Origin of the sequence: Brucella pseudogrignonensis, assembly GCF_031454375.1 — a bacterium.
Taxonomy (GTDB): Bacteria; Pseudomonadota; Alphaproteobacteria; order Rhizobiales; family Rhizobiaceae; genus Brucella; species Brucella pseudogrignonensis_A.
Window position 1 is genome coordinate 1 of sequence record NZ_JAVDQT010000014.1, and the last position, 57671, is coordinate 57671.

The window sequence follows — 57671 nt, forward strand, 5'->3', positions numbered from 1 at the left end:
GGCCATCTCAATCCATTTTCTGCACTTCACATCATGACGGTAGGTGTTATCGGTTGCATGATGTTAGCCGTCATGACGCGAGCCACACGCGGGCATACAGGCAGACCATTAACGGCAACTCCAACAACACAAATTGCCTATCTCTGTATTATTCTTGCGGCACTTACTCGCCCATTTGCAGAAATGATGCCGAACTTCTTCCATACATTCCTCGCAGGCTCAGCACTGCTATGGATGCTAGCCTTCGGTCTCTATGTTCTCGAATATGGCCCAATGCTCTCATGCAAACGAAAAACGTGAATATAAAACTGGATTGAAGAACGACTGCCTTATGAATACCGTTAATCCCCGTTGATTAACAACTGCAATGCGCCGCTCCCGTACTTCAACTGAAAGCGGAGTGCTTTGTCTGAATGCGGACGCATCACTATAGGAACAGTTTGGCCATTTTCTCGAAGACCTTCAAATAACGCGTTAAGGTTGGTTGATGTGTAGTCTTGAAGTCGTCCAGATACAAAAAACGCTTCAATGGTTTCTTTATCAAGATCGACAATTGCATTGCCGCCAGAAAGCTTTTTTCCTCAACGCACCGGCTTCGTGCGAAAGACCGGAAACAGCATCATTCATGCCCTGTCATCCGCCTGAATTAAGTTGCGGGCGACGCGGCAAGTTTTCAGTTGAGAACTCCGCATCATTCCGAGCTGTTTTTCGTCTGCGTACTCACCTTGTAGAGACTATCATTGTTACAACCAACTTTATCCAATAGTCAGACTTCATGGATATCCGACTTTCATTGCTTTAAGCCCGCTGATCATCATCTCAGCAACTGAGAACCCACCTCCCTTCGCCTTCTGCACCAGAGACCGCAAATATCCTCCGGGAGAGGCAATCTCACCTGCCTTCTGCAGAATAGCGGCAATCGCAGCGGATGCTGTTTCAAGGCCAAAGGTGCGGATTGCATCGATATAAGCTGTATGAGAAATCCCGAGAAACGACGAGACAACGCGGCTGGCATCCACCAGATCCCGCCAGGTCCTGATGCCAGAGGTTGCATAAGTACTGATATCCGGACAGACTCTGAGAACCAAATCTAATGATATCGCTTCTGCTTTTGAAATAGCTGGCTTTTGATCCGAAGTGTTTGATGCAGTCTCTTTCAAATCTGAAAATTCAATTTTTTCTTTTAAAAGGGATTCTGAAAGTGACTCTCTGTGATGCCGCTCATATTGAGCATCATTGGCGCTTACATTTTCTACATTATCATTATTTTTCAGTGTGATAGCCAATTCAGATGTCAGTGCTTCCAGAGACATCTTTATTGTGGTCAATTCAGCAAGCGATGCCCGCCGTGGAATGCTATCAACAACGTTCCGAAATTGCGTAAATAGACCGTTGGTATCCAGTTCACGCTTCTCATCAAAGGTTTCGGCTAATGCCCTGCGTAAGACAGACACCTCATCGCGTAACCGCTTCACCGCACGCATGTCATCCTGAATGCGATCTGAGGCTTGCTTGATTTCCGAGGCTCTTGCAAAGAAGGGCGTGAAGTCAAAGCCGAAAGCAAGTGCGACTTCCCCCGCTCCGTTCTTATGTGCGTACCGCTTGCCGTTTGGGCTGTCTTTGCGTGTGATGATGCCAGCCTCGATCAGCGACGTCAGATGCCGTCTGAGCGTGGATTCAGGCATCATATGCGCACGGATGGCAATCTGCTTATTGGAAGGGAAAACCACGAGTTTGGATTTTGTGGTTATCACCTCATCAGCCAGAAATGACAGCAGGGAGTTTAGCACTGTCAGACAACGATCATTAAGCCCATACACAGATTTGGCAACGCACAGGTTCTTATACAATTCCCATTTCTTAATCCCCGCGCTGGTCGGCTGAGACGGCGCGCGCGAAACCATTCGACTGCGAACCGCAGCCGTTAAAGTCTCCAGAACTTGCATTTTCTTCTACCTTTCTAAAGGCAAAAGAAATTTACCCGCCAAATTGACGCCAATGACTCTTGACACTGATTCCGAGAAATGCGATTCGTATCTTGCTACAGAAAAACGAAATGGCCTTCGCAGACTGACGTTTGTGGGGGCTTTTTCTTTTGCGGGTTAATCTCCAGTTTCTGTTTCTTCCGATGTCTGGTACTCTTCGTACAGACGATCAAGATGGTTCGATATCCACTCACCAAAAGCCGCAGCATTTGTGTTGGATAGCTCAATAGCAATCCTTCGGGCTTTTTTGCTCATCGTAAACTGAACCGCGTTATCGGTAGAGTTCCAGGATTTTGGCAGCTGTTTGTTGGCTGGCTGAGGGGTGGACTTAAAGACTGGATTGTTGCGCTTGAGGAAGTCTGTAACAAACTGGAATCTATCCTCACTGCTTGAATGCGCCAGGTTGTCCGCGGACAACTCAGCCAAAAGTGTATCGACCTGGTTGCTATCGAGTTTTTCTGAGAGTTCCAGCCAGCGCCGCCGACCGACTTCAGGAGCTGAGCCAATTTTTTCGATCAGTTCATGACCTGTCGCCCGGACCACTGAAAGCATTTTTGAGATTGCTGCTTTATCAATGCCCAGTGCCGCCATCGCCACCTCGCGGCTGAAACCACGATCTTCCAGGCGTGCTGCAAAGATTGCACGTTCGATGTAGGATAAATTGGCGCGTGCGTTATTCTCTTGTCCCTGATTAACCACGAGCTGTTCGTCAGTCAGTGATCGAACAACTGCCCGAACTTTGATGCCAAGTTCACGCGCTGCCGCCAGTCGTCTGTGACCGAAGGCAACCTGAAAGCGCTGAGCCTTCTCGGGATGCGGGCGCACCAAAATTGGGACGAGCTGGCCGTTCTCACGGATCTGCGCAACCAGTTCAAAAAGTTGCTCCGGGTCGATATTCAGTCTGTCAGATACGAACGAGTTCTCAATGAGCGACGGATCGAGCTCGACAACAATCTGTCCCTCGGCGAGCTGCTTCTCAAGTGCATCGACGCGTTCGACTTTGTGTGTGATGTTCCCCAGCGACTTCGAAATTCCACCAACTGGTGTTGTCCGCGCTGCGGGAACAAATCCTGCCAGAGGGCGGGAATGGGTGAGCTCAGTACTTGATCCGTGGTTGGTAGCCTCGTCATTCTCCCGGGAGACTTCTATAAGGTTTTTTCTCGCCATGGCTTATTTCCTTCCCCAGGTGGATCTCAGCAGCTCTTCAACTTCGCTGTTCACAGCATTCAGAGAATCCATCGCACGGTCGTAAGTGCCGCGAATGAATTGAGACCGCTCCACTTCATACAGTGTCTGCTTGGTGACCCCCGCATCGGAGATTGCGGTGGATTTCAACATCGGGTTCTGTAGCATGCGGTTGCCGAATATCGCCCGCATGAAGCCCGTCATCTGGCTTTGTGGTCCGTCATTGGGTTCGTAGCGGGTCACCAGATAGCGCATCCAGTCATAGCTGGTTCTGCCCCCAGCCCGTTCAACCACGGACATCAACTCACTGGTCATTGCAAGGAACTGGCTCATCGACATAACGTCAAGCATCTGCGGATGCACTGTGATCAGAACACCGGTTGCAGCGCAGAGCGCAGACATGGTCAGAAAGCCAAGCTGTGGTGGACAATCAATGATGACGATGTCGTACAGGCTCTCGACATCAGCGATCACCTCGCCGATCCGGGCAAAGAACATAGTTTCAGCGCGACCCGCTGTGATCGCCCTTGGTGTTTCGTGTTCGAACTCCATCAACTCAAGATTGCCAGGAATGACATGCAAGTTCGGTGTGTAGGTCGCACGAACGATTTCCGTGATCGGGCGTGGGTCTTCATAGCGAATTGCGCCATACAGCGTATCACCCTCCCCGACGTCCAGCTCGGGCTGGTGGCCAAAGAGAGCGGACAACGATGCCTGAGGATCAAGATCAATCGCCAGCACGCGATATCCGCGCAGGGCAAGGAATTGGGAGAGGTGGGCGGATGTCGTCGTTTTCGCAGAACCACCCTTGAAGTTCATGACAGCAATGACTTGTAGTTTTTCACCCGCACGGCGACCTGGCGCATATTTTGGCGCGCCATTTTTTTCATCGAGACTGGCACGGATGCGATCCATGTCGTCTGGCGTATACATGCGGCGACCATTGGCCTGCGGCTCAGGTCCAAACCCGTCGGCGGCAACCTGCCGGAGATATCCCTCACCTATCCCAATGAAGCTGGCAGCTTCTGCTGGGGTGAACTGGCGAATGGTTTTTTGCGATGTCGGCGGGAAAATCTTTTGCTGATGCAATTGAAGTTGGCGTGACAGTTCAAGTGAATCCGCGGACAACATCGTTGGAAGATGTTCTTGTTCGCTAAGCGGGTGATGACTTGTTAACATTCTCGGCTTTCAACTTCGCAAATGATTGGCGTTTTGCAATAACTGCGCAGTTGATAGTAAGCCCGATTCGTAAACATTTTACAAATGATTAACTATACCACGATGATGCAAGGGGAAGGCGAGATCAAGGTCCGCTCCTCTTTGTTTCATGCTTTCTATCTGGTCTGAAGTAACCAGGTTGTCCGCGGACAACTTCAAGATTTCTTCCGGATAATCAAGAACGGGGTTAGGGCCGGGGACTGAGGATCTGATCGCTTGCATCGGATGACGTAAGGACGCGATGAATTTTCCAGGGTCGTCATGGCTGGTATGTATTCCATCAATCATTGATACCGTAATCACCAATTTCAGGGATTACTTATTCCTATTTAGTAATATTATATTTTGGGGCCCTCTTTAGGGGTGCATTTGGTTTGTCGAGTTTTATGGGGCGGGCATGTTTTCTTTTAAAAGTGGATTGAAATTTCTGCTGCTATCAACGGCGCTTATGACGCCGAACTTTGCTTTTGCGCAGACTGTGCCGCAAGCCTCCGAAAATCTTGCTGATGCCGAATATTATGCCAATTGGGGGCTTGATATGATCAACGCCCTGTCAGCCTATCAGAAAGGCTTCACAGGCAAGGGTGTGGTCGTTGCGGTTGTCGATTCAGGGCTGGATGTGAGCCATCCCGAATTTGCAGGACGCGTTTCACCTCTGCTCTACAATTTTGGCTCCTATCAGGCCCTGGATGATGTGTTTCCTATAATCAATCCAAATGGTTCATTCGAGGCGCACGGTGATCACGTTGCGGGAATTATCGGTGCGGGACGTAATGGGTTTGGTATGCAGGGTGTAGCCTATGAATCAATTCTTATGCCACTTCGTGCGATTGGGGTCGGCGGGCGTGATGATTATGTTGCACCAGCCAATCAGGCGATCATTTACGCTGCTGACCATGGTGCCAAGGTTTTGAATGGCAGCTATGGGCCTTTGGTCTACCCGCTACCAGAAATTGATGGGCAGCCAAATCCAAATTATCAGGTTCTGGACTATCAGCTTATTGATTCCAGCCCGTATTTGCTTGATCAAAGTTATGAAGCACTGAAATATGCGGCGGAAAAGGACGTCGTGCTGGTCTTTGCTGCTGGTAATGAACGGCAGGACCAGCCGGGCTATGCTACGTCCATGCCAAGCGGAGAAAGTATGTTTCCGCTCATCACGCCGGATTTCATCCGTAGCGGAAAAATCAGGTTTATCGATACCGATAACCCTGATCTGGATTTAAACGATCCATCCACTTATACCTTTCTTGACCCGGATGATCCCGACTTCGACGACATGGATTTCTCTGATCTGAAAGGCTCGCTTATTACTGTTGTTTCCGTTGGGCCAGACGGGAAAATGGCGCCCTACAGCAATGAATGTGGCGAGGCGGCAGAATGGTGTCTGGCCGCTCCTGGTGGCGCGATGACGAAACGAGGCGACCCAAAAGGCATCTACTCGACCTGGCCCGCAGGTGACCCGACGAATGACAATCAGGAATATAAATATTTGCATGGCACCTCGATGGCATCGCCGCATGTTGCAGGCGCTGCAGCTGTGGTGCGATCAGCATTTCCTTATCTGAACGCGCGTCAGACGATTGAAACAATCCTCACAACAGCGACCAAAGAAGGTTTTGAAGACGAAGCGAAGTTCGGGCAGGGGCTTTTGAATCTCGGTGCTGCTGTCGATGGTCCAATGGCATTTCGCTATACCGGCGTTTTTGATGTCGATACGCGAGGCTATTCTTCGATCTGGTCAAACTCGATTTCGGGCATTGGCGATCTGACCAAGCGTGGCGAAGGTATTCTCGTTCTTGATGGCAACAATAGCTATCAGGGTGGAACCAGCATCGTTGGTGGCGTTCTTGAGGTGAATGGCAGCATCACTTCACCCACAGATGTGTCTGAAGCAGGCACGATTGCCGGACTTGGTGCTGTTGGCGAATTGACCTTGTTTGACGGTGGTAACGTTGCGCCGGGCAGTGCATTCAATCCAGAAGATGCGATTGGCACGCTCACCGTCAATGGAACATTCACGCAGCAAGCGGGATCAACCTATCTGGCGGATCTCATTGCAGGAAATGGGCCAGATGCTGGCGTTGATCAGATTGTTGTCGATGGAGCCGCTGATCTTCAGGATGGCAGTTCGCTCGAACTGGTGCACAAAGGATTTTCTTCTGGCGCACAGGCCTCATCGCGTTCTGTTTTGCTCAGTGCAACGGGTGGCGTGAACGGCACTTATGGCGAGATCGCTGGTTCCTATGTTCAGGATGCGCGCTTTATCAATTTCGCGCTCGATTATGATGCCAACAATGTCTTTCTCGATACAAGCCGCTCAGATGTTGCATTTGCGGATATCGCAAACAGCCAAAACCAGTTTTCGACGGCTGTAGCGCTGGAAAGTCAGGGGAGCGGTGGCACCCTCTATGATCATATTCTGTTTTTGACACAGCAGGATGCACGTCAGGCTTATGATCAACTCTCTGGCGAAGCTTATGCATCGATCCAGTCGACATTCATCAACAACAGTGCCTATACGCGCTCGGCAGTGTACAACAATCTGTCGCAGGCTTTCGCGTCGGCATCTGCTGAAGGTAACCAGTCTTCAGAGAATGGGCGTTTGCCAACCATTTGGGGGCACGGCTTTGGCGGTTGGACGAACCTGTCTGGTGATGGCAATGTAGCACGCTCGAAATCCAGCATTGGCGGTTTCGTCTCCGGCATAGATGCGCAGGTTTTTGATAACTGGCGTCTCGGTGTGCTGGCCAGCTACAGCCAGACAAATTTCCGTCTCAATGAGCGTATGTCTTCGGGCACAAGTGATGATTACACAATCGGCACTTATGCAGGTACGGAGATGCTTGTGGCACAGGGCGTTGTCGCATTCCGCTCGGGCCTGTCCTATACATGGCACAACATTGAGATGAAGCGCGCAATTGCATTTGCTGGCTTCGATGACCGTCTGTCATCAAGCTATGATGCTGGCAGTTTCCAGGTGTTTGGGGAATTGGGCTATAAGCTTCCATTCACTGAAAAGGCGAGCTTCGAGCCATACGCAAACCTTGCTTATGTTCGACTGAAAACAGATGCTTTCTCAGAAACCAGCACTCAGGGAGCAGGGCTGAACGTCGATGAAAACTCGATGAACACCACGCTTTCGACGCTCGGCTTCCGCGCGACAGCGACTTTGAATGAGGAGGTCATTCCCGTCAAAGCACGGGCAGATCTTGGATGGCGCCATGCCTTTGGTGATGACAGATCAAACTCATTTGCAAGCTTTGCCGGATCGGATGGCTTTGTCATTGGAGGAACCAGCATTGGGAAAGATACCGCGTTGGTCTCGGGTGGCTTCGATTTTGAACTGAGCAAATCCGCCTTGTTGAATGTCTCTTATCAGGGACAATTCGGCTCCGGCCTCACGCAAAATGGCGTCAATGCTAATCTAAGAATGAAGTTCTGACGGAGTGCATGTGGCGATGAAGTGCTGGCTGGGAATTGTTACACTGTCGCTCTCGCTGATGGGCCTTGCTACAGGTCAGGGAAAAGCTGATTTTACTGGCGAGCCAGCACGCTGGATTCAAAACCCGGCCCTTTCACCAGACGGAAAACTGATCGCGTTTACACATCGCGGTCAGATTTTTTTGACGGACAATGATGGCGGACTGGCTTTTCCGGTTTCACCTGCTGATGCATATAGTCATAGTGTTGTATGGGCTCCGGATTCCAAACGACTAGCCTTTGCCTCTGATGTGAATGGCGATGATGACGTTTATGTTGCTGACTTCTCGGGAAAACTGCAACGCATGACTTACTCGTCGGCAAAAGAGGTTCCGACCAGCTTTTCACCTGATGGCAAGAGTGTGCTTTTCACAGCTGTCAGGTTAGGGGATGCAAAACGCAGCGTCCAGGCGGCGCAAAGCTGGAAGCCGCAGCTTTATGCTGTCGATACCCAAAGCGGCCGGGAACGGCTTGTTCTTCCTAATTTGGCCCGTCAGGCCCGTTGGAGCCCGGATCGGACGAAGCTCGTTTATAGTTATGATCCTTCAAACGACCCGCAGGAACGCCAGCACCGTGTGGCAGCCAACGCGCGTCAACTCTGGTTTTATGAGCCTGCTACCGACAAATATAATCGTATCTTCGATGTAGACGGAACGGACAGGTTTGACCCGCATTGGAGTGCCGATGGTCAGTGGCTTTACTACCTGTCTGAAGCGTCGGGTTGGCTAAATGTCTGGAAGCTTGATTGGAAAACTGGTGCTGAAACCCAGCTGACGCATTTCGAAGACACACCAGTCCGCGATTTGTCTGTCGCCGATGACGGTACAATAGCGTTTTTATTGAATGGTCAGGTGCAAACACTCGCATCAGGTGCTGAAAAGCCGGAAGAAATTGAGATCAACACTCTGGAACAGGGGATGCACCGTCTCCCCAATTATAAAGCGTCAACCAGCCAGGATTTCCAGTCCTCCCCGGATGGCAAACATTTTGCAGTGATTGCCAACACAGATGTCTTTCTGATTGACCTCAAAGGAAACTATCGACAGCTAACGAATACGCCTGGAGAGGAGCGGGACATTGCGTTCTCTCCAGATGGGCGGATTTTGGTCTATGCTGCAATGCGCAATAACAAATGGGGCATCTACGGCATTGATCTGTCGGAAGATCAGCAGAGCGGCAAACTCGGTCTGTCTCATCAGGAAGTTCCTCTTATTGTTTCTGATAATAGCAATGCGCTCGACCCCAAGTTTTCACCAGATGGTAGCAAGCTGGCTTTTTGGTCGGATCGCCGGGAGGTTAAGGTTCTGGATTTGGCGTCAGGCGATGTTGCCACGCTTTACCGTCCAGCAGATTATAACTCAGATTATTTCGATAAACGCGGTGATTTTAGCTGGTCACCGACTTCAAAAGACTTATTGGTGCAATGGCGCAGCATTGACGGTTCTGTGCTGAACCGCGTCGCGATTGCACCTGCTGATGGAAGTGGGCCAATGCAGCCGCTATCGGTAAAAGTGCCCAATTTCTATGGTGGTTTCTGGAGTGCTGATGGAACACAGTTAATCGGCTATACGACCCTTTATACGGACCGTACCGCCAATAACCATCATCACGGTTCTAATCTGGATTTGTACCGCGTATTTTTGTCAACGCAGGCGCGACAAGATTATTTCGGTGCTCTCAAGGATCAAAACAACTCCGATGATCAGACAGATCAGCTGCCAGAAGTGGAGATCCCGCGCTACGTAGCTGATCGTCAGCGCAGCAATATGCTTGAGGGCCGGCTGACGAGCAATTTACCTGGCCCAGAAGTGTTGACGACGTCGCCGGACGGGAAAAACCTGCTTGCCATTTTTACGGACGATCAACAGCTTTCCGTCAGATTGATTAGTCTCGATAACGGTGAGTTGGAAGAAGTGGCTCAAATTCCAGTTCCCGATCAGGAGCAAGTGCAATTCATCCGGTATAATGCTGCTCTACAGGCCGTTGATGTGAAAACAGCCAATCAGATCATTCGCTCCTCCATTAACGATCCAGCGCTGCGGCTCGAAATTCCGCTCGACATACTTTTCACTCGCGATGAAGACGCGGCCCTTGTTGCAACCTTTGAACAAGCCTGGGCAGATGTGAATGATCGTTACTATGATGCTACACACGAAAATCGTGATTGGAAGAAAATAGGCGATAAATATCGTGCCTATTTGCCTTCCATTGCCGGTCACCGCGATCTTGAGCGATTGATTGCATCCATGTTTGGAGAACTATCCGCCTCTCATCTGTTCACTGGGGTCACCCAACCTAATTCTGCACTGATTGGCATGGGCACCCAGAATGATGCATTGGGCATTTATCTGGATGATGCATATACCGGAGCAGGGCGAAAGATTGCTGCGATCTTGCCTGGTGGTCCAATGGATCAGCAGAACCTTCATGTTGGTGCTGGTGATATTATAACCTCTATCAACGGGCAGGCGATCCCGGAAGCGGGTGGAATTGCACGTTTGCTGGACATAAATGCGGGAAGACAAGTCGTTATTGGTCTTGCAGATGGCACAACAGATAAAGAGCGTTTCATTGAAGTGACGCCAATAGGTTGGTTTGATGAGCTGATATTGGCCAGTAAAAATCTGAGTGATAAGCGCAGTGCGATGGTAAGTGAACTATCGCGACAGTGCGTTGTCTATCAACCGCTGTATTCCATGGATAATGATAACTACCTGTCATTGATTGGAAATTTGACGTCACAGCGGGGACTTGCGAAAGCTGCGCTCATTGATGTGCGTTCAAATAATGGTGGCAATCTTTCCCGCGAATTGATTACGTTTTTAAGTGGCAAGCCAGCCTTCAGTTATGGTGTCGATGGTCGCGCCTGGGATTTGGGACCAGATAATGTCTGGTTGTGGCCGAGCGCTGTGCTGGTTGACAGTTTCAGTTATTCGGATGGATCGATCTTCCCGCAGGCTTATCAAGATCAAAAGATAGGTAAACTTATAGGTGACGTGCTGCTTAATACTGGCACATCCGTGATTGCCGTTAATAGTAAAGTGCTTCCAGGGCTGCAATATAATTTTCCCATCATGCCTTACCGCCATGTTGATGGGCGAAAATACGAAAACGAAGTTATCACACCCGATATTGTGGTGCCTTTTAATCCAAACGCTTCCGGTATTCATAAAGACCCGCAATTGGAGACTGCGGTCGCTTCGTTGATGCAACAGATCGGCGCTGACAGCGACTGCCGGATTGAATAGACGAATTATTTGTATGGTCATCTTTCGACTCATGAAGCTGCAGGGATGAACCAAAACGTATCGCGGTAACGAGCTGCCATCCTATGTTGATGCCAGGTGTCTGGTTATGAATATCTTAAATCATCAATCACACATGAGAACTAAATACTCTAACTGAGAAATCACTTTCAGCTCTTCGGAATTGATAGCGCCGAACCGTATGCGGGTGTGCTGAAACGAGCCCGACGCCCACTTGGCACCTGCAATTTTGACATGGATATAATCATACATCGTGTGCGGCTTTGTACATTCAAGTCGTATCAGAAAAGCACTAGATGCAAGCGCGGTTATAAGTTTTAATAATCGTCCATCAGGCGTGGTTTTGATGTTATGATGGAGCGTCGTCGGCAGATATGAGCCGAAACGCGTCAGCGGCCCGATCTGAAGAAAATGAAGAAAGCTTTGCGAGCTTACGACTGGAGGAGGGAGGGATGGAGCGAGCAATGGCTTTGTCGCAAAATTTTTAGATTTGTTGCGTTAAGCGCTGGTCACTACGGATGATGCCGTGAGGTAAAGAGGAATGGCGATTGATTTCAAAGGGGCTCATTTTCCTAAAAGTGCCATCCTTTATGGTGTGTTCTGGTTCTTTTGCAAATTTTTGAGTGTTTATAAGCGGCCTTATCTTTGGACACAGTTATGCAGCGAGCTTCGCAAAGACTTCGAATGGCGAACAATTGTCGTCGGCGAATTGCTTCTTGCGGATCATATGAGCGACGTCGATGCCAGCGATTGTAGCTGAGGCTGAATGAAACGCTTTGAAGCCTAACATGTGTTTGGTGATCCGCTTGATGAAACGATGATCCTGTTCAAGAATGTTGTTGAGGTATTTGACCTGTAGGATTTCAATCAGCTTGCCCGTATCCGTGATTTTGAGGATACTGTTTATAGCCTGTGCGCCGGCCAAATTGGCTCCGCTGTTATCAACGACAACCTTGTTCGGAATACCATTGCTTAAGATGGTTTTTCTAAAGAAACGTCGTGCAGCGCCGAGGTTTCTGCGCTCAGAGAGCATGAAATCCAAGGTTTGGCCATCTCGATCAACAGCTCGATACAGGTATGTCCATTTCCCTTTAACCTTTATATAGGTCTCATCACACGCCACGAGCCAAGTGTTGGGCATTTGCGTCTGAGTGTCTGAGCCGCAATCTGCGGCGAGTATTTAACAACCCAGCGGTTCAATGTTGTATGGTCAATCTCTATGCCGCGTTCAGCCATTATTTCCTGAAGATCACGATAGGAAACTGGGTAACAAACGTAAAAGAACATGGCATACAGGATGACACTTTTAGGAAAATGCATCCCCTTGAAATCGACCATGATCAATGCCTCGCTTCCATCTGCAAAAGACACAATCCCTTGCACGGATCATCAGACATGAAAAGTTTGCAACAGAACCCTTATCTAGTGGGTAAGTGAATATCGCCACCGTACCTCTTCATCCAGTTTCAAAGGGCATCATGATCTCTTCGAGGCATACGATGGTCCCAAATTGCAATTGAGGACACTTGCTGAGATTAGTATGTTTGCTGAGAATGTTGATGACGTCATTTCTGGAACCAAGAATTAGTCTAAGCGATTGCGCACGTTCTTCCTGCAATGCTTTATTGCCGAGGATGACGATTTTGAAGAACCCGAAATCTGGCTTGGAACATTTCTTGAGGAATTTCCCACGCTGGATCGCTTGTCGAGGAAGCCCGCGACAAAGGTTGCGAAATTGTCGGATTAAAACATGGGGCTATTATTTCCATGCTGGAAGAGGCAGGGCAAAAACCAGAAAAGAACATCGGGCCTCATCATTTCAAAAGATCATAACGAGTCTTACTGAACAGAAAAACTTGACTTTTTGTCGAAATTCTGTAATTTACAGAAATTCTGTTATTTTTATTTGCGAGGCTCAAACCCATGAGCGAAAAAAAAGTCTCAACTGCTGAATTTGTTCGCCACTTCGGACGATACCATGACGAAGCCATGCGAGAACCTATAACCTTGACACGTCACGGCAGGGCATCCGTGGTTGTCGTGCCGGCCGAATTTTATAACCGCATGACCAAAAACGCAGGAGATCCCCGCAAGGTTTACACGACGAGCGAGACGCCGCCCGATATGGCTGAAATGCTCTTGAGCGAAATTGACGATTATCTGGCAAGCACACCGGACGAATCGGCATGAGCGATAAGTTTAAAGCCGGTCAGATCGTCAATTATGAATATCTTTGGAGCAGACACGCAAAGGAAGGACAAGTTAATGCCGAAAAGTCCCGTACGGCTTGTCTCTCCATGGTCATAAAGGGTGAAGCGCAGGGCATAACACATTTGATCATCCTGCCTATTTCGTCAAAACCGCCCCAAGGCGATCAGGATGCAATCGAAATTCCGGCGCTTGAGCTTCGCCGTGCAGGACTTGCTGATTATAAACCCGGTTGGATTACAGTCAGTGAATATAATTATGATGTGTTGGAACGGTCTTACTATTTCGATCCGAACCAGACCCCGCGCGGCAATTTCAGCGGCCCATTCATGAAAATTCTTCTTACGCGCTTCGGCAAACACTTGCGGGAAAAGCGCGGAAAGATCGACCGCACAAATTGAGGTTAGACCATGGCACTTGCACATAAGACCGCATGGCGGCGATGGTTTTAAAATGGTCTCTTAAGTAGAGGTTGGCCGGGTCGCCTTCTCGCTGATTGAATAAGAAATCCAGTATCCAGCAGACATAAAGATCTTTTTCGACATTCTCTGCACGTGTCTGGAGGCCGGCCGCTGCCGCCGCATAGAGCGCACGCCGTTCATCAGGGCTCGATCGAAGAACTTCGATGAATGTGGTCTGCATCTGTGGTCTTTTCTTGTCCGTTACGGTTACCGTTCGGCGCCAAAGCGTCAGCGATCTCTTGCGCAGCGGGATACATCCATGCCGGTATAGCAGCGAGGTTCGAGCGGAGATCATCCGAGATCGCTTGCCGGCTTTGGCTATTTCTTAGTTTCTGGATAATTCCATTTATCGCAGGTTCAAGGCTGCTGCGATCGTCGCGCAACCAAGCCAACGTTTGAACGATGCGCATTGCTGGCCGGCCGGCCCAGAACGCGGCTTTTGCCGAAGCTCTCTTGAAGTCGAGCCTGTAGATAACTGGGGTACCTTCTTGGGTACCCCCTGTGGTCGCATCAATCTCAATCATTCGAGGGTATGTGTCCGCGTGTATGGTCGATCGTGCAGGAGCAGCTGTCGTTAGGCCAAGGTCGTTGGCTGCAGTCATTCCATCAACGAGGACTCGAAGTTTGTCCCGGCGGGCAATCGCATCTACGAAGGAGGCACGGGGTGGGGGAACCAGCTTTCCTGTGAGCTTGCTGATCGAGGGTTTGTCATAAAGGCCGCGATGCGGCCTGCGTATATCACCTCGATTAGTCAGTCGCTGTAGCGCCTTCTCAATTGCGTACGGGCTGGCCAGATCAAGGAAGTCGCCACGAGACCATACGCCTGAAGGGGCTCCGGCGGCAATCCGCGCGTAAACTTGCTCAAGTGTATCTGACGTCGGATCAGGCACAATTCACTCCTATGTCCAAGGATTATATACAAATTCTGGTCAATCACAAGCTATCCAAAATTTGAGTACAAATTATGGTCAGTAGCCGCCCTCAATGGATTGGGAGTTAATTGGCAGCAGGTTCCCAAAAGGGAGGAAGATCGAGCAAAACCTATGCCCTGACGGCACCAAGAGGAAGCAGGCCAATTCCGCTCTTTTGTGATGGTATCCTGGCCCAGGGACGATGATCATCTTTATCATGTGTTCGGGCAGGTGACGGCTGGTCGGTCTGGCGATATCAATCGCAACGACCGTATTGGGGTTGGCACTGAATTGAAGCTCACGGATACAATTGGCACGCATGCTGAAGTATCATACGGTACCCATGGTTGGGGCGGTCTGGCCGCGCTGACCTATGATCCGAATGTGGATGATCATTATTATATCGGTTATCGTCTTGATCCCGATCGCGCTTTTGATCTCAACCGCAGTTATGATCTGATCGGGCGTGATAAGGGTGCTATTGTTGGTGGTATGAAACGTCGCATCAATGATACGCTTTCAACCTATTCGGAAAATAATTATGATCTGTTTGGTGTCCGTCGTGCACTGACCCCCACCTACGGTGTTGTATATATACAGGATAATATCTGGACCATTGACGGTGGCTTTGAAGGCGGCCGCGTGCGTGACAACACCACCAATTCAGCGGGAGTTGAGTATTCTGATTTTGATCGTTATGCGCCATCGCTGAGCATTGGTTATAAGGATGAAGAGCGTGGCATTACTGCTCGCTTGCGTGGTGAGGTGCGCGTCGAGCGGTCCGATGATCATACCCGAGATCAGAACACCTATCTGCTGGCTGGCGCCTATTCATGGAAAACCAATCCGGATTGGCGGGCCCTGGTCAGTGTGGATGCGGTTCTTTCTGATGCAGAATCGAATGTAACGTCATTCCAGAATACAGATTATGTCGAAGCATCGTTTGGTTATGCTTATCGTCCGGTGGAAAATGACCGTCTGAACGCTTTGTTCAATTATAGCTATCTGTATGATATGCCGGGCAATGGTCAGCTTGGCAGCGGTGTTTCTAATTATCGTTATGCACCTGCACAACTGAGCCACATCCTCTCGGCGGACTTCACCTATGATCTTGTGCCGTGGTTATCTGTCGGTGGTAAATATGGTTTCCGTATCGGTGAAGTGAAATACCGGCCAGCCGAAAACGACTATCAATTCGACAAAGAGTGGCAGCGTTCATCAGCGCATTTGGGCATTATTCGTGCAGATCTGCATGTCGTCAAAAAATGGGATCTGTTGCTTGAAGGTCGTGTGATGCATATGAGTGAGGCCAAGACAACAGACCTGGGTGCTCTTGCTGCGATCTACCGTCACGTCGGCGAGAACTTCAAAGTGGGTGCAGGCTATAATTTCGGTCGCTTCTCGGATGATCTAAGAGATCTCAGCATGGATGATCGGGGAATGTTCGTAAACTTTATTGGCAAGTTCTAATAGGCTCTAAGGGCGCCAATGCATATAAAATACGGACGGTTCACGCCGTCCGTATTTTTTTTGACAGTCATTCTGAAAGGCATGTAATTTGTAGTGTTGATCAGGCAATTCGATCATATGCACCAAGGGTAGGGTAATACCCCGCCCCTGGTTGTCCTGAGGTCTATGGTTCACACATGTTACTGTGTGGTGTTCATCAGGGCTTCAGCCCGCAGCTTAGCCGTGCGAGATGGTCACAGTTTTGACGTGTGTAAAGCCGTATAGCGCTTCAAATCCTTTTTCACGCCCATGCCCGGATTTACCAACGCCGCCAAAAGGTAGCTCAATACCACCCCCAGCACCGTAGTTGTTAATGAAGACTTGTCCGGAATGAAGCTTGCGCGCCATGCGCAATTGGCGACCACCGTCACGAGTCCAAACGCCCGCTACAAGACCGTATTCGGTGCCATTGGCGATCCTTAAAGCGTCTTCTTCGCTATCGAAGGGAATGAGCACCTGAACTGGCCCAAAAATTTCCTGCTGCGCAAGTGCATGATCCGGCTCTACTTCCGAAAAGAGTGTTGGCAGGACGTAGTTTCCAGCGGCCGGGGCGTCGGCATGTAGTTTGCCCTGTGCGGCGATGTTGAGCTCTGCTTTTCCGCGTTCGATGAAATCGGATACGATTTGCTTCTGCTTCTTGGAAACGACAGGTCCAAGATTGTGCGATTCAACGGCAGGACCAACCACGAGACCTTCGTAAATTTCGATCATGCGTCGCTTTACATCTTCGTAAATGCCACGCTGGACGAGAACGCGTGATGCTGCTGAACAGGTCTGGCCGGCATTTTGCATGCAGGCACCCACCAGCACTGGCATGGCCTTTTCCAGGTCAACATCATCAAAAACGATGTGTGGTGACTTTCCGCCAAGTTCCAACGTTACTGGCACGACATTTTTCGCTGCTGCAGTCTGAATGGCAACGCCGGTTCCGACGGAACCAGTGAAGGAGATATGCTGGATACCGGAATGGCTTGAAAGAGTTGCGCCTACATCTGCGCCATAACCCGTTACAACATTGAGAACACCGGCCGGCAAACCAGCTTCGTGTGCGATTGCCGCAAAAGCCAATGATGACAAAGAGGCATCTTCTGCGGGTTTAAGAACGCAGGTGTTGCCAGCCGCAAGAGCTGCGCCGACGCCGCGCCCCAAAATCTGCATTGGGTAATTCCAAGGGATGATTATCCCACAAACTCCATGTGGCTCGCGCAAGGTATAAACGGTGAAGCCTTCTTGGTAGGGAATGGTCGTACCCATCAGCTTGTCCGCGGCACCTGCGTAGAATTCGAGATAGCGTGCGAGCGCAATCGAGTCGTTTCGAGATTGGTTCAGCGGCTTGCCAACATCCAGTGTCTCAATCATTGCGAGTTCTTCAGCTCGCTTGAGCACCAATTCTGACATTTTCATGAGAATGCGTCCGCGTTGCGTCGCGGTCATGCGACCCCATTCACCGTTCAACGCCGCATTTGCAGCAGAAACGGCCGCATCCACTTCCGCAGGTGTACCGCGGGCAATTTTCCCAATAACTTCACCTGTCGATGGGTCTTCAACCGCAATGGTCTCTCCGCCGGCGGGGATCACCCATTCTCCGTTGATAAAGACCTTGGTGGAATCGATCCACATCAGTTGATCCAGTGCCATATTTTCCTCCAGATAAAATTCCGTCGCCAGATGACGCCGGACATGAATGCGCTACTCTTCAATAAAGAATGGTTCCACCCTCAGACGCGAATTGTAGATATGAGCGCGCATCGCGTTGCGTGCCGCAAAAGCATCTTTCATGCGAAGCGCCTCAAGGATGGCCTTATGTTCGGTTACGGCATCGGTGGTAATTTTTGTGTGATACCGAATCCGAAATAGATTGGCATGAATATAAAGACGCGCCATTGCTTCGGCGACAACCTGGTTGCCTGCGATTTGAAGGATACAGGTGTGAAACGCATTGTCACGTTCGGCAAAGCGCCCGAAGTTTTCCTGATTATTTGTATCAGCAAGCTCCGCCATTTCGTTGCAGAGTTTTTCAATTGAAACGATGTCGTCCGGTGTCGCTCTTATCGCTGCTAAAGCAGCCATTTCGGGTTCGAGGAGGTCGCGTGTCTGATAAACGTCCCGAAAATGCTTGCCTTCCGGCAGCGCAGCAGCACTAAAACCAGAATTGAATTTCTGGGCAACAAGACCTTCTGATTCCAGTCTGATCAGCGCCGCGCGGATTGGGGTTTGGGAAACGCCAAACTGTCGCGCTAAAGCATCGACAGAAAGTCGCTCTCCCGGTGGTATACGCAGCGCAATCAGGTCAGCAAACAACGCATTGTAAATGGTGTCGCCAATCGGATGTCTTATAGGGTCTCTATCACCTGGCATAATGGCAGGGTCAACCGTGCTGAGCACTTCTTCCTTCGCCATTATATGTCCTCCCTGACATGGCTCTCATACCTCGGCGCGATCGTGAGGTCAGATTTTGAAACACCGTATCGTATCGGATTATTGGTGTAAACCGTATTTCTTTGATTCATTAGAACTGAGAAATGAATGCTTTGGAGAAAATTTTTAGTACGGTGCAAATTTTATCTTCCATTTTTTGGTGTCGAATAAATAACAGTTTTTTGTTAAATTATGTTTATAAACAAGCTATTATACTAATATCGATAATTCAAAAAGATCAAGTTATGGAAAAGTAGTGATTGGGAAATCTGCAAGATAGCTATAAAAACTGGCTTGACCTGCGCGTTAATACCTCTATCGTATCCGATATGATTTATCACCTCAGCACGTGTTGAGCACCCGAGGAGGGGTGTGAGGGATAAAAGAAAGGAGGACTTATGTCAGATTATTGGCAGGAAAATATGCTCGGGTGCTTTTGCAGCTGAGCTTTCTTTTGCTTACCATTACAAGCTGAAACGCACATATTGATAGAACGGATACGATCAGCAAGCGAGAGTAATTGCTGCAATGCATATGCTCGCCAATAAAAGATCGCTGACTTTTAAATGTCGGATTGCAGTCTGCGGGGTCGAGCAGCCCATTGTGAGATTTTCCTCCGCCTCTGAAACTCTCTCCATTCCCGGAAAAAAGGTTCTAGGACAACATATGCAAACTGTTGCCAAGGTTGAGCAAGCTGCGCTTGCGGCTCTTCAAAAAGCTGGAATACCGCGCAATCATTCAGAAATTCAGACGTCTTTGCTCCTGGACGCCGAGATGAGGGGAGTGCCATCCCACGGTCTTCTTCGGCTGCCGCGCGTTGTTGAGCGCGTGTTGAATGGTGTGACCGATCCTCTCGCCAAAGGTATTCATAACTGGCGTGGTGAAGCGTTTCTCGAGGTGGACGGCCAGCATGGTTTAGGTCCTGTTGTGGCTATGTCTGCGCTCGACGCAGCAAGCCAGCGTCTAAAGTCAGCAGGTTCGTGTGTGGTTGCTATCAGGAACTGTGATCACCTGGGGATGCTTGCTTGGTACGCAGAAAACCTGGCTCGTCAGGGCAAGATCTTGCTCGGAATGACAATCAGCGAAGCTTTGGTACATCCCTGGGGAGGACGGCGTGCCATGATTGGCACCAATCCATTGACAATCGGGGTGCCCGCCGAACCTGAACCATTTGTTTTCGATATGGCAACCAGTTTGGTGTCAATGGGCAAGATCCATGACCATGCCAATCGAGCCGCTCCGATCCCAGCCGGTTGGGCGTTGGATGCGGAAGGTTTGCCTACTACCGATGCTGAAAAGGCAAAGGCGGGGTCCATAGCACCCTTTGGCGGTGCAAAAGGATATGGCCTCGGATTGGCATTTGAAGTGCTGGTTGCGGCTCTGACTGGCTCATCGCTTGGAACTGCCGTTCGTGGGACACTCGATTCTACACATCCTTGCAATAAGGGTGATCTATTTATCGTCATGGAGCCGGCATCGGGCATGACAAGCATCATTTCAGATTACTTGAATGCACTGCGCGATACGCCTCCATCTGACCCAGAAAACCCGGTTCGTGTTCCTGGTGACCGCTCTGTAAAATCCCGCATCCGCGCTGAGAAGGAAGGGCTGAACATCGCACCAGAAGTGTGGGAGCGTATCCAGCACCTTGCTCAGACTGATCGGACGCCAGCTAATTAAGGAGATAAGTTTCATGCAGTTTGAGTATGGCGTCACACGCGCGCCGCAGCGTTTGGTTTTTGGTGCAGGTCAGCGCCGCGCACTTGGACGGTTGGCAGCAGATATTGGTCAGCGGGCTCTATTGTGTACAGATGCCCGAATTGGCGCGCTTCCACTTCTTCAGGAGGTGATAGAGGATCTGAAGGCCCACGGCATCGATGTAAAGGTCTTTGCCGAGACTGAACCAGAACTGCCTTTGGAGGGCGTTACAAATTGTGCGCAACGCTATCGGGATTTCAAGCCAGATATGGTGATTGGTTTGGGTGGCGGAAGCTGCCTTGATCTTGCAAAGTTGGTCAGCCTGATCCTCACGCATCCGGGGTCACTATCGGATTATTATGGTGAATTCAAAGTGCCGGGTCCTGTTTGTCCTGTGATTGCAGTTCCGACGACTGCGGGCACAGGATCAGAAGCCACGCCTGTTGCTGTTCTTGCAGATCCGCAGAGAGTTATGAAAGTTGGCATTTCCAGCCCATATCTCATTCCACATACGTCAATTTGTGACCCTGAACTTACGCTGACATGCCCGAAAGGTTTGACCGCTATTTCGGGTGCTGACGCTCTCGCGCATGCTATTGAAGCCTTTGCAGCTGTTCGGCGTGAACCAAACAGTGACTTGGCATGCAGTCGTGTTTTTGTTGGGAAAAATTCACTATCTGATTTTTACGCCCTGGAAGCGATCAAGCTCATTTTTGCTCATCTGCAAACTGCCGTTGATAACGGCGATGACATTGAAGCACGTTCTGCAGTGATGCTGGGTTCGACCTTCGCCGGACTGGCATTTGGTAGTGCAGGAACGGCAGCAGCCCATGCAATCCAATACCCGATTGGCGCTGAAACGCATACCGCACATGGTCTGGGTGTTGGCATTCTCCTTCCTTATACAATGCGTTTTAATACGCCAGTGGCTGCGGCTGATTATGCGAAAATAGCGCGATCCATCGGTGTGGCAACGGACAGTCAAACGGATGAGCACGCAGCAGGGCTTTGCATTGATGCGCTATTTGCACTTTTTGCGCGTGTCGGCATGCCTGCAACTATCAATGAAATCGGCGTCACAGATGCCAAACTCGACCAGATTGCTGAGTTGTCGATGAACGCTGCTCGTCTGATTGAGAACAACCCGCGTGTTCTTTCCCCCGACGCGATTAAATCCATTCTTGTTGACGCTATGGCAAGCTAACAAAACGATCTCACTGAGGAAATCTAGTATGAACATCCAACAAAAATGGCCGACTGATCTGTTCATTGGTGGCGAATGGAAAGCTGGTAGTCGCGATAATCGGATCGATGTTTTTAATCCGTCCGACAACTCTGTTCTCGGTTCTGTTGCCGATGCTTCCCCTGAAGACGCTTTAAGCGCTGTCGATGCAGCAGCAGTTGCTGCGGGCGGATGGGCCGCCACGCCTGCGCGCCAGCGCTCGGAAATTTTGCGCAATTGTTTTCAGCTGATGATGCGCGACAGTGAAAAGCTCGCACGGCTTATTTCGCTTGAAAACGGTAAGGCACTCAAAGATGCGCGTGGCGAAGTTGCATATGCTGCTGAATTTTTCCGGTGGTTTGCGGAAGAGGCTGTACGCGGCCATGGGGATCTCGGAACCGCTCCTTCGGGCGCTAACCGGATCCTCGTGAATTATCAGCCAATTGGCGTTTCGTTGCTTATTACGCCCTGGAATTTTCCTGCAGCTATGGCAACGCGCAAAATCGCTCCAGCTCTTGCTGCGGGTTGCACTTGCGTTCTCAAACCCGCGACCGAAACACCGCTGACCGCCTATGCAGTTGCGGCTATCCTTGCTGAGGCAGGAGTGCCCGCTGGTGTTGTGAACGTCATTACATCCTCGACAACAAGCAAGGTTGTTAATGCAATGCTTGATGATCCACGCGTGAGGAAATTGTCGTTTACGGGATCAACCGAAGTCGGACGTGTGCTATTGCGTAAAGCTGCCGACCAGGTCATCCACTCCTCAATGGAATTGGGTGGAAATGCTCCGTTTGTCGTTTTTGATGATGCTGATCTTGATGCAGCAATCGAAGGCGCAATGATTGCTAAAATGCGCAATGGTGGTGAAGCTTGTACCGCAGCAAATCGTATCTATGTCCAGCGTGGGATTGCTGAGACTTTTACTGCCCGGCTGACCGAACGAATGGCCGCATTAAAGGTTGGGGCAGGGGTTGAGGAGACGACGGATTGTGGTCCATTGGTGAATGCCGCCGCCGTTAAGAAGGTTGCGGAACTGGTGGATGATGCTGTTGCCAAAGGTGCACGCATTACCTGCGGTGGAAAGGCTCTGGAGAAAGAAGGGCACTTCTACCTGCCGACTGTTCTTGCAGATGTTCCCGATACTGCGGACCTGGCATCAGAAGAAATCTTTGGACCTGTTGCACCGATCTATATTTTCGACACCGAAGAAGAAGCAATCCAGCGCTCTAACAATACCGAGTATGGTCTGGTTGCCTATGTCTATACGCGTGATCTGGCGCGCGGTCTGCGGGTTTCCGAAAAGATCGAGGCTGGTATGCTGGCTCTCAATCGCGGGCTCGTCTCCGATCCGGCAGCACCTTTTGGTGGCGTGAAGCAGAGCGGCCTTGGGCGCGAAGGGGCACATCATGGCATGCTGGAATTCATGGAAGCAAAGTACATCGCGACCAATTGGTAAGATTGTCGAAACAGGATAAAAACCATGACGAACTATAAAATTGCGACAATCGCCGGTGACGGTATTGGTCCAGAAATCACTGACGCGACTATCAAAGTGCTCAAGGCTGCCGTTGGTGAAAGCATGCTTGATTTTCAGATGTTCAATGGTGGTTCAAACCACTATCTGAAAACAGGCGAAGTGTTGCCGGACGATACCTATCAGGGCTGCCGTTCGGCAGATGCTATCTTGCATGGTGCAGCCGGATTACCAGGTGTCGTCTATCCGGATGGTACCGAGGTCGGAAACGATTTGCATCTGCGACTACGATTCAAACTGGACCTCTATGCAAATGTTAGACCGGTCAAGCTTTTGCCTGGCGTGCTGTCACCACTTCGTGCTTTTGATGGTGGTGGAATAGACTATGTGATCATTCGCGAAAACACCGAAGGACTTTATGCAAGCCGTGGTGCAGGAGTTGTTCTGCGCGATGAGTTTGCATCAGACAGTCTCGTGATTACCCGCAAGGGGACAGAGCGCGTGGCGAAATTTGCTTTCGAACTCGCGAAGAAACGCAATGGTGCGCCGCGTGACGGAAAATCGCGTGTCACCGTCTGTGATAAAGCCAATATTCTTAGAAGCTATGCGTTTTTCCGGAAGGTTTGTGACGACGTCCACTCAGGCTATCAGGACGTTGAAATCGACTATGCTTATGCCGATGCGATTACGGTGCATATGGTTAAAAAGCCGGATTTTTACGATGTGATTGTCGCAGAAAATATGTTCGGCGACATCATTTCTGATCTTGGTGCGGCGACAGTCGGTGGAATGGGCATTTCGCCTTCGGGCGAGATCGGTGACACATACGCACTCTTCCAAGGTGCACACGGATCTGCACCCGATATTGCTGGTCAAAATATAGCTAGCCCTGTCGCGACCGTTCTTTCGGCAGTGATGATGCTGCGCTGGCTTGGTGACAAAAAGGGCGACCAACGACTTATGGAATCTGCAGACCGTATCGAAAGTGCCGTTGGCCGTGTGCTTGCTGCCGGCCAAACTGTTCCAACGGATCTCGGCGGAACTGCAAAATGTAGCGAAATGGCAGACGCAATCTGTCGCGCATTGGCCTAAGGAGAAGAGAGATGACCAACAAGAAAGTCGGTATTATCGGCGTTGGCCTGATGGGTCACGGTATTGCTCTGAACGTGGTTACAAAAGGCTGGTCCTTGGGGTTCCTTGATCATCCGGGAAACCAGCCTGTTGATGATCTTCTCGAAGGCGGTGCCCTTAAATTTGCGAGTAAACAGGACCTGGCTGAGCAGAGTGACATCATCATTCTGTGTGTGAGTGGAACTCCCCAGGTGGAAGACGTTCTTCTCGGTGATACCGGAATATTGAAGGCAATTAAGCCGGGTACGATCATCATCGATTGTTCCACCGCCATTCCATCATCGACTACACGAATTGCGCAACTGGCTGAAGCAGCAGGTGGTCGTTTCATCGACTCTCCCATGACAAGGACGCCGCTGGAAGCAGCTCAGGGCAGGTTGAATCTTCTGGTTGGAGCCGATGACGAGCTGTTTGCCACGATCCGCCCATTGCTGGAAACCTTTGCCGAGAACATTTTCCATGCGGGCAATGTTGGATCGGGACACAAGCTGAAGCTCCTTCATAATTATGTGTCGCTCGGTATGGTGACATTGCTGGGGGAAGCCGCAGCCTGTGCAAAGCTGGGGGGTATTTCTCCTGAAATCTTTACAGAAGTTTTGGCGAAAGGTGGCGGTTACGGAGCCGCTTTTGATCGCGTCAGCCCATTTGTACTCAATGGTGACAATTCGAAAATGAAGTTCTTTGTTTCAAATGCGTACAAGGATCTCAGTTATTACATGCAAATGGCAGAGGATGTTTCAGCAGAGCGCAGCACTGCAAACGGTGTGACAACTGCCCTTCAGACATTGCTCGATGCTGGGTTTGGCAGCGATTTTCTGTCAGAGACTCCGAAGCTGTTCGAGAATGTTTCTGCTGCGACAGAGACTGTACGTTGATCGTTATTTTAAGCGGCACAAGTCGCTGAATAATATGAACTGTCGGGTCGGGTCTTTTTGACTCTAAAACCCGGCTGGTACGGCGAAAATCTGGAAATCATTATTCGGACAAACGGTGAGACACCTTTGGCCGAAGCTGCTGCGTTATGTCAAAAAAAGGCGTGGATACGCATGTTCCGGATCGAAATGAGAAATGACATCTATTCACTTTTGGGAGGAACTAAAGTGCAGGAACAGTTAGATAGGTCTGTCGTTACGACAGATATTGAAAGAAGCGCAATTCGAAAAATTTGCTGGCGGCTGGTACCGTTCCTTGCGCTTATGTCGTTAATTAACTTTCTTGATCGTACAGCAATTTCCTTTGCTGGTCCAAATGGCATGACAGATGACCTGGGGCTTACGGCAGCTCAATTTGGTTTTGCAGCCGGTATTTTCTTCGTCGGTTATATTATCTTAGAAATTCCAAGCAATCTGGCGTTACAACGTGTTGGTGCTCGTCGTTGGCTGGCGCGTATCATGGTTACTTGGGGTATTGTCTCGCTTTTGTTTACATGGGTCAGCTCTGTTGAAGGGCTGTATTGGTTGCGCTTCTTGCTTGGTGTGGCAGAGGCGGGCTTTTTCCCAGGTGCAATTCTCTACCTGAGCACCTGGGTTCCAGCAACGCATCGTGCAAAAATCTTAGCACTCTTCTATGTTGCACAGCCGTTTTCAACCGTTGTCGGTGCGCCTTTTGCATCCTGGCTTATTGATGCGCATGGCCTGTTCGGTCTTGAGGGCTGGCGCGTTATGTTTATGGGTGTTTCTATACCTGCTATCATTGTTGGTGTCGTGACCTGGTTCTATCTTCCGGACGGCCCAAATGATGCTAAGTGGCTGACCAGTGACGAAAAGAAATGGCTCTTGAACGCAGTTTCGCGTGAAGAAAAAGCCAAGTCCCACAGCCATAGCGCAAGCGCAGTTTTTGACGCTCTTCGCAATGGTCGTGTTTGGCTGCTTTCGGCTGTCTATTTCGGTCTTGTGTACGGCCTTTATTCGCTTGGCTTCTTCTTGCCGACGATTATTGCCGGCTTTGAGGCCAAGTTTGCGACGAAGTTCGACGTGATGCAGAAAGGTCTGATTATCGCGATACCTTATCTTGGTGCATCCATTGGTCTGTATCTCTGGAGCATGGATGCAACGCGTCGCGGTGTCCGAACCTGGCATATCGGTATACCAGCACTCGTAGGTGCATTGAGCATTCCTGTTGCACTGCTAATGTCATCGCCGGAAGCAACCATTGCAGTTGTGACCATTACAGCGATCTCGATTTTTGCGGCTCTACCAACTTTCTGGTCTCTTCCAACCCGCTTTCTATCTGGTGCGGGCGCTGCGGCCGGGATTGCTCTCATAAATTCGATAGGCAATGTCGCAGGCTTTTCCGCGCCATACATCACTGGATGGGTGAAGGATATGACAGGAAATTATGAAATGCCAATGTTCATCGTTGGTGGGGTCATGTTGATGTCAGCGATTATTGTAATGGCAATCACTTCAAAAGTGCAGCCTGTTCCACCGACGGCAGCCTCAAAGGCATAATGGCGATAAGCCACTAAACCCGACGCAAAAGCGTCGGGTTTATTCTTGACTGGCACTCTGGAAATAGAGCCGCGTCTTCCCGCTAAGGTGTGGATCTGACTTCCGTAGATTGCCTATTTTGCATTGGTGCAATAGCTCTGAGAGCAGTTTCCACTGGGCGACAAATGCTACGTCCTCGCTCTCGGGCAGTGTCACCCGAGAAAAACCTGGCAAGCATGGAATTTTAGATATTGAATGCGATATTCAGTTTCTAAACGAGCGCTTTTGCCATGATCTCAACTAAAATATCCTCATCGGCTAACCGCGCTTCAACGGTTGCTCGTGCAGGAAGGGCTGAGGGATCAACCCAGGATTTCCACGCCTCGTTCATATCGTCAAAATGATCGATATTTTTTAGCCAGACATTTACGCTCACGAGCTTCGATTTATTAGTTCCTGCTTTATCAAGATAGCCGTCAATCTGATTGAGAATATCGAGTGTCTGAGCCTTAACGTCGCCACTTCGATCTTTGGGGGTAAGGCCAGAAAGAAAAGCAAAGCCATTGGCGACGAGTACCTTGCTCAGGACGTCGGTTTCATGAAATCGAGTAATCATAGTAACACCTGCTGTTGAGTGGTTGTTGCAGTTTTTCATATGAATTGGTGGAAAGACCTTTTAACGGGTGCCAACCTTCAATCCGAGAACGCGGGGCAATGCGGCAAGCGCACGTGCATGTAACTGAGGAGCGCCGTTTGTATCTTCGGCATCTTCCTTCGAAATGATGCCCCAACGAATGGCTCGCCCACCGAGAAACCGAAAGGGCTCCACAGGGAACGTCGGCCGATCTCGAGTGCAAAACGGTAAATTGGCCCAGTAGTCTTTCTGTTTGAGCACTAAAGAAGCCAGACATTGCCCTCCAATATAAGTGGGGTTAACTCCATGGCCGGAATATCCGCACGCATAATGAACCCGGGTACCAGGAATTGTGCCAAAATAGGGAAGACGGTCAGACGCCACATCGATCGGCCCGCCCCAGATACTTTCCATCGGCACATTCCGGAAATTCGGTAAAAGTCTGCCTTTTCCATGCAATACTCTGAGTGCTGTACCTTTGTCCGTGTAGAGCGAAGGAGACGTTGTGTTAGCTCCAAACGCTATCGGCCCAGAGCCAGATCCCATCAGAATGCGATTATCAGGAGTTTTACGAAAATAATGCACGAACATTCGTGCATCCGTTAGGCTTTGATCTCCGGCCCATCCAGATTGACTTATCGCTTCGGGTGCGGAGGCTGTCATGCCTGCGTAACTTGAAAAGAGCGTCACATAGGGAGAAACTTCCTTGAGGCGCGTGAGTTCAGTATTGGTCGCTAATACCACCTCTTTTGCAAGCAGCTTGCCGGAGGGCGTTATAATGCAATTTGGAGATGAACGTTTCAGCTCGAGCATTGGTGTGTTTTCAAAAACGCGTATACCGAGGCTGAGTGCATGTTCTCTGAGCTCGCGAACCAAACGGCCGGGATGAATAGTGGCCCCTTCAGGATAGTATATGCCCCGGCTAAAAGCAGTGTTCTTGCAAATTGCTTGAACTTCTTTTTCGTTTAACAATCTTGCGGAATCGGGGTAGCCGAGACCTTCTGCCGCCAATGCTGCGTCCTCAACGGTATTAAGTTGCGCCGCTGATGCTGCAACCATGACCGATCCCGCTTCACGCCACCAGAGATCGCTTAATGCATTGCGGGCATATTCACGCAATGCATTCTGTGCTCGGGTTCCAGCTTGAGCAATCTCAACAGCTACACCCGCACCCAACCGTGCTGCAACTGATGGCAATGCCCCCCAGTAGCCGCCGACCAGACCACCGTTCTTTCCACTGGCACCGGCACCGCAAATTTTTGCCTCAATTAAGCTAACCTTTAGCGCGGGCTGCCGTTGTTTAAGAGCAAGCGCAGTCCACAGACCAGTGAAACCACCTCCGACTATCGCTACGTCGACATCTATCTCGCTCTTCAACGGTGCACAGGTAGGCGTATCAGAACTTCGATGAGCCAGAGCTTCCGACAGCCACCACGATTGATCATCAATCTGCGGATTTCTTATTCCGTCTGTTTTGTACATTGCAATCGGGCCCAAGATATCGCTGTGATGCGGTTTTCAAAAGTCATATGAGGTCGTGGCAGACCGTCGGAATTTCGATAATTCTCGTTCATTTATGCCTAGTGAGGTGCCAGATCTGCGCCAAACCATTTCAAGGAGAGTTTACTGAGTGTACCGTCAGCGATGAGTGTGCTGAGTGCAGAATTGTAGCTCGTACGTAAACTATAATCGTCTTTTCGCATTGCAGCCGCGACTCCTGGCCCAAGTAAGCCGCCGCTAAAGATCGGCCCAGCCGTGGTGAAGCTATGCAGAGCAGGCTTCTCTAAGGCAGATTTAGCGACAGTTACTGTTGCAAATACGCCGTCGACCCGACCTGAACTGAGATCAAGATCATGCGCCTGAGTAGTTTTGTACTCACGAATGTCGGATGACCCGGAAAAATATTCGTCTAGAAGGGTCGTGTTGGTAGTTGAACCCTGAACACCTATGACTTTTCCATTGAGGAGTGGCTTTAACGTCGCGATAACATCGTCCAGAGCCTTGTTCTTGTTATCCAGGTTTATTAGCACACCCTTTTCAGGGAGTTTTGAAAGCTCATTCTGTTCAGATGTAATGAAAGTAGAGGAAGTTGGCATATAGATATCGGAGAATGCCACAACTTCTTTGCGTTTTTCGGTGATGCTCATTGCTGACATGATGACATCGATTTTGCCGCCATTCAAAGATGGGATCATTCCATCCCAATCTTGGGCGACGATTTCACATCGATCTTCCAGCCGGCTACAAATTTCTTTTGCAAGATCAACTTCGAAGCCGTCAAGTTGCCCATTAGGCTTGGTGATGCTCCATGGCGCGTATGCACCTTCCGTTGCTATCCTGATGGTTCTTTCCTGAGAAAAGGCGTCAGATGTAGATCCGATATTTACAGTGAGAAGCGTTGTTAGTGCCGCTACAATTACTTTCATGATGTTCCTCCCGAACAATGCCTACTTCTCGGGTAGACAATTGGTAACGAGGAACTTAGATGAACAATAAAGTACTTTAAATCTCTATCTTCACCCATTAAGGTGAATAAAAATTCACCTTAATGGGATTAGTTATGTCGCACATGTCGTTTCCAGGTTCAGTGCAAAGTGCTGATCTGCGTCTTGTGAGAGTATTCATGGCGGTAGTGGAAGCTGGTGGATTTAGCGTCGCTGAGGGTCGACTTGGCATCAGTCGTTCCGCGATCAGCAAACATATGGCTGACCTTGAAGCTCGCTTGGGATTAAAGCTCTGCCTTCGTGGTCGCGCTGGTTTTGAATTAACTGAGAGTGGAAAGGAAGTTTATGAAGCTGCTGAAAAGCTTTTTCAGTCAATTGATGACTTTAAGGCGAAGATAAATCGACTTCACTCTGAACTCAGAGGCAGCATACACATAGGTGTAGTTGATAACACAATATCAGACAGCGCAAATCCGCTCATATCAGCAATACGCAGAATCTCGGTTCAGTCCCCACAGGTTGAGATCAGTATCTCAATTATGTCTTCTTCAACCATGGAAACCGCATTGCTTGAAGATAAGATTCACATTGGAATGAATACGCGCCGGCACGTCAAGCGAGAACAGCTCTTTTACAAAGAGATGTATACCGAAGTCAGTAAATTGTATTGCGGTAAAGGGCATCCATTATATTCTCGGCAAAAGCCGGATAACAGTGTTCTCAGTGAACAGCGTTTTGTGTCCCCAAGTCCATTTGAGTTGGATCGCCTAAAAGAAGTGCTCGGTGAGGGCATCAATATTACTTCAGCTGTGGCGCGCAATGTCGAGGGTACGGCGATGTTTCTGCTCACGGGTCAGTACCTGGGCTTTCTGCCTGACCATATAGCTTACAGTTTTGAAGCGGCTGACAAAATACGTTCCATCTCGGCTGATTTATTCACCATTCATACACCGATGGAGATAATCTATAAGTTGCGAAGAGACTCTGATCCAATTTTAGAATGCTTTTTAAATGAGCTTTTTGACTAAATTAATTAGCTGATTAGCCCCCCCGTTTAGAAATAAAGTTGAAGATCCTCTCTGCCACCGAGTGGAATTTTAATTTATAGTAAAAGCTATATGAAAGCGCACCAAGCACGCTGAATTATTACAAAAATATTTAAGAGTGCTATTGACTGGCGATCTGAATCACAAAATTGCTTCAGTTACTGAAGTATTGCCAATAAGAAAATTGGTCTGGTGTTATTGGCTTTATTGGAGGGAAATTATCGATCCAATATTGTCTAAAGGCTTCGGCAACCCGTGGAGAAATTTCCGCGCGAAGAAGGGAGACTTGCCAATGACCAAACCAACATTCAACGGTAGTGATGTGCGATTTTCGGCGGAAATTAAAATCCGTGCTCTGGGGCCAGCAGATAAAACACACTGGAAAAAACTCTATCGAGCCTATGCCGCTTTCTACAAGGTACCCATGAGTGACGATATACTTGATCGCACATGGGCCTGGTTGCAAGACGCAACGCATCCATTGGAAGGGCTGGTGGCTCAATCAGGCGAAAGCATTATCGGTTTTGCCCACTACTGGCCTCAACCAAGGCCTTTGCAAGGCCAATATGCTGGGTTTCTTGATGACCTTTTTGTCGATCCATCTCACCGCAGTCGCGGTGTTGGGCGTATGCTTATTGGGGCGCTCAGCGATATTGCAAGCATGCGCGGCTGGACGATGCTGAGTTGGGTGACTGCGCAGGACAATGTAACTGCGCGTCGTCTTTATGACGACATTGCAAAAGCAGCCAACTGGGTTACGTACGAGCGTTCGTTTTGATGATCTTGCAGCCTGTGGCGTTAACAGGCTGCAGGCTTTTACACATAGCTAGAGCTTTTTGGGTTTAACTACATTTCGCTGACGGAATGACCTTGAGTGTGTGGAATATCTTTTCAAGTTTCCTCACCGCGATCTCAAGTTCTATCGGCGTATAAGCTGCGAAGCCGAGTAGAAACCCCGGTTTGGATTCACCTGTGGCGTGGAGTGCTGACAGCCCCAGCAACTCAATTTCAGAACGACGAGCCGCTTCCAAAACCTTTTGCTCGGAGATGTCGCATGTCAATAGGCACGGCATTTGTAAGCCCCCTATGGGAATGCGCGGCTCAATAAAACCCGAAAGATGTTTGCGAACCAATCTGCTCAATATTTCAAGGCGCTGGGCATAGATACCGCGCATGGTGCGAATATAGGCGCCGAAATGTCCGCCTTCTATAAAACGGGCAAGCGTATATTGTGAAATGGATGCGGTATGGCCATCAAGAAGCGTGCGGGCCGTGGTCATTGGTTTGACCAGCTGTTCGGGCAACACAACATAACCCATCCGTAATCCCGGAAAGAGTGATTTGGTAAAAGTGCCGATATATATGGTTCTATGATGCTGATCGAGGCCTTGCATGCAGGCTGTGGGTTTGCCCGCATAATGAAACTCACTGTCGTAATCATCCTCTATAATCCATCCCCGATGACGTTTTGCCCATTCAATCAATGCAAGCCGGCGGTCCAGGGCCAAGGTTGCACCCGTCGGGAATTGATGTGATGGTGTGAGGAAGACAGCGCGTGCTGAATTGGGATCATTGATGATAAGCTCGATATTTATGCCTTGTTGATCCAGCGCAATGGGTACGCAATTCAACCCGGCAGCATCAAATGCCTTGCGGGCTCCATAATAGGCCGGGTCTTCGATATAAATGCGCTCACCCGGATCAAACAGCACATTCGCGCACAATGTTAGGGCTTGTTGCGACGACGTGAGTATCAGCACACGCTCGGCAGTGGCACGTGCCCCGCGTTCGAGATTTATATAGTCCGCAATTGCCTGTCGTAGTTGTTCAACCCCTTGCGGGTCTCCATGCAAAAGTGTTTGCGGCCCGATCTCTTTGAGAACTTGTCTTTGTAAACGCTCCCAAAGTGCAAGTGGGAAATTTCGTGTGTCGGGGATACCGGGGGCGAAAGGGCGCGGTGTCAAAGTCTCGCGCACACCGCCGCTCTGGAACAACGCGTTGCCACGTTTGCTGAGTTCGGGCGATTGATCTTTTGGTTTAGGAGAGCGTTTCGTCAGTCGACGACCGACAGAAAGCTCGGCAATTTGCGAGACGAAACTACCGCTGCCGACGCGACGCTCGATGAAACCTTCTGCATGAAGCTGCGCATAGGCGGCTTCGACCGTATCGCGAGAAACGCCCAGTGATTGTGAGAGCGCGCGTGAGGCCGGAAGTGGTTTGCCACGACTGAGTGCACCATCCACGATCAATTGCCGGATCGCACGTTGAATGCGCGCATGAAGTGGCATGGCAGAGTGGGCAGGGTGATTAAGCCATGCTTTTACGGATTCGAGTTGTGAATGCCTAAACAATTGGATGGTATCTCATGCGATAATTGGCAGGGCATATCAGACCATTGAGCGCCTAAAAGTCAAGCCAGTCTATCGCTTGAATATGCTTTTCCGGAGAAGCCCGAACATGTCCTGCACCTCTTCTCGCACGCTTACCAGAATAAATGATATCATCCACCCTGTTGTTGCAGGTTTGATTTCAGTCATCGTCAATTATGGCGGTACGTTCATTCTCGTTTTTCAGGCGGCCCGTGTTGCCAATCTTAGCCCCGAACTAACCGCGTCTTGGGTTTGGTCGATTTCGATCGGCGTCGGGCTTTCTGGTTTGCTGCTGAGCTGGCGTTATCGTGAACCAATTATCACGGCATGGTCCACACCGGCCGCAGCATTCCTCGTCACAGCTCTCGCCACGACATCCTATGCGGAAGCAATTGGTGCATACATGATCTCAGCTATTGCCTTCGTGGTTCTCGGCCTCACGGGATACTTTGAAAAAGTTATCCGGCTGATACCTCCGGGCATAGCTTCGGGGTTGCTTGCAGGCATCTTGTTACAGTTCGGAATAGGTGCTTTCAGCAGTGTGAGCGTCGATCCCGTTTTAGTGGGTACGCTGATCGCTGCCTATGTCGTTTTAAAGCGTGTTTCCGCACGATATGCAGTCATTGGCATCTTGTTGATTGGGTTTTTTCTGCTGCTGATGCAGGGTCGTGTCGATCTGTCTGATCTGGAATTGAAACTGGCCGCTCCCGTTTTTACCATGCCAGAGTTTAGCCTGAACGCCACGCTCAGTATCGCACTGCCGTTGTTTTTGATCACACTAACAGGTCAATATATGCCCGGCATGTTGGTGCTGCGGAATGATGGGTTCCAGACCAGTGCAAATCCCATCGTAACGCTCACGGGCCTGGGTTCACTCATAATGGCACCGTTTGGCTCTCATGCATTCAACATTGCAGCTATTACTGCTGCCATTGCTACCGGACGGGAAGCGCACGAAGATCCGTCGAAACGCTGGATTGCCGGTATTGCTGCGGGTTGTTTTTATATTCTGGTAGGGGTGTTTGGGGTAACACTCGCAGCAGTGTTTATGGCATTCCCGGCGACGTTTATTACCACGCTTGCTGGGCTTGCTTTGCTTGGTGCAATTGGGGGAAGCCTTGCTGGTGCGATGGCAGATGCTCGTTCGAGAGAGGCAGCACTTATTACCTTTCTGGCGTCTGCTGCGAATATCAGCCTGCTCGGTATTGGCGGAGCATTCTGGGGGCTGGTGATTGGCCTTGTTGCGTCAATTGTGCTGAACGGACAGTTTCAGCGAAAATCTGATGCGTAGAAATTGCGTAAATATACCAATGAAAGCAGTAAGTTATTTGGAAGCCACCAGGTTTCGAGACGACTCGACATAAAGATTTGGATCGATGAGAGTCCAAATAGCATATCTTAAGAGCAGGGTTATTTTCTGATTTGACTGCGGAGCTCATTGTGTTAACGCGGTCATTCAAAAATTAAAGTAAAAGCAGGAAATATGAGCCAAATTTCAGTCGCCGATTTAGTTTTCATTATTCTCCCAATCGTATTTGCGATGATCGTTGCTTTCCTTGTAACCTTCCGCCTGCTACGCAAAGAATTTTATTGGTTGGTGATTCCGTTCGCACTCATTGCGGCAATCGCTTTATTGCTTACTGACTAAAAGCGTTCTATTTCAAAATTTCCTTGAATCTGTTGAGTTTAGAGTTTGGCTTTTGAATCACTGAGTAGGTTGACACATTATTAGTTCTGATTTCGATAAGTCGGTCATTCTGCTCGCGGCAATCAATATCTAAACTCATAAACCTACCTATCAGATCGCGCGAACATCTCTCTGAAAGCCGCAAGGATGCTGGCCGAGTTGTGATGCACGTACAACAGCATTAACTAGCAACTCATAAGGCAATGAATTAAATGAAACGAATGCAACCGATTAACCCCGCCGAGAAAAAATAGTCCGAATATTTCCCAGGCAGTGCGCGTAAAGAGCGGAGATTCAATTTTCCTCTCCGGTCATCGTCCTAATCGATTGGCATTGCTACGATCACGTGATCGTCAGGGTAAAGAAAATAGCTTGATCAGTAGGCAAGAATAAAGGATGTCAGGCCGCCAATTCGCCGTGCTTTTAGCTCCATAGCCTGATAACAGCTAATCGATACGTAGGCCCTTTTCGAAACGGAGACTGTTTTGAGAGGAGCCGCTGAAAACTAAAAAGTTATTAAGAAAAACGCTCACGGTTGGCCTTCTTTGGGAGTGTCATTGAGCATAACGCTCCTCCCGATATTTTGTTGCTTAATTCAAGCCGCCCCCCATGAGCCACGACAATAGCTTGAACAACCGAGAGCCCTAGCCCAGTTCCTCCTGTAATCCGTGATCTTGATTCTTCTCCGCGCCAAAATGGTGAGATTTCAGTAAAACTCATGTCGCTAGGGAATCCGGATCCGTTATCACATATTTGGACTGCCAATAAATCATCCGAAATATCAACTACGGAACACCGTAAAGTCGTTCCTTGCCCAGCATATCGACAAGTATTTTCGATAATTGCGAGGAAGGCCTGTTTTATTCTTTGGGCATCAACGAAGGCCAAAATGGGCATCAGATCCAATTCTACTTTTATTAAGCTTTCATTCAACATTGGCTTGGTAGAGATCAATACATCGCTAATCAATTCCGATAGATCCGTCATTTGGCAATGCATCACAAGCTTTTGGCCTATTGCAAGCGATAGTGTACGGAGATCTTCAACGATCCGTGAAAGCCCGTCTATTTGAAGAACAAGACCACCTAAAGCCTCCTTTTCCATTGGGAATACGCCGTCTATCATGCCCTGAATTGTACCTCGTAAAATTGTAAGAGGCGTACGCAACTCATGAGCTACTGCCATATTATTAAAACTTAACCTATTTTCCATTTGTTGTAGGCTAAAGGCCAAATCGTTAAAGCTATCAACCAGGCTCAAGACCTCTAATGGGCCATGATCAGGACCCAGTTGTTGAATTGAGAAATCTCCTGACCTCAAGGCTTCCGCGGTCTTGGTGAGTTGTTGTAGTGGCTGAGTAATTCTTCGTGTTAAATAGATCCCAATCACACTGCAAAGAAGCGCAGATAGCAAACCCGAAACTAAAACTGACAAATAAATGCTCGAATCTAACGGCTCTGATAAACTGCTGAGTTGTTCAAGAAGAACTTTCAATCCGGCGTTTTCAGGAACGATACCCGCATTAATATCGTTGTATGCTTTTGCAGCGTCAACGGGTAGCGTTTTTAGTAGAGCCTCTTCAAGATATGAAGAATACCAATTAACGCCGAGGAAAGCTAATCCCACGCTTAATAGCAACATTACAGCGATAATGATTGCAACCTGCGTAGCAAGTGAAAGAACAGGAACTCTCATTTCGGATCGCAGAAGCGATAGCCTATGCCCCTAACGGCAGTAAAAAAACCAAATTGTTCTTGTTTTTCGAATTTGCGCCTAAGATTTGATATATGAGTATCGACAGTACGGTATAGAGCGTCACTTTCGGGCAAGCAGGCATCAAGAATGTCACTGCGTTCATAAGCATGTGTTGGTCGTCTGATCATGTAAGCAAGAATACGAAACTCGCTCAGAGTTAATGGAAGCACCACGCGTTGTTCGTCTTGATGAACAAACACAGAGTATGCTTTAAAGTCGACCTCAATGTTGCCAACACGAAGGATCTCAGCCGTTTGTGATCCTTTGAAACGACGAAGTACAGCTTTTACGCGGGCGACAACTTCCAGAGGATTAAATGGCTTAGAGATATAGTCATCGGCACCCAGACGTAAACCGCTTAGTCTGTCCAAATCCTCTGTCAATGCAGTTAACATTATCACAGGCGTATTCGATATTTGTCTCAATCTGGAAAGAACGGCAAAGCCGTCTAGCTTTGGTAGTCTTGCATCAAGTAATACGAGATCAGGTGAGAGTGCATTATGATGTTGAAGCGCCGTTTGACCATCCATTGCACGGACTGTACGAAAACCCTCTCGCTCTAAATAAGCGTTCAAAATCTCTGCAATCTTGGGCTCATCTTCTACGACTAGAATGAGGCTATTATCCAATTTGGACTCCAAATGAAGGCATTAGGGACTTGAACCCAATGTATTTTAAGCGGACTTTTACAACAGAAAAAATTAAGTTCAATGTCCGGCGTTGATGGAGCTAGATTTGCACCTGCCAATTGACGAAAGGCACACTGTTTCTCCATCAAATCTTGACATTAAAAATTAGAACGTTGTGCCAACTGAAATCACAAGGCACTCAAATGCAAATATCGACATCTAGCCGCGTCGAACAGCCAAATCTGAACAAAAACAAAGATGCGCCGCTCGCTCTTCAGATCAATTTGGCCATTACTGCTCTTTTGGCATCCAGCTTTCTCTTCATCATATTCCCTAATCTGGATTTAGCTATTATACGAATTTTCGCCAATGGGCATAATTTCCCGTTGTCAGAAAACTGGATATTGTTGGCTATACGCGATGCAAATCGGAGGTCGATGATTTATCTGCTTACTGTAATGATCATATTCATTGCGTTGTATTCTATAAAACCGCACAAGTTTAATTTTTTCCGGCCTCACAAGGCATTCTTCGTTATACTGAGCTTTCTCATTGGGCCCTTTTTAACTGTACAGCTACTCAAGGGGTTTATCGGTCGTGCTCGGCCTCGTGGTCTGCTTGAATTTGGCGGAACAGCAGATTTTACGCCCGTTTGGCAGTACGCGGCTCAATGCGGTAGAAATTGTTCATTTCCATCGGGTGAAGCAGCAACGGCGGCTGCAACCTTATCGCTGATCATACTATTGCCAATAAAGTGGCGATGGATTGGCTTTTCCGTTCTTACACCTACTTTAATTTTCGCGTCCTTTAATCGTGTAATGTTCGGAGCGCACTTTCCATCAGATGTGATTGTCGCTTGGGCCATTATGTGCTGCCTCATGACCTGGCTATGGCAACGTATTACCAATAATTCTGAACAGATTGACTCTCTCATCGAGAGTTTAGGAAGCTCAACCCACAGACTGAGTTAATGATTAAAATCGTGAAATCATGCAACATCAATCAAACAGTATGATTGCGAAGATGGATAAAGACCAAATAATTACAATCGACCAATTCAAACACCCATGGTTATTTTTTACGCTGTCGACGATTGCCGCTTGGTCGGCATGGATTGTTGCCGCTTGGTTCAGTTATAGCTCAATTCCTAGTTTTCTAACCATGGTACTTGTCAGCTTTTTCGCTGGGGTCGGACTATTGGCACCAGCAATTGTCACTTGGGCAATGTTACGTCAAAGCACAGTTCTGCTGAGCGATTTCTGGATACGCCTTTCTATTAGATGGCTGCAATTGAGATATATACTTGTGGGAATAACTATCATGATGGGCAGTATCGTTACTGCTCAGTTCATATCCCTCTTTTTTGGTTATAGCATTCAACAGTTTAGTCTTTCCCACTCTGCTTCATTTAATGCAGGTATTCTGATCGGCTGGGTACCATTGGTTTTAGCACCCATTGTCGAGGAAATTAGTTGGCATGGTTATGGCACTGATGCTCTCCGGCGGCGTATGAGCATGTTGTGCACTTCAATCGTATTCAGCATTTACTGGGCTATATGGCACTTTCCGTTGGCGTTCATTAAGGGATATTACCAAGCTAATTTGGTGGCTACGGGAAATATTCACGCACTGAATTTCATTATTAGTCTATTCCCATTCGTTATAATAATGAACTGGCTATATTATCGCTCAGGGCGTAGCATTTGGGTTGCGGTAGTCTTTCATTTATCGGCTAATATTTTCAACGAAATATTTCAAACTCATCCTGATACTAAAATTATTCAGACTTTGCTTTTGATTATAATTACACTTGCGTTGATAGCGCATGATCCTGATTTTTTCTTTGGCTATAAAAAATTCACAAGAGTAAAAAGAAAGATGGCTTTATGAAAACCATAGTTGTTGAGAAATATGTTAATGGCAATTGCGTGGAAAAATACACGCTGCCATTAAGCGCCACACGCCTGTTTGCACGATTTCTGCCAAATAAAGCGATAGCAGAGCTCCAGAGTTACGGGATAAACATTAAAGCATTGCTTGATGATACAAGCCCGTCAGTAAGCGAGCAATGGTTAGACGTCGAGGAACACAGCATAATCAAAAAAATCCGGATTTCGCGCGGTGTAACATGAAAATTCCTGATGCTTCTCTTTGAGAAATCTGGCGATACCGTAGGCGTTTAAGTGCGTTATCCCATAAGGGTAATTAACGTTACCGTGAAATTAGTATTATCATCTGTGGATGGCAGGCAAGGAATTGATCAACGGAGAAGGACCACGTTTCAGCTACCAAAATTGAAATCCAACATCAATGGTATTGCGTGCAGAGCAGCTCGCGAGCCTCCATTCATCAATCATCACCAATTACGTTCTCATCACTGATCCACGCTAAGTTTTTAATTTATTAACATATTGAAGCGGGACATATCCTAAAAGGACAACTATCAGTCCGCCTATCGCTGTATCAATGAGACGCTGAACTCCATAGTCAATATTGGCAGTTCCTGGAACTATGACATCAACAAGCATTAAAATCAGTGGTGTTAGAAAAACGGCTTGCAGAATGTAGGATCGCTGCATTGCCCACCGCAACATAGCGCTCAAAGCGGCCATCAGAGCAATGAACAAAGCGCCTTTTGGAACGGCTGCTAAGATTACAGCGCCGATTATGACGCCAAAGATTGTTCCGATGGTGCGTTGAATTGCACGGTCGCGAATCGATCCAAAGTCGGGCTTCATCACCAAACCGACTGTGAGGGGGATCCAGAACCAATGGGCATCATGATCAAACCAATGGGAAGAATAAGAAACACCAATGCAGACAGAAAAAGCGATTGCGGTTGCCACAATTGATCGTTGAGTTGCAGCACGAGTTTGGGCTGAGGAATTATGAGTTACCCTTTTTGATTGAGCATCTTGTGAATGCCAACCGCGTATCAACGCTTCCAAACCGAGGACTACTGAATAGAGAAGAGTACCCACCAGATACAGAGCCGCAGGCTGCCAAAATGGTTTAATAGCAGGAACTCCAAGTGCGATTGACGCTAAAAGTAGTGCCTGGAGCGTGCCGATGGATAATGTGCTGCTTTTGTTACTGACATATGCTGCGCAAAAGCCGACAAGCATCATTGCAAAAACAACGAAAACCCAAGGCAATATCCCAAGATAACCGAGGAGGTAGCCTGAAGCACCGATTGGCGCAGAAATCAGCATTTTTTTAAATATTGAACTATAGCTGCCTGAGCCTTCGCCGGTCGCCATCATCAGGCAACCCATCGCGACCCACATGCCAGTCATTATGTCATTAAAGGACAAGCCAACAGCAAAAGGGAATCCGATGCAAAAGGCTGTTCTTATCGCGCGCCAGGAGTTCCAGGTTGCTGGCTTCAATTCAAATAATTCTGAAGCAATATTATTTCTTGCTGATGCCTGATCCATGTCCCCACCCCAAAGCTAACTTAAAATAACTAATTATCATGTCACGGCGGAAATATTAAACGTTCTGAATAAAAATGGTTAAAGAACGCCGTTTCATGAGTGACAGAGAATGAATGGCGTTCCAACCGCATTTTTCGGTCAACTTGTTGGAATGGCTGTTTAGCTTAGTGTATTCGATGACGGTTTGCGGGAGCTCATCTTAGATGAGTTTGCGCGGATCACCACTTAGAAATTCACCAGCGCCAGCATAATTTGTGATGTCGTAACGGTAATAGCCGCACCATAGTCGAGGGCAAGTGCGGTATCGCCAAAGTTGAACAGGGCAGTATTTGCAATATCGAAGCCAGATGCCTTGTTCTTTACCGACAATCCCGAGTTGAGCGCCAGCTGATAGGGATTGTAATAAGCCTGCATCCCCAGATTGATCAGGTCGTTGTCATTTGATGCATAATTGAAACGCGCGGAAAACGTATCGTTCTTAACATGTTGCGCTGCTTCGTTTTCATAGAGCAAAGCACTCTGACGCACACTCAGCTCCTCATTGGGTACGTAATTTAGCTTGAACATGCTGCTGATTGGCGTTTCAAAGGTTGAATCGCGCGCGCTGCTGCTGCACCCATGCGCGAGAGACGATAGCCGCTCATTCCGTATGTAAACGAGGTCATACCACCAACATTCTGCCCCGGAGGCAGAACATGATTGACGTCGAAGGTGCGGAAGTTCGCTGCACTGGCCAGCGCGCTGAAGCCCCGAGTACCCGCGACATTGCGACGCGGCACATCAATGCCTGCCAGAAATTCTGGCATGAGATAAACATTGCCGCCATTGGCATAATGACCGAGATATAAAATCCCGCGCGGCAACATCCCATAATGGAAGGTGCCATCCGGTTTTGGGCGAAGGTCATAGCCCGGCCAAGTAAAACGATTGAGTTCATCAAAGCGAATCCAATGCCGCGCACTATCTAGACCTAAGCTTTTGCAATGTTAGCTGGAATTTCAAGCGAAGTGCTTGGGTCGGCACGACGCTTGGAAGCGTGATCGGCGCAACAATGGTTCGAACCTGCCCTTTATCGCCTTGAGGAACCGCAACCACGATTGCACAAGGATGGTCCTTTTTGCCCTCGTCTAGTGTTTCGGAGCGGCGTTCGATGGCTGTGTTGGATGTTAAGCTCAAATATCTGTCACTGCGATGGTACGACGTGATCGACATGATCCCGCCCCTCAGTTTCACCTCAATCTACGTTCGCTATTGGTAAAGCTGGTAACTGGCTCAACAAATATTAGGGGTTGAAAGAGGAGGGTCTGGTATTTCAACGTGAAAGACAGCTGAGCGCGCAACTTCGGCCATTGGCGCAGCATTAACACTCGTTTTAAAGTCGTCGTTCAGCTTATATTGCATCCAAAGACTGTTAAGGGGGGAATGCAGACATTCGGCTTTTTGGTTTGTGAAATGACTGTCAGGCGGCGGTTTACGCCGCCCGACGCGCGATTAGCCGATTAGGCGTAAACGGGCATTTTCGAAAGCGTAGCCGTCATCATCGCGAGCACGGCGTGACAACTCTTCAAAGCCGAGCTTGGTGTAGAAATTCACGGCCTGCTGATTGTGGGTGTAAACCTCTAGCTCAAGTTCACCTTTACGATTGCGAGCATGGGAGATGAGCTGACGGCCGATTCCAAGTCCTTGCCGGGCTGGAGAAACGAAGATTCCTCCGATGAAAGTATCGAGCAGACTTATAAAGCCGCTGGGCTCATCGTCAACGCATGCCACCCAGGTCTCGGCATTAGGCAAATACTGATCTTCGATCAGCGTTCGTTGCTCAACCAAGCGCTGTTCGCCAATAAAAGGATGAGCCAACAGTGAGGCGTCAAGCCAAATGCGCGACAGCTTTTTCAAATCTCCTTCCGGCGTATAGGGCCGGATTACAACGTCGTGGTTTTTCATAATAATTCCAAGAAGAGACATGCAAACGTTACGGCACAAAGTTATTAGTGCCAGTTGTGGTCGCAAACTGCGGTCGAAATCACAAGCCTCTGCGCATATATCTCCATATACTCTTTGTCCGCTTCTAGGCGGTTGCCAATACTCTGTCAACGACTGACATAGGGTCGAAAATGGAGCGACCGCTATGGACTGGCAATCAATACATCGCCCAATGACAGGGGCCAGTGGTTTATGTCCCTTCAATGACGGAGAGATGCAGGGGGTATAGACACCATCATGTTGATGTGACTGTCGGCTTCGTAGAGCATCGTGCTGAAGCAATCTTAGTCTGACGACGAATGTATTGAACTAAGCACTGGAAAACCAATTTCTAGCTCAAGAGTTATCACGGGTGCCAGCACCGATATTAGCTGTGTCGCGTGCCAATGCATCTTCGATCTCCACCGATGAGACCTGAAGGAACCGGCGGTGGGCCAATGCGACCGAGATAGCGGGAAGCTCAAGATAAGTCGCAACTCTACGATACGCCGTGAAGCTCAGGCCTTCTATCAACTCTTCGTCCATCACTAGGCGATACGTACCGGCTCCCAATGGCTCCGAAAAGGACTTCAGACGAAATGAATGTTTGAACGTGACTTCGGTTTCCGTGGTTCTTTCGGTCATTTGAGCGCCGCCTTTCCAGCCATACTTGCTATAGCCTATCGAAGCCACCCCTCCACCATGATATAGCCAATCATGGCAAGGCTCGCTGCAAATAACAAGTAATTGGCGATGGTCGCGTATTCGGGTATTTTCGGATAATGAAATAGGGAAGACATGCTGTCCTCCTCGCTTGGGGCAAAGGTAATCAACCCTTAAACAGCAGCGCCCGTAAAATGGCTGCTGGAATTTATACCTTGAACCTATTTCCCTGCTTTAGCAACACATTGTTTTGGTGATATAGGCGCAGCTCACAGTTCGACTTGTGCCATTTTGTATCGCCTAATCATCTCGTTTCGACGGTTCTTTGTTCCAATTAAGCGGCTGATATTTGTCGGAGTATCGTGTGCCTTCGGCGAATGTTGTGAAAGCTGTTAATGTATCTGAAAAGCCTATCGGTTATTTGTGCAGGTTTAGAACACTCCGCTCTTTAAGCAAGAAATTTTCCATCATGGCAAAAGGCCAAGTAATCGTGAAGTGCGCAAACCTAAGAAGGAGAAATCAGCTGCGGCTGATAAGTCCGCAAGCAAGACAGGTGGTTGTTTCACCACTCAGATCAAAGATACTAAAAAGCAGAAGAAGTAACCTCGAACGCCGGACTAACGTGGCTGGATAAGAATTCGGCCCAGGCGATTACGCCTACCTTGTCTCCTTATGAAAAAGCCCCGTGGGCGCGCAACTGCCTTAGTTGTTTATGTGGTGATTAAAGTGCATAGTCATTATCATGGCAGCAGTTGAAACGGGCGCTGTCATTTAGTTCAAGACGGCCTGGCGCTCAACCAAGGAGGACGCAATGTCTTCCACCTACTTAGACGCTGCCGATATTGGATTAATTTCGAAGATCCTTCGGAATGCCTGGTTGCCAGACGACACGCAGAATTTACGCACGGCAGCCGCACTCTATCTCGCACGGCGACTTCAGGAAGGCACTTACGACGAAGATCGACTAAGAATTGCGTTGGACCAGTTCATCAAGAAACATAAAGCAATGGATAATGCTGTTGATCGATGGCGCGATGAAGGCGGGACATTCTAGAGATCAAGATGCAAACTTAAATTCCTATACTGTCGACTTTTAAAGCCGCCATGCTAAGGCGGCGGCCGTTTTCGAATACAGATGGGGAGCCTACCATTGGTTAACGGAAAATATTAGATTGCTGGTTTTCAGGTTACCTATAAACTTGGTAAATGAAAATCTCGGCTCAGAACGTTCATAAGCTAGTTCTAATCGCCAAGCACGTTAATGGAAATCTTGTAGAGCCATTTACGGCTCGGGATTTACATCGAATTTTACCAAGTTGGAATTACACCGATTATTTCGGCTTTCTTGCCTACAACAGTGATTACAACATACTGATACAAGTATCGCTTCTTATCCGAGTTGACAGAGGGTCTTATTCCCTCAACAGCTATTCAAAGCCACCAACCGAAGATCCGATTGTGAAATAAAACCCGCGTGGGCAAGGCTGAAATGACCAGAAGCAGCGGGTTCAGCCTTAATGCTGCCTTAGTTGCTTTACCGGAGCATAAGGCGCATGGTGGTTATCGCAACAGCATTGAAACGGGCTCTGTTGCTCAGGCTGAGAATGTCTGGCCCGCAACAAAGGAGGGCGTTATGTCTTCCGACACCAACATTTTAATCTTTCAGCCGGACCGTACTCGCATTCTCAATAGAATTCTTAGCAATGCGAAATACGTCACTGAAAACATGAGACCTCTATCCGGGCATCTTCGTGAGCGCTCCAAGACAGTCCTTAAGCATTTCATGGCTGGGGTGATAATCGATGCAGTCCATACATTCACTCCATCGACCGAACCCTATGCTGCTTTCGCAAACCGAGAGCACCAAAACAATCGTATTTGAACGAATAACTTGAATTGATCTGACGACGAACCTTAACACGAGTTATGGAAAGCCACATCATGTCAAGAGGAACAATGCGCAGTAACCGAGAAATTCGGAAGCCTAAGAAAGATAAGTTAGAAACTACGCCTAACTTATCTAAGCCTTTATCTATCCCACGTCGTACCAAAGACACTGAGATTGTAAAAAAATAGAGTCTCAGATTAGAAATAACCGCCTATCATAGTCCATGCTAGGCGGTGACTTACCGCTTAATCGGGGCAGAGTGAGTAGCACAAGCCTCTTGAGTTACGCCCGATTTTAGCCATTTTTCCATCTCGTGTTAATCTACACGAAGACGGAAATAGACTGAGAATCAATAGGATGAATGCGCTGAATCTGATCAAAATCAAACACAACACTGGGTCAAATTCAGGCTGAATTCAACCTTTTGCTTTCATTCACGAACCGATCTGTAACCTCCTTTATTTTCCCCGTGATCGCTTCACTTCTGCCATCCACCGAGAACTTTGCAAAACCGCCAATAGAATGTGGCGCGAGATTCTGCCCAGTCACTGCTCCATACATCACCACGCATCTGCGCACAGGTTAAGGTTACTGTGGCCTTCAGACCTGCACCCACGCATCTAGTGAAAGCTCTCGACGATATTCATGTACCAAAGTCGGTCAGAGACTTCCTTTAGATATGCAGCCGAGAAGCATAAGCGCGACCACGACTATTAGTGCTATGCCTAATACTAGTGCATCAACGTCTGTCATATGAGAATGATACATTCACGCCGCGATTGTTAGCTTAAAAAGTTACCTCCGACGGAGTGACACATCAGAGGCTGCGCCTTAGTCGAAATAATCGACCTTCAGATGCCGGGTGGTACCATTGAACGCAAAGGGCTTGCGGTCGAAATAGGTAAGAGAGACTGGCGAATAGCTATTGCGGCCAACGTCAAAGGAATCATTGGCAGTAAACGTGAGCGATGCTGCGCGCGGAACTTGTCCCTTGCTGACCTCAGCGCCGTTAACCCGAATGACGACGTCAAGCGGAACTGGCCGGAAACCGTCTACCTTGCGTGTTTCGACCTCAATTTTTACTTTTCCTGTCGGAAGCGGGATTGATGTTTCCAACTGCGTTCGTTCGATTTCATGCTTAATGACAGCTATCGTAGATGTTCCCTTCATCATTACCCTCTCCTATCCGGGGATTCTTCGCGGGACAATCTTCAGTTTGGCCGAGCAGCAAAATTAATTGACCTAATGGTATTGCCAAGTTGTTTGTCGATGGACGAAGATTAGCTTGCTAATTTTCAGATCACCTGTAGATTTGCAAAATGAAAATGTCGGCCAAGAACGCTTATCAGCTCGTTCTAACTGCCGTGCACGTCGATGGAACCCTTGTAGAGCCATTTACTGCTAGAGATTTGCGTCGGATCATACCCGGTTGGCACTATACTGATTACTTCGGCTTTCTCGCCTACAACAGTAATTATAACCTGTCATTAGATACAGCTTTGTTCATCCGGGAGGGAAGAGGCTCTTATTCCCTAAACGGCTATTTGTCACCACTGGCTGAAAAATAAAATAACAGATGCGCCTAAGCGTGATGAGCCTTCTTCTATATGCGAGGTGCACCGTCGTCGGCACATCAAGCGGGTGGCAGTCTACATTAGGTTTTTTCTGTCAATTATCCAACTGTACCATTGCTCGCTTGAAGGTGTTCGTAAAGATCGACTTTGATCTGCCCCTCGCATTTCGTTGAAGCGTTGCCCCGAATTATTTGCTTCGGTCAACCTATACTGTAGGCTCACATTATCGAATATCACATGGAGGGGTAGGCAATGTCACACATCATCAAATCTGAGATTGCGCATATCAAAGCTCATTCATGCGCGTGCCCGTCTGTCCGACCATGAAAGAAAAGAAGAAGATATGGAGATGCGCATAGAGGTGGCTTCTCTATTTGGCGAGCTAAATGATACGGTGACCCAAATTATTGCAATCTTCCGCATTTGAGCGATGCGTCCGGCCCGCGTCTCTCGTGAGTCCAGCATGCAGTTATTCGTCAAAGACCTACTTTTGCGTAAATGCCTCTCGATAGCGCAATTAAAGCCTACTTATCACAGTATTTATTTCGGATATTTAACGGCGTTCAAATATTTCTCATAGCTATATTTTGGTAATTATTATTATTTTTGAATACCGTGCATACCGCTTAAATGCTGCCTTTAGCAGGTCTATTATAAATATTCGAATTCATGCATGATTTCTAAATAAAAGTGTTATACTCGTACATCGGAACGCAATTATGCGACCTCGATCATTTAAGATCGGATAATCAAATGTATAATTTGAATTGGCTTAAGCCCGCCATTGGTGGGGCTTTGTTTGGTGCTGTTTTAACAATCGCAGTCGGCTTTTCCGTTGGCGAGTGGGTTACCAGTGGGACTTCTGAAAGAATGATAGCGTCAAACCTATCGGAAGGCATTGCTTTGGCTTTGACCCCATATTGTATCGAAAAATCTAAAAATGATCCATCTGCTCTGATTGTAATTGCCGAGTTCAAAGCGGCGCCAATCTATACACGCCGCTCCCTCATTGAGAAATCAGGATGGGCCACTCCTCTAGGTACAGATCAACCCAATGCGGCTCTCGCGACAGCGTGTGGGGATGAAATAGCTAAAGGACTTTAAATAGCTTCACAAAAACGAGAAAGACAAAAAATGGAAAGTCAACATTTTCAAATACCTACATTCATTCACAGACCATTGAAGCCACGACGCCATGAAGAGGACATCGCAAGTGAGCAAGAAATCATAACTGCACGTCAGCAAATGGCAACGCCTTCAAAGGACTGGACAAAGCTTGCAAATATCTTGCGACGAGCATCGGGTGGCTTCTCACGTTCGCGTGGCCCACGACATTAGAAAAAAAGGAACAGGACAATGCACAATAGCTCTACAGCACTAGAACGTAAAGTATTGGCGCACGAACAAATATTACAGGTTTTGATAGCACATATGGCTGAGACAGAACCGAAATTCTTAGACCGTCTGAAAGCAATATTTACTCGCCATCAAACGGTTGGCTCTTATGAACAGGATTATTGTGACACTGCTCAATACGCAGAACAATTTATACGTGAAGTCGAAAGTCTACAGGAACGTAAATCATTGCGATAGTATATTTTCATTTCTCCAATTAATTATGTGACCGAAATATATTTATTTATCTGAATATTATACGTCTAATAATCCTATTACATTTTAAAAATGTAATAATTTTTGTGTTTAAGAAATTAATCTAGAGATGAAGGAGGCTACAATGTCTTTTGCACACTTAGACTCAAGGGATATCACAATGATTTCCCGTTTACTTCGGCAAGCTAGATTACCAGGTGATTCGCAAGACTTGCGCACCGAAGCCACACGTTACCTTACGCACAGGTTTCAGGAAGGGACATGCGATGAAGTTCGGCTGAGAATTGCATTAGCACAATTCATCAAGAAACATAGAGCTATGGCGAGAGCTGTTGATCGTTGGGACGACGAAGGCGGAGCTTCTTAAATCTCACGGCACTAACTGTACCGCGCCACTGTCCAACGTTCTGATGCGCTTCATGTTGAGGCGCATCAACCTAGCGTGATTTAGCTTAACCACTTCGTCGCTTTCTGCAAAAGTTGAGCAAGGTCCTCGATGGGTGTCTTAAATCCAAGACACTTGCGCGGTGTTGCATTGAGATTATGGGCGAGGGCGTTTAACTGCGCTGGCTAACCTGCTTCAAGTCCGTGTTGCTGGATGTCATTAAGAATGGAATAAGGGCTTTGACGCAAGCTCGGTGACATCAGGGCGCTCCGACGATACCTGCTTCGAGCAGATCCCGTTTTCCGCGTCGATACATTTTTCGCTTGATGAGTTTGAGTTTCGTGATCTGAAAGCCATCGCAAGCAATGGCGTTCCGCAGAAGGTTGTCATTGATAAAAGCGGAGCCAACCTGGCTGGTGGACAGGCTGTAAGAAGTGGTTCGGTTTGTCTGAACAGTTTCGGGCGTTTTGTTAAGTGGACTTCCGCCTCGCTTATGCCGCCACCATCATTGGTGTCAGCGCGTTAAAGTAGACCTGATCCGGTGTTTGTCGGTCAAGCGATGAATGTGGGCGTCGGCTGTTGTAGAAATTCAGATATCTGCCGATGCCAGTGCGGGCCTCGGACACGGTTTTGTAGGCGTGAAGATAAACCTCTTCGTATTTGATTGATCGCCAGAGCCGCTCGACAAAGACATTGTCCCGCCACGAACCCTTGCCATCCATCGAGATGGCGATCTCTGCCTTTTTCAACACGTTAGTGAAGTCGATGGACGTGAACTGTGATCCTTGATCGGTGTTGAATATTTCCGGCTTTCCATAGCGGTCCAGAGCTTCCTCAACCGCTTCGATGCAGAAGTCCGCCTCCATCGTTATCGACAGTCGCCATGACAGAACCCGGCGGCTGAACCAGTCGACGACAGCGCACAGATAGACAAAACCACGAGCCATCGGAATATACGTTATATCCATTGCCACACCTGATTGGGTCTGGTGACCGCTAGCTTGCGCAGGAGATAGGGATAGATTTTATGCCCTGGCGTTGGCTTGGAGGTGTTTGGGCGACGGTAAATCGCTTCAAGGCTCATCTTCTTCATCAGTGTTGAGACATGCAGCCGCCCAACCTCAAGCCCTTCTCCTTTCAAAAGCCCCTGCAACATCCGACTTCCCGCGAATGGATATTCCAGATGCAATTCATCGATCCGGCGCATCAGTGCCAAATCGCCATCCGATACAGGGCGCGGTGAATAGTAGACACTGCTACGGCTGAACCCGAGGAGCTTTGCCTGTCGGGCGACCGAAAGCTTGTGAGCGCGGTCGATCATTTCCTTCCGCCCAGCAATCCCGCCTTGCTGAGCGCTCCGGCTAAAAAATCGTTCTCCAGAGTTAGCTCACCGATCTTGGCATGCAGCGTTTTAACGTCGACGGTTGGCTCTGCTGGTTCCGCCTTGGTATCGTGGCCGAAAACACCGATCGCCCCCTCAAGAAGCTGATCTTTCCATTGCTTTATCTGGTTCGCGTGCACGTCAAACTGCTGGGATAATTCCATTAGCGTCTGCTCGCCTCTGATCGCAGCGACCGCAACTTTTGCCTTGAAAGCTGGGCTATGGTTTCGGCGTGGTCGTCTCGTCATGGTATCTCCTGTTCCCGGCATCTAAGCCGAACTCAGGCAGAATTTCCACTTATCCTGGCTGTGCAGATTTCCCGAGCCACTTCTGTAAACACGATACTGACAATCACGGGGACCGGCACGGGCACGATGATTGAAATCTTGCAGGTTAATTATCTCAACAACATCCTTAAGCAGGATCATCGGTTCATTAAGCGGATCACCAAACACATGTTGGGCTTTAAAGATCTTACCGTCCACTCCCGGCGTCCTCTTACCGCGACTCTCCGTCACCCGTTTCACGGCCAACATCTTGCAGCTATGCGAGCTGGTCAGCAGGCGTTGCAATGCTTGCACCTTGCCCCATCTGCCTTCCCGTGTTGCCTTGGCGATACGCACCTGAAGTCGTTTCACCTCTGCCTCAATATGCGACCAGTTCATCTGGTCCCACATTTGCTCAATCGCGCGAAAGTCTGCACACTTTCGCGGCGGGCGATGTTTCAGCCCCTATCCCGTCCATTACAGCCAGGCGTTCGCTTTTTCCGCATTCCTTTACCCACAGCGCCAACAGCGTTCCTTATGGTCCGCCTGCCGTTGCCGGCAGCGCTATGGGCTTACCCTGTTCCGCATAAGTCTCCGAGCGGGGTGGACCCTTCGTCTTCGCCGGCGGTTGATCGTCCATGGCGGCCCAGTATTCAAAGACCACGTCTCACCGCGTACCATTTTGGTTCAAGCCTGTCAGCACGTTTGGCTTGTTAAAGCTCACGACGTTTATCGGAAGTTCACATACGTTGGTCGTATCCGCTCATCCCTTGCTCCTCTCCCCCTCATGCTGGCAGATTCGGCCTTGCCTTACGGTTTGGCTTACCGGATATCCGGCGGTTACGTTGTCCCCGAAGCTTCACACCGAGCTGTTACTGGCTCTGCATGTCCGGGTAGGGAACGGCTGATGGAACAACCGGTTTCTTCAGGCTATATCTCCTCCTGTGAAACAGAAACTCATGCGACTTGCAGCTCGCACAAATACATTCTTTGCCAGATCCAAACCAACTTTAGTAATCTCATCCATGGACGCATCTTCCTCAATGGCGCCCAACGAACCCATTCTGCCACATAAAGGCCGTCGGTGGGGCGTCCATACCATCAGAAGCGAATTATTCACCAGTTCACATTCTAATGTACCATGACGTCCATCAGCCGATGTTGGGTGAGATTCTCAACGCCCGAAGCGCATTGAGGATGACAGCGACGTCAATCAGCTCTTGGAGCAATGCGCCTTGGACAGGTAACAGAAAACCTAACGCCGCTGCGACCATAGCAAGCACCGAAAGTCCGATACCCATCACAACACTTTCGATTGCAATGCGCCTTGATTGCTTGGCAATTTCTATCCCAGCGCGAAGTCTGTCTATTCTATCTACGAGAAGAACGACATCTGCCGCCTCTGCAGAGGCTGCCGCTCCCCTCGCACCCATGGCAACGCCAATATCAGCCGCTGCAAGTGCGGGCGCGTCGTTGACCCCGTCTCCGACCATCATCACGGGGCCGTTCTTACGTTCGTTGAGCACGGTCAGCACCTTTTGATCGGGTGAAAGTTCGGAGTAGATGGCATCAAGCCCCAAACCCTTGGCGATGCGTTTGGCCACTGCAGCACGATCACCTGTCGCCAGCACTATTCGCTTTACGCCATCTTTGCGTAAGCCCCGTAACGTATCGACCACTTCGCCGCGCAAGGGATCTGCCATAATGATATAACCCGCGATGCTACCGTCTATCGCGACTGCAACCAGGGCCGCTCCAGCTTCTATATGGGGGATTTCACTCAGTTTTGCATTGACCTGTCTCTCAACGAAGCTACGTCCGCCGACAACGACGCTTTTGCGATCGACCCAGCCCGCGACGCCATCTCCTGCCAGTTCGCTTACATCGGTCGGCAATACAAGATCTATCCCGCGCCGCTGAGCGGCCAGTACAAGAGCCTGCGCCATCGGATGTTTGGACACTTGGTCAAGGGAGGCAGCGAAACACAATAGGTCATTTTCGCTCAATCCTGACTCCGCTTGGATCGAAGTAATTTGTGGGCGGCCATCTGTCAGTGTCCCAGTTTTGTCCAGCACCAACGTGTTGATACGAGCCATGTTCTCCAAAGGACGCGCACCCTTAACCAGCACGCCGAAATGAGCGGAGCGCGACAATCCGGCGACAAGGGCGACGGGTACTGCCAGGATGAGAGGACACGGTGTAGCCACAACGAGGACGGCAACCGACCTTATCGGGTCTCCCGTAAACCACCATGCTCCGAAGGCGATTATGACGGTCACGACCAGAAAGCCGACAGACCACTGGTCTGCCAGTCTGGACATTGGAGCCTTGGAATGCTGTGCCTCTTCCACGAGGCGAACGATGCCAGCGTAGGTGCTATCTTTTGCTTCGTGCTTGGCAACGATATCGAAAGCATCGCCAGCATTCATTGAACCGCTTAGCACATCTGCTCCCGACGCAAGCGAAACCGGAAGTGACTCTCCCGTCAAAGCAGACATGTTCACAAAAGCTTTTACGGAAGTGATACTTCCGTCGACGGGGATGACGTCTCCTTGACGGATCAGAAGGCGGTCACCCGGACGAATGGTTTCAACGGCAATCTCTTCGAGATGATCATCGACATATCGCATTGTTGTTCGCGGTGCGCGGGACAGCAAAGCATGCATCTCACGGCGTGCTCGTCCCTCTGCAAAGCTCTCAAGAAAGGCTCCGCCAGTATACATGAGGGCGACAATCGAAGCCGCCAGCATTTCCCCAAATGCCAGTGCGGCCGACATAGACATCGCGGCGACGATATCAAGCCCAAACTCCTTTCGGCATAAACTCCGGAAAATCTCGACGAGCAACGATGCCAGCACTGGCAATGTGGCGATTGCCCAGATTAACCGTGCTCCCGATGAGTAGCCGGAAAAGTGCAGGCCGAGCCCCATCACAAGTCCGCACAAGGCAAAAATCAGCAGGATTGTTTTTGATCGATCTTCAACCGAGAACCGCATCTTCATAGTCTCCCCGACCTATAGAATGAGCAAATTATAGAGCCCTGCCTCTGACCGACTACAGTAATTCTTCTTTACATATGGATTCCCTACAAACTCAGATCGACGGTCAGACCGCTGTGCCGACCAGGGCCCCAATACCAGCCGTGATTGCCATGGCCAATGCGCCCCAAAAAGTGACGCGAACGGTTGCCTTAAGCATATTAGCTCCTCCCGCCTTGGCGCCGATTGCGCCTAGTAACGCTAGAAACAGCAAGGAAGAGATAGCAACCGCATAAAGCAAGATCGAGGGAGGCGCGATGAACGCCATCAGCAAGGGTAGGGCGGCCCCGATCGAGAACGTGGCCGCTGAGGTCAGTGCTGCTTGCACAGGCCGTGCTTCCATGTGTTCGACAATTCCCAGTTCGTCGCGGGCATGTGCCTCCAGAGCATCGCGTGAGGTAAGCTGTATTGCCACCTCCCGCGCCAATTCCGAAGTTAGGCCGCGATCAATATAGGCTTGCATCAATTCATCGAGCTCTGCTTCGGGCTGAGATTCGAGTTCCCTGCGCTCTCTGGCAAGATCTGCCAACTCCGTATCGGATTGAGAGCTGACGGAAACATACTCACCCGCCGCCATGGACATCGCGCCTGCGACAAGGCCCGCGATGCCAGCGACCATTATCTGTGTCGTTCCCGTTGAAGCAGATGCGACGCCCATAATGAGGCTCGCCGTTGAGACAATGCCATCATTGGCGCCGAGTACCGCTGCGCGAAGCCATCCGATCCGAGATACGAGGTGGTTTTCTGTATGCAATCGGCTCATTGAGCTACCTCCGGACGTTGGTTTCATATCATCATACCTCTATCGAGACCCTTTGCCAGTGGACTGAAAATTTGAAGTTATAGAATTCTTCTCCGGCGATTGGGCCTTTACCTTTTTCGTTAGAGTTTCTGCGCAGGTTTTGAAGATCTGCCTGTTCGAGGGAGGCTTGAAAAATTTAACATTATACATTATAGTATATTATATAACGTTATGTTGGAGGCATAAATGCCCGTCACCAGAATATCTGAGAAGCTGTCGGTATATTCGCAGCCAAACGCGCAAGAACTCAGTGTACTCGATCAAAGCGGCTTCAAAACGCTGATCAACAACCGTCCCGATAATGAAAGCGCAGACCAGCCTGGAAGCCAAGCGGAATGCGATGCAGCCCACCAATACGATCTCTCTTATGCGTATATTCCGGTCACAATGAACACGATCACTGAAGCTGATGTCCGTGCGTTTCAGGCGGCGGTCACAAAATCGGATGGCCCAGTGCTTGCGCATTGCAAGACTGGTATGCGCTCGCTCAGCCTTTATCTGATCGGCGAGGTATTGGACGGACGCATGTCTTATGAAGACGTCGTACCATTCGGACATCAGCTCGGCTTTGATACCAGTGTCGCAGTATCGTGGCTTAAACGTTTTGCTGACCATCAACCGCGGGTAAAAGGCTTTTTCGATAAGCGAACCTCCAGTGTTCAGTACGTGGTGTCCGATCCGACGACCGGTATGTGCGCCATTGTAGATCCCGTTCTCGACTTTGATGAAAAGTCGGGGTCCACGGCGACGATCAATGCAGACGCAATTCTCGATTACGTCCGTAATAGGGGCCTGACGGTCGAATGGATTCTCGACACTCATCCACACGCCGACCACTTTTCCGCAGCTCAGTACCTCAAGGAAAAAACCGGTGCGAAAACGGCTATAGGCGAGCATGTAATCGACGTCCAGAAGCTGTGGAAGGAGATCTACAACTGGCCCGAACTTGCTACGGATGGCTCGCAATGGGATCGGCTGTTTGCCGATGGTGAAGCGTTTAAGGTTGGTTCCATCGATGCAAGAGTCATGTTCTCGCCGGGACATACGCTCGCTTCAATCACTTACGTGGTCGGCGATACGGCTTTTGTCCACGACACAGTTTTTATGCCCGACAGCGGTACGGCGCGTGCGGATTTTCCCGGCGGCGATGCGCGAGCATTGTGGGAGTCAATACAGAATATCATAGCACTTCCTGATGAGACGCGGCTATTCACCGGACATGATTACCAGCCGGGTGGCCGGACGCCGCGTTGGGAGAGCACTGTGGCGGACCAGAGAAACTTCAACTCGCACATTGCTGGCGAGACGGAAGAAACATTCGTGGCATTGCGGAAAGAGCGCGACAAAACGCTGCCAATGCCAAGGCTCATCCTGCATGCTTTGCAGGTGAACATAAGTGGTGGACGTCTACCTGAGCCAGAAGCCAACGGTAAGCGCTATCTGAAGTTTCCACTGGACGCGTTGGAAGGGGCTGCATGGGAATGACCGTGGACAGGATGGCAATAATGAAAGCGGGGCTATCTTCCATTGAACTATCTCTGCGAGCGGGCGAAGTGGCAGACCTGCTCAAGACACTGTCCCACCCAGTGCGTCTGATGATCGTATGCAGCCTGGTGGAGAGCGAATACTCCGTAGGTGAACTTGAAGAAAAAATCGGGGTTGGTCAACCGCACCTGTCGCAGCACCTGACGGTGTTGCGCAACTCCGGAATAGTCGAAACGCGACGCGATGGAAAACAGATTTTTTATCGCCTCACAGAAGCCAAGGCAGCGAAACTGGTCGCCTCCCTTTATGACATTTTCTGCGAGGAGAACGTAGAATGATCGCTTATCTATCCTCGCTGATCGGCGGGACGCTAATCGGCATTTCAGCAGCGATGCTCCTGATTGTTAACGGCAGGATTGCTGGAGTAAGCGGAATCGTCGGGCGACTTTTACAGAGAAGCGCGTCGTTAACAAACCTTGCGTTCGCCGTGGGGCTGGTAATCGGGCCAATTATTTATCTGACCGCTTTCGGCACCTGGCCCACTGTGCAAATAACTACTGGGTGGCCACTGATCATCGTCGCCGGGCTTCTTGTCGGCTTCGGTTCGCGCATGGGATCTGGCTGCACGAGTGGGCACGGTGTGTTGGGGCTGGCTCGGCTGTCACCGCGATCAGTTGTAGCGGTTACTATCTTTCTGGGAACAGGAATGATTGCTGTTACTGTGCTGCGAGGTCTGGGGCTATGAACCTAAAGTTTTATCAATTCTGCAGCGCTCTTGCGTCCGGTGCCATTTTCGGTTTTGGACTGTCTATGTCTGGAATGCTCAATCCCGTTCGTGTACAAGGCTTTCTCGACATTTTCGGCGTATGGGACCCAAGTCTTGCCTTTGTTCTTGGAGGCGCGGTTGTCGTTGCCTTCATTGGCGTTCAAATAACGAAGCGGATGCAGCATCCAATATTCGACGACAGTTTTCATGTGCCAACGCGTCGACGGATTGATGCTCGTCTTATCATTGGATCGGCGCTGTTCGGTCTGGGGTGGGGAATTGGTGGCTTCTGTCCCGGTCCAGCCATTGCATCTATGTCTCTGGGGCTGCCGCAGAGCGTTCTTTTCGTCGTTGCGATGCTGCTCGGGATGTTCGTGCACGACAGAATGTGGAGCAGACAGAGTTGAGCAATTCTATCTTTTTGGCAAAAGGTTCCGGCGGCAGTTTCGACTAACCACATGGCAATTCTCGAAAGTCGACAAAAGCACAGAGCTATTTTCCAACCAACGCCATCATTTTGAATGAATATAACCGATAATTCCGATCTCGCAGCCGCCTTTCTGGACGTTGAAAGCCTTTTCGCGACTATCTAATGACGAGCACTGAAGTTCTCGCTTGCGTAATGATTTCATTGGTTTGGCTGCCCAAAAGAAGTCGTTGCATTCCCGAATAACCGTGAGTAGCAACCACAATTAGGTCACAGCGGAGTGAATCAGCTGCCTTGCTTATTGCATCCGACGGATTGGATTTTATAAGGTGCACGACATCGGTTTCAACCTGTAGTTTTTTTGCCAAGCCCTTTGCGTGACCCAGGACCTTGGAGGCAAATTTTGCCCAGCTCTGATTATATCTAACGACAATATCCCCATCATCAAGCATCCCCCCGAATATGCCCGAATTGCTATATGGTGCTGTCACGGTTACAATAGTTACCCTGCATCGAAGGAATTGGGCCAATGACAGCCCTTGGCCAACACATCGGTCTGCGAGTTCAGAGCCGTCCGAGGCAATAAGAATATGTTTGAACATTCTGATCTCCTTAAGAGTGTATGCTTGGCCAACGTCCCTTCAGTGAAGAAATACTGAAGCCCACTATAATAGATACCATCTAAGCTCTTCAACTCTATCAACCGGATAGGTTTTATTTTTAACGCGTACGTTTGTTCGAACGTGAGCACTGATGTCGAAGCGCCTTTTGCACAGTTTGTCTCCTGTCTGTTGATTGTCGCTGAGAAGTGACCGGTGGGGGGT

General features: G+C 49.1%; 50 protein-coding genes and 4 pseudogenes. 29 read left to right on the forward strand and 25 right to left on the reverse strand.

The features are described 5' to 3' along the window. Window positions 1-300, forward strand: a 300-nt coding sequence (locus J2782_RS21790) for an NnrS family protein (protein ID WP_310016148.1), incomplete at its 5' end; no start/stop codon positions are given. Window positions 301-773: 473 nt separating this feature from the next. On the opposite strand, the gene repC is transcribed toward J2782_RS21790, so the two are convergent. The 3 genes from repC to repA form a co-directional block, all read right to left on the reverse strand. Then, window positions 774-1946 carry a plasmid replication protein RepC gene (gene repC, locus J2782_RS21795; protein WP_310016149.1) on the reverse strand — a complete coding sequence of 391 codons (1173 nt, stop codon included), beginning with the start codon at window positions 1944-1946 and terminating at the stop codon, window positions 774-776. Window positions 1947-2102: 156 nt separating this feature from the next. Next, complete coding sequence (gene repB / locus J2782_RS21800; RefSeq protein WP_310016150.1) at window positions 2103-3152, reverse strand: plasmid partitioning protein RepB; 1050 nt, start codon at window positions 3150-3152, stop codon at window positions 2103-2105. Window positions 3153-3155: 3 nt separating this feature from the next. Further along, window positions 3156-4349 (reverse strand): plasmid partitioning protein RepA, encoded by a 1194-nt coding sequence (gene repA / locus J2782_RS21805; RefSeq protein ID WP_310016151.1) that lies wholly within the window; start codon window positions 4347-4349, stop codon window positions 3156-3158. Between the two features lie 436 nt (window positions 4350-4785). Between repA and J2782_RS21810 the strand changes: the two genes are divergently transcribed. After that, window positions 4786-7833, forward strand: a complete 3048-nt coding sequence (locus J2782_RS21810) for an autotransporter domain-containing protein (protein ID WP_310016152.1) — start codon at window positions 4786-4788, stop codon at window positions 7831-7833. A 16-nt stretch (window positions 7834-7849) separates the two neighbouring features. Beyond that, window positions 7850-11119, forward strand: a complete 3270-nt coding sequence (locus J2782_RS21815; protein WP_310016153.1) for a S41 family peptidase — start codon at window positions 7850-7852, stop codon at window positions 11117-11119. 673 nt (window positions 11120-11792) lie between these two features. On the opposite strand, the gene J2782_RS21820 is transcribed toward J2782_RS21815, so the two are convergent. Next, a protein-coding gene (locus tag J2782_RS21820) for an IS6 family transposase (RefSeq protein ID WP_310016154.1) occupies window positions 11793-12475 on the reverse strand; the annotation gives its coding sequence in 2 pieces (ribosomal slippage) (window positions 11793-12253 and window positions 12253-12475; 684 coding nt in all). 585 nt (window positions 12476-13060) lie between these two features. Between J2782_RS21820 and J2782_RS21825 the strand changes: the two genes are divergently transcribed. Beyond that, on the forward strand, window positions 13061-13327 hold the full coding sequence (locus J2782_RS21825; RefSeq protein ID WP_310016155.1) for a type II toxin-antitoxin system prevent-host-death family antitoxin: 267 nt from the start codon (window positions 13061-13063) through the stop codon (window positions 13325-13327). Beyond that, window positions 13324-13746, forward strand: coding sequence for a hypothetical protein (locus J2782_RS21830; protein WP_310016156.1), 423 nt, complete (start codon window positions 13324-13326; stop codon window positions 13744-13746). Before J2782_RS21825 ends, J2782_RS21830 begins: the two co-directional genes overlap by 4 nt. 58 nt (window positions 13747-13804) lie before the next feature. On the opposite strand, the pseudogene J2782_RS21835 reads toward J2782_RS21830, so the two are convergent. Together J2782_RS21835 and J2782_RS21840 are read right to left on the reverse strand one after the other, a co-directional pair. After that, a pseudogene (locus J2782_RS21835) lies at window positions 13805-13987 on the reverse strand (nucleotidyl transferase AbiEii/AbiGii toxin family protein); the annotation flags it as partial. After that, window positions 13947-14696, reverse strand: a complete 750-nt coding sequence (locus J2782_RS21840) for a DUF6088 family protein (protein ID WP_310016157.1) — start codon at window positions 14694-14696, stop codon at window positions 13947-13949. The pseudogene J2782_RS21835 and the gene J2782_RS21840, both read right to left, overlap by 41 nt. Window positions 14697-14894: 198 nt before the next feature. Here J2782_RS21840 and J2782_RS21845 point away from each other — a divergent pair, with 198 nt between their 5' ends. After that, entirely contained in the window at window positions 14895-16187 is a 1293-nt protein-coding gene (locus J2782_RS21845; RefSeq protein ID WP_310016158.1) for a hypothetical protein, read from the forward strand. Window positions 16188-16403: 216 nt separating this feature from the next. On the opposite strand, the gene J2782_RS21850 is transcribed toward J2782_RS21845, so the two are convergent. Next, a complete protein-coding gene (locus tag J2782_RS21850; protein WP_310016159.1) occupies window positions 16404-17864 on the reverse strand; it encodes an aldehyde dehydrogenase family protein in 1461 nt (486 codons plus the stop codon). Window positions 17865-17915: 51 nt separating this feature from the next. Continuing rightward, window positions 17916-18626, reverse strand: a complete 711-nt coding sequence (locus tag J2782_RS21855; protein ID WP_310016160.1) for a GntR family transcriptional regulator — start codon at window positions 18624-18626, stop codon at window positions 17916-17918. 684 nt (window positions 18627-19310) lie between these two features. Here J2782_RS21855 and J2782_RS21860 point away from each other — a divergent pair. From J2782_RS21860 to J2782_RS21885, 6 genes are all read left to right on the forward strand, one after another. Next, window positions 19311-20324: an Ldh family oxidoreductase gene (locus J2782_RS21860; protein WP_310016161.1), complete on the forward strand. Its 1014-nt coding sequence runs from the start codon at window positions 19311-19313 to the stop codon at window positions 20322-20324. A gap of 13 nt (window positions 20325-20337) precedes the next feature. Further along, on the forward strand, window positions 20338-21546 hold the full coding sequence (locus tag J2782_RS21865) for an iron-containing alcohol dehydrogenase (protein WP_310016162.1): 1209 nt from the start codon (window positions 20338-20340) through the stop codon (window positions 21544-21546). Window positions 21547-21574: 28 nt separating this feature from the next. Further along, window positions 21575-23020 carry an NAD-dependent succinate-semialdehyde dehydrogenase gene (locus J2782_RS21870; RefSeq protein WP_310016163.1) on the forward strand — a complete coding sequence of 482 codons (1446 nt, stop codon included), beginning with the start codon at window positions 21575-21577 and terminating at the stop codon, window positions 23018-23020. A gap of 24 nt (window positions 23021-23044) precedes the next feature. Continuing rightward, on the forward strand, window positions 23045-24130 hold the full coding sequence (locus tag J2782_RS21875) for an isocitrate/isopropylmalate dehydrogenase family protein (protein ID WP_310016164.1): 1086 nt from the start codon (window positions 23045-23047) through the stop codon (window positions 24128-24130). Between the two features lie 11 nt (window positions 24131-24141). Next, window positions 24142-25044 carry an NAD(P)-dependent oxidoreductase gene (locus J2782_RS21880; RefSeq protein ID WP_310016165.1) on the forward strand — a complete coding sequence of 301 codons (903 nt, stop codon included), beginning with the start codon at window positions 24142-24144 and terminating at the stop codon, window positions 25042-25044. Between the two features lie 225 nt (window positions 25045-25269). Further along, window positions 25270-26619, forward strand: coding sequence for an MFS transporter (locus tag J2782_RS21885; RefSeq protein ID WP_310016166.1), 1350 nt, complete (start codon window positions 25270-25272; stop codon window positions 26617-26619). A 250-nt stretch (window positions 26620-26869) separates the two neighbouring features. Here the strand turns inward: J2782_RS21885 and J2782_RS21890 are convergent, their stop codons facing one another. The 3 genes from J2782_RS21890 to J2782_RS21900 all read right to left on the reverse strand — a co-directional run bounded on the left by J2782_RS21890 (window position 26870) and on the right by J2782_RS21900 (window position 29658). Further along, entirely contained in the window at window positions 26870-27214 is a 345-nt protein-coding gene (locus J2782_RS21890; RefSeq protein ID WP_310016167.1) for a RidA family protein, read from the reverse strand. 60 nt (window positions 27215-27274) lie between these two features. Next, window positions 27275-28714 (reverse strand): NAD(P)/FAD-dependent oxidoreductase, encoded by a 1440-nt coding sequence (locus J2782_RS21895; RefSeq protein ID WP_310016168.1) that lies wholly within the window; start codon window positions 28712-28714, stop codon window positions 27275-27277. Between the two features lie 98 nt (window positions 28715-28812). Beyond that, window positions 28813-29658 (reverse strand): transporter substrate-binding domain-containing protein, encoded by an 846-nt coding sequence (locus J2782_RS21900; protein ID WP_310016169.1) that lies wholly within the window; start codon window positions 29656-29658, stop codon window positions 28813-28815. Between the two features lie 143 nt (window positions 29659-29801). Between J2782_RS21900 and J2782_RS21905 the strand changes: the two genes are divergently transcribed. Then, window positions 29802-30704, forward strand: a complete 903-nt coding sequence (locus J2782_RS21905; protein WP_310016221.1) for a LysR family transcriptional regulator — start codon at window positions 29802-29804, stop codon at window positions 30702-30704. A 142-nt stretch (window positions 30705-30846) separates the two neighbouring features. Beyond that, entirely contained in the window at window positions 30847-31500 is a 654-nt protein-coding gene (locus tag J2782_RS21910) for a GNAT family N-acetyltransferase (protein WP_310016170.1), read from the forward strand. Between the two features lie 64 nt (window positions 31501-31564). On the opposite strand, the gene pdxR is transcribed toward J2782_RS21910, so the two are convergent. Beyond that, window positions 31565-33073 carry a MocR-like pyridoxine biosynthesis transcription factor PdxR gene (gene pdxR, locus J2782_RS21915; RefSeq protein WP_310016171.1) on the reverse strand — a complete coding sequence of 503 codons (1509 nt, stop codon included), beginning with the start codon at window positions 33071-33073 and terminating at the stop codon, window positions 31565-31567. Between the two features lie 106 nt (window positions 33074-33179). On the opposite strand from pdxR, the gene J2782_RS21920 reads away from it, so the two are divergent. Next, on the forward strand, window positions 33180-34382 hold the full coding sequence (locus tag J2782_RS21920; RefSeq protein WP_310016172.1) for a benzoate/H(+) symporter BenE family transporter: 1203 nt from the start codon (window positions 33180-33182) through the stop codon (window positions 34380-34382). Between the two features lie 192 nt (window positions 34383-34574). Next, window positions 34575-34739, forward strand: coding sequence for a hypothetical protein (locus J2782_RS21925; protein WP_310016173.1), 165 nt, complete (start codon window positions 34575-34577; stop codon window positions 34737-34739). Window positions 34740-35294: 555 nt separating this feature from the next. On the opposite strand, the gene J2782_RS21930 is transcribed toward J2782_RS21925, so the two are convergent. Then, window positions 35295-36473 carry an ATP-binding protein gene (locus J2782_RS21930; RefSeq protein ID WP_310016174.1) on the reverse strand — a complete coding sequence of 393 codons (1179 nt, stop codon included), beginning with the start codon at window positions 36471-36473 and terminating at the stop codon, window positions 35295-35297. Continuing rightward, window positions 36470-37162 carry a response regulator gene (locus J2782_RS21935; RefSeq protein WP_310016175.1) on the reverse strand — a complete coding sequence of 231 codons (693 nt, stop codon included), beginning with the start codon at window positions 37160-37162 and terminating at the stop codon, window positions 36470-36472. The genes J2782_RS21930 and J2782_RS21935 overlap by 4 nt, the downstream gene beginning before the upstream one ends. A 203-nt stretch (window positions 37163-37365) precedes the next feature. Between J2782_RS21935 and J2782_RS21940 the strand changes: the two genes are divergently transcribed. From J2782_RS21940 to J2782_RS21950, 3 genes are read left to right on the forward strand one after another with little or no spacing between them, the layout of a single operon-like run. Then, on the forward strand, window positions 37366-38133 hold the full coding sequence (locus tag J2782_RS21940) for a phosphatase PAP2 family protein (protein WP_310016176.1): 768 nt from the start codon (window positions 37366-37368) through the stop codon (window positions 38131-38133). Window positions 38134-38185: 52 nt separating this feature from the next. Then, window positions 38186-39052 carry a CPBP family intramembrane glutamic endopeptidase gene (locus J2782_RS21945; RefSeq protein ID WP_310016177.1) on the forward strand — a complete coding sequence of 289 codons (867 nt, stop codon included), beginning with the start codon at window positions 38186-38188 and terminating at the stop codon, window positions 39050-39052. Continuing rightward, complete coding sequence (locus tag J2782_RS21950; protein WP_310016178.1) at window positions 39049-39294, forward strand: hypothetical protein; 246 nt, start codon at window positions 39049-39051, stop codon at window positions 39292-39294. The genes J2782_RS21945 and J2782_RS21950 overlap by 4 nt, the downstream gene beginning before the upstream one ends. 255 nt (window positions 39295-39549) lie before the next feature. Here the strand turns inward: J2782_RS21950 and J2782_RS21955 are convergent, their stop codons facing one another. The 5 genes from J2782_RS21955 to J2782_RS21975 all read right to left on the reverse strand — a co-directional run bounded on the left by J2782_RS21955 (window position 39550) and on the right by J2782_RS21975 (window position 43206). Next, a complete protein-coding gene (locus J2782_RS21955) occupies window positions 39550-40599 on the reverse strand; it encodes an FUSC family protein (protein ID WP_310016179.1) in 1050 nt (349 codons plus the stop codon). A 225-nt stretch (window positions 40600-40824) separates the two neighbouring features. After that, the gene (locus tag J2782_RS21960; protein WP_310016180.1) at window positions 40825-41127 is read right to left on the reverse strand and encodes a hypothetical protein; all 303 of its coding nucleotides are present in this window, start codon (window positions 41125-41127) and stop codon (window positions 40825-40827) included. A 26-nt stretch (window positions 41128-41153) separates the two neighbouring features. Further along, complete coding sequence (locus J2782_RS21965) at window positions 41154-41405, reverse strand: hypothetical protein (RefSeq protein WP_310016181.1); 252 nt, start codon at window positions 41403-41405, stop codon at window positions 41154-41156. A 685-nt stretch (window positions 41406-42090) separates the two neighbouring features. Then, complete coding sequence (locus tag J2782_RS21970) at window positions 42091-42543, reverse strand: GNAT family N-acetyltransferase (RefSeq protein WP_310016182.1); 453 nt, start codon at window positions 42541-42543, stop codon at window positions 42091-42093. Between the two features lie 375 nt (window positions 42544-42918). Further along, window positions 42919-43206, reverse strand: coding sequence for a hypothetical protein (locus J2782_RS21975; RefSeq protein ID WP_310016183.1), 288 nt, complete (start codon window positions 43204-43206; stop codon window positions 42919-42921). A gap of 829 nt (window positions 43207-44035) precedes the next feature. Here J2782_RS21975 and J2782_RS21980 point away from each other — a divergent pair. Next, window positions 44036-44278, forward strand: coding sequence for a hypothetical protein (locus J2782_RS21980; protein ID WP_310016185.1), 243 nt, complete (start codon window positions 44036-44038; stop codon window positions 44276-44278). Between the two features lie 435 nt (window positions 44279-44713). Next, window positions 44714-45106 (forward strand): hypothetical protein, encoded by a 393-nt coding sequence (locus J2782_RS21985; protein ID WP_310016187.1) that lies wholly within the window; start codon window positions 44714-44716, stop codon window positions 45104-45106. Between the two features lie 837 nt (window positions 45107-45943). Here J2782_RS21985 and J2782_RS21990 read toward each other — a convergent pair. Further along, window positions 45944-46285 carry a hypothetical protein gene (locus tag J2782_RS21990; RefSeq protein WP_310016189.1) on the reverse strand — a complete coding sequence of 114 codons (342 nt, stop codon included), beginning with the start codon at window positions 46283-46285 and terminating at the stop codon, window positions 45944-45946. 1154 nt (window positions 46286-47439) lie between these two features. Between J2782_RS21990 and J2782_RS22000 the strand changes: the two genes are divergently transcribed. The 3 genes from J2782_RS22000 (at window position 47440) to J2782_RS22010 (ending at window position 49208) form a co-directional block, all read left to right on the forward strand. Continuing rightward, complete coding sequence (locus tag J2782_RS22000; protein ID WP_310016193.1) at window positions 47440-47790, forward strand: hypothetical protein; 351 nt, start codon at window positions 47440-47442, stop codon at window positions 47788-47790. Between the two features lie 252 nt (window positions 47791-48042). Beyond that, window positions 48043-48279 carry a hypothetical protein gene (locus tag J2782_RS22005; protein WP_310016195.1) on the forward strand — a complete coding sequence of 79 codons (237 nt, stop codon included), beginning with the start codon at window positions 48043-48045 and terminating at the stop codon, window positions 48277-48279. Window positions 48280-48935: 656 nt separating this feature from the next. Further along, the gene (locus tag J2782_RS22010; protein ID WP_310016226.1) at window positions 48936-49208 is read left to right on the forward strand and encodes a hypothetical protein; all 273 of its coding nucleotides are present in this window, start codon (window positions 48936-48938) and stop codon (window positions 49206-49208) included. Here J2782_RS22010 and J2782_RS22015 read toward each other — a convergent pair. Beyond that, a pseudogene (locus tag J2782_RS22015) lies at window positions 49174-50311 on the reverse strand (IS3 family transposase). The gene J2782_RS22010 and the pseudogene J2782_RS22015 sit on opposite strands and share 35 nt — an antisense overlap. 129 nt (window positions 50312-50440) lie before the next feature. On the opposite strand from J2782_RS22015, the pseudogene J2782_RS22020 reads away from it, so the two are divergent. Continuing rightward, window positions 50441-50533: pseudogene (locus J2782_RS22020) on the forward strand (IS6 family transposase); the annotation flags it as partial. A 51-nt stretch (window positions 50534-50584) separates the two neighbouring features. On the opposite strand, the pseudogene J2782_RS22025 reads toward J2782_RS22020, so the two are convergent. The 3 genes and pseudogenes from J2782_RS22025 to J2782_RS22035 all read right to left on the reverse strand — a co-directional run. Further along, window positions 50585-50740, reverse strand: a pseudogene (locus tag J2782_RS22025) (reverse transcriptase N-terminal domain-containing protein); the annotation flags it as partial. A gap of 740 nt (window positions 50741-51480) precedes the next feature. Beyond that, entirely contained in the window at window positions 51481-53325 is a 1845-nt protein-coding gene (locus J2782_RS22030) for a heavy metal translocating P-type ATPase (protein WP_310016224.1), read from the reverse strand. A gap of 109 nt (window positions 53326-53434) precedes the next feature. Beyond that, window positions 53435-54130, reverse strand: a complete 696-nt coding sequence (locus J2782_RS22035; RefSeq protein WP_011983041.1) for a VIT1/CCC1 transporter family protein — start codon at window positions 54128-54130, stop codon at window positions 53435-53437. A gap of 225 nt (window positions 54131-54355) precedes the next feature. Between J2782_RS22035 and blh the strand changes: the two genes are divergently transcribed. Genes blh through J2782_RS22055 form a run of 4 tightly spaced genes read left to right on the forward strand, consistent with a single transcriptional unit; the run spans window position 54356 to window position 56827 of the window. Beyond that, on the forward strand, window positions 54356-55654 hold the full coding sequence (blh, locus tag J2782_RS22040; protein ID WP_310016197.1) for a bifunctional sulfur transferase/dioxygenase Blh: 1299 nt from the start codon (window positions 54356-54358) through the stop codon (window positions 55652-55654). Then, entirely contained in the window at window positions 55645-55992 is a 348-nt protein-coding gene (gene bigR / locus J2782_RS22045) for a sulfite-sensing transcriptional repressor BigR (RefSeq protein ID WP_310016199.1), read from the forward strand. The genes blh and bigR overlap by 10 nt, the downstream gene beginning before the upstream one ends. Then, window positions 55989-56399: a YeeE/YedE family protein gene (locus tag J2782_RS22050; RefSeq protein ID WP_310016201.1), complete on the forward strand. Its 411-nt coding sequence runs from the start codon at window positions 55989-55991 to the stop codon at window positions 56397-56399. The genes bigR and J2782_RS22050 overlap by 4 nt, the downstream gene beginning before the upstream one ends. Then, window positions 56396-56827 carry a YeeE/YedE family protein gene (locus J2782_RS22055; RefSeq protein WP_310016203.1) on the forward strand — a complete coding sequence of 144 codons (432 nt, stop codon included), beginning with the start codon at window positions 56396-56398 and terminating at the stop codon, window positions 56825-56827. Before J2782_RS22050 ends, J2782_RS22055 begins: the two co-directional genes overlap by 4 nt. Window positions 56828-57005: 178 nt before the next feature. Here the strand turns inward: J2782_RS22055 and J2782_RS22060 are convergent, their stop codons facing one another. Beyond that, entirely contained in the window at window positions 57006-57449 is a 444-nt protein-coding gene (locus J2782_RS22060) for a universal stress protein (RefSeq protein ID WP_310016205.1), read from the reverse strand. Window positions 57450-57671: the final 222 nt, after the last annotated feature.

Excerpts from the sequence above, each read along its gene's own strand:
- J2782_RS21925 (WP_310016173.1), top strand. The coding sequence starts at position 34,575 with ATGAGCCAAATTTCAGTCGCCGATTTAGTTTTCATTATTCTCCCAATC.
- J2782_RS21945 (WP_310016177.1), top strand. The coding sequence starts at position 38,186 with ATGGATAAAGACCAAATAATTACAATCGACCAATTCAAACACCCATGG.
- blh (WP_310016197.1), top strand. The coding sequence starts at position 54,356 with ATGCCCGTCACCAGAATATCTGAGAAGCTGTCGGTATATTCGCAGCCA.
- J2782_RS21865 (WP_310016162.1), top strand. The coding sequence starts at position 20,338 with ATGCAGTTTGAGTATGGCGTCACACGCGCGCCGCAGCGTTTGGTTTTT.
- J2782_RS21955 (WP_310016179.1), bottom strand. The coding sequence starts at position 40,599 with ATGGATCAGGCATCAGCAAGAAATAATATTGCTTCAGAATTATTTGAA.
- J2782_RS21920 (WP_310016172.1), top strand. The coding sequence starts at position 33,180 with ATGTCCTGCACCTCTTCTCGCACGCTTACCAGAATAAATGATATCATC.
- J2782_RS22005 (WP_310016195.1), top strand. The coding sequence starts at position 48,043 with ATGCACAATAGCTCTACAGCACTAGAACGTAAAGTATTGGCGCACGAA.
- J2782_RS21870 (WP_310016163.1), top strand. The coding sequence starts at position 21,575 with ATGAACATCCAACAAAAATGGCCGACTGATCTGTTCATTGGTGGCGAA.
- J2782_RS22055 (WP_310016203.1), top strand. The coding sequence starts at position 56,396 with ATGAACCTAAAGTTTTATCAATTCTGCAGCGCTCTTGCGTCCGGTGCC.
- J2782_RS22000 (WP_310016193.1), top strand. The coding sequence starts at position 47,440 with ATGTATAATTTGAATTGGCTTAAGCCCGCCATTGGTGGGGCTTTGTTT.
- repA (WP_310016151.1), bottom strand. The coding sequence starts at position 4,349 with ATGTTAACAAGTCATCACCCGCTTAGCGAACAAGAACATCTTCCAACG.
- J2782_RS21940 (WP_310016176.1), top strand. The coding sequence starts at position 37,366 with ATGCAAATATCGACATCTAGCCGCGTCGAACAGCCAAATCTGAACAAA.
- J2782_RS22060 (WP_310016205.1), bottom strand. The coding sequence starts at position 57,449 with ATGTTCAAACATATTCTTATTGCCTCGGACGGCTCTGAACTCGCAGAC.
- J2782_RS21890 (WP_310016167.1), bottom strand. The coding sequence starts at position 27,214 with ATGATTACTCGATTTCATGAAACCGACGTCCTGAGCAAGGTACTCGTC.
- J2782_RS21875 (WP_310016164.1), top strand. The coding sequence starts at position 23,045 with ATGACGAACTATAAAATTGCGACAATCGCCGGTGACGGTATTGGTCCA.
- J2782_RS21930 (WP_310016174.1), bottom strand. The coding sequence starts at position 36,473 with ATGAGAGTTCCTGTTCTTTCACTTGCTACGCAGGTTGCAATCATTATC.
- repB (WP_310016150.1), bottom strand. The coding sequence starts at position 3,152 with ATGGCGAGAAAAAACCTTATAGAAGTCTCCCGGGAGAATGACGAGGCT.
- J2782_RS21810 (WP_310016152.1), top strand. The coding sequence starts at position 4,786 with ATGTTTTCTTTTAAAAGTGGATTGAAATTTCTGCTGCTATCAACGGCG.
- bigR (WP_310016199.1), top strand. The coding sequence starts at position 55,645 with ATGGGAATGACCGTGGACAGGATGGCAATAATGAAAGCGGGGCTATCT.
- J2782_RS21815 (WP_310016153.1), top strand. The coding sequence starts at position 7,850 with ATGAAGTGCTGGCTGGGAATTGTTACACTGTCGCTCTCGCTGATGGGC.
- J2782_RS21895 (WP_310016168.1), bottom strand. The coding sequence starts at position 28,714 with ATGTACAAAACAGACGGAATAAGAAATCCGCAGATTGATGATCAATCG.
- J2782_RS21850 (WP_310016159.1), bottom strand. The coding sequence starts at position 17,864 with ATGGCACTGGATCAACTGATGTGGATCGATTCCACCAAGGTCTTTATC.
- J2782_RS21900 (WP_310016169.1), bottom strand. The coding sequence starts at position 29,658 with ATGAAAGTAATTGTAGCGGCACTAACAACGCTTCTCACTGTAAATATC.
- J2782_RS22035 (WP_011983041.1), bottom strand. The coding sequence starts at position 54,130 with ATGAGCCGATTGCATACAGAAAACCACCTCGTATCTCGGATCGGATGG.
- J2782_RS21990 (WP_310016189.1), bottom strand. The coding sequence starts at position 46,285 with ATGATGAAGGGAACATCTACGATAGCTGTCATTAAGCATGAAATCGAA.
- J2782_RS21975 (WP_310016183.1), bottom strand. The coding sequence starts at position 43,206 with ATGACCGAAAGAACCACGGAAACCGAAGTCACGTTCAAACATTCATTT.
- J2782_RS21965 (WP_310016181.1), bottom strand. The coding sequence starts at position 41,405 with ATGCCAGAATTTCTGGCAGGCATTGATGTGCCGCGTCGCAATGTCGCG.
- J2782_RS21970 (WP_310016182.1), bottom strand. The coding sequence starts at position 42,543 with ATGAAAAACCACGACGTTGTAATCCGGCCCTATACGCCGGAAGGAGAT.
- J2782_RS21980 (WP_310016185.1), top strand. The coding sequence starts at position 44,036 with ATGTCTTCCACCTACTTAGACGCTGCCGATATTGGATTAATTTCGAAG.
- repC (WP_310016149.1), bottom strand. The coding sequence starts at position 1,946 with ATGCAAGTTCTGGAGACTTTAACGGCTGCGGTTCGCAGTCGAATGGTT.
- J2782_RS22030 (WP_310016224.1), bottom strand. The coding sequence starts at position 53,325 with ATGCGGTTCTCGGTTGAAGATCGATCAAAAACAATCCTGCTGATTTTT.
- J2782_RS21950 (WP_310016178.1), top strand. The coding sequence starts at position 39,049 with ATGAAAACCATAGTTGTTGAGAAATATGTTAATGGCAATTGCGTGGAA.
- J2782_RS21860 (WP_310016161.1), top strand. The coding sequence starts at position 19,311 with ATGCAAACTGTTGCCAAGGTTGAGCAAGCTGCGCTTGCGGCTCTTCAA.
- J2782_RS21880 (WP_310016165.1), top strand. The coding sequence starts at position 24,142 with ATGACCAACAAGAAAGTCGGTATTATCGGCGTTGGCCTGATGGGTCAC.
- J2782_RS21985 (WP_310016187.1), top strand. The coding sequence starts at position 44,714 with ATGACCAGAAGCAGCGGGTTCAGCCTTAATGCTGCCTTAGTTGCTTTA.
- J2782_RS22050 (WP_310016201.1), top strand. The coding sequence starts at position 55,989 with ATGATCGCTTATCTATCCTCGCTGATCGGCGGGACGCTAATCGGCATT.
- J2782_RS21825 (WP_310016155.1), top strand. The coding sequence starts at position 13,061 with ATGAGCGAAAAAAAAGTCTCAACTGCTGAATTTGTTCGCCACTTCGGA.
- J2782_RS21855 (WP_310016160.1), bottom strand. The coding sequence starts at position 18,626 with ATGGCGAAGGAAGAAGTGCTCAGCACGGTTGACCCTGCCATTATGCCA.
- J2782_RS21905 (WP_310016221.1), top strand. The coding sequence starts at position 29,802 with ATGTCGTTTCCAGGTTCAGTGCAAAGTGCTGATCTGCGTCTTGTGAGA.
- J2782_RS21830 (WP_310016156.1), top strand. The coding sequence starts at position 13,324 with ATGAGCGATAAGTTTAAAGCCGGTCAGATCGTCAATTATGAATATCTT.